The sequence below is a fragment of the Microbaculum mangrovi genome, from assembly GCF_051390635.1.
In the GTDB taxonomy this organism is placed as follows: Bacteria; Pseudomonadota; Alphaproteobacteria; order Rhizobiales; family Tepidamorphaceae; genus Microbaculum.
The window spans coordinates 403,482-460,718 of sequence record NZ_JBPODT010000001.1; the positions used below are offsets into that span (position 1 = coordinate 403,482).

Annotated in this window: 51 protein-coding genes and 1 other RNA gene (1 of these 52 cut by a window edge); 37 read left to right on the top strand and 15 right to left on the bottom strand. The window is 67.5% G+C overall.

The genetic code is table 11. The features are described 5' to 3' along the window. Positions 1–55 precede the first annotated feature (55 nt). Positions 56–955 carry a potassium channel family protein gene (locus tag ACSF9G_RS01935; RefSeq protein ID WP_436637718.1) on the top strand — a complete coding sequence of 300 codons (900 nt, stop codon included), beginning with the start codon at positions 56–58 and terminating at the stop codon, positions 953–955. Here the strand turns inward: ACSF9G_RS01935 and ACSF9G_RS01940 are convergent. Both ACSF9G_RS01940 and ACSF9G_RS01945 read right to left on the bottom strand, forming a co-directional pair. After that, positions 853–1,293 (bottom strand): hypothetical protein, encoded by a 441-nt coding sequence (locus ACSF9G_RS01940; RefSeq protein ID WP_436637720.1) that lies wholly within the window; start codon positions 1,291–1,293, stop codon positions 853–855. The genes ACSF9G_RS01935 and ACSF9G_RS01940 overlap by 103 nt on opposite strands. A gap of 74 nt (positions 1,294–1,367) precedes the next feature. Further along, entirely contained in the window at positions 1,368–2,183 is an 816-nt protein-coding gene (locus ACSF9G_RS01945) for a crotonase/enoyl-CoA hydratase family protein (protein WP_436637722.1), read from the bottom strand. Between the two features lie 61 nt (positions 2,184–2,244). Here ACSF9G_RS01945 and ssrA point away from each other — a divergent pair. The 5 genes from ssrA to ACSF9G_RS01970 all read left to right on the top strand — a co-directional run bounded on the left by ssrA (position 2,245) and on the right by ACSF9G_RS01970 (position 5,319). Further along, positions 2,245–2,606, top strand: a transfer-messenger RNA (tmRNA) gene (gene ssrA / locus ACSF9G_RS01950). A 73-nt stretch (positions 2,607–2,679) separates the two neighbouring features. Beyond that, positions 2,680–3,261, top strand: coding sequence for an SspB family protein (locus tag ACSF9G_RS01955; RefSeq protein ID WP_436637725.1), 582 nt, complete (start codon positions 2,680–2,682; stop codon positions 3,259–3,261). A gap of 179 nt (positions 3,262–3,440) precedes the next feature. Continuing rightward, a complete protein-coding gene (gene fumC, locus ACSF9G_RS01960) occupies positions 3,441–4,832 on the top strand; it encodes a class II fumarate hydratase (RefSeq protein WP_436637746.1) in 1,392 nt (463 codons plus the stop codon). A gap of 56 nt (positions 4,833–4,888) precedes the next feature. Beyond that, positions 4,889–5,077, top strand: coding sequence for a DUF4169 family protein (locus tag ACSF9G_RS01965; protein WP_436637760.1), 189 nt, complete (start codon positions 4,889–4,891; stop codon positions 5,075–5,077). Then, entirely contained in the window at positions 5,074–5,319 is a 246-nt protein-coding gene (locus ACSF9G_RS01970) for a ribbon-helix-helix domain-containing protein (protein ID WP_436637762.1), read from the top strand. Before ACSF9G_RS01965 ends, ACSF9G_RS01970 begins: the two co-directional genes overlap by 4 nt. Here ACSF9G_RS01970 and ACSF9G_RS01975 read toward each other — a convergent pair. Then, complete coding sequence (locus tag ACSF9G_RS01975; protein ID WP_436637764.1) at positions 5,316–9,464, bottom strand: AsmA family protein; 4,149 nt, start codon at positions 9,462–9,464, stop codon at positions 5,316–5,318. The genes ACSF9G_RS01970 and ACSF9G_RS01975 overlap by 4 nt on opposite strands. Before the next feature lie 84 nt (positions 9,465–9,548). Continuing rightward, on the bottom strand, positions 9,549–10,955 hold the full coding sequence (locus tag ACSF9G_RS01980) for an FAD-binding oxidoreductase (protein ID WP_436637766.1): 1,407 nt from the start codon (positions 10,953–10,955) through the stop codon (positions 9,549–9,551). Positions 10,956–11,106: 151 nt separating this feature from the next. On the opposite strand from ACSF9G_RS01980, the gene ACSF9G_RS01985 reads away from it, so the two are divergent. Then, on the top strand, positions 11,107–11,607 hold the full coding sequence (locus ACSF9G_RS01985; RefSeq protein WP_436637768.1) for a thioesterase family protein: 501 nt from the start codon (positions 11,107–11,109) through the stop codon (positions 11,605–11,607). Between the two features lie 4 nt (positions 11,608–11,611). Here ACSF9G_RS01985 and clcA read toward each other — a convergent pair whose 3' ends face one another. Then, positions 11,612–12,949 carry a H(+)/Cl(-) exchange transporter ClcA gene (gene clcA, locus ACSF9G_RS01990; protein WP_436637770.1) on the bottom strand — a complete coding sequence of 446 codons (1,338 nt, stop codon included), beginning with the start codon at positions 12,947–12,949 and terminating at the stop codon, positions 11,612–11,614. A 269-nt stretch (positions 12,950–13,218) separates the two neighbouring features. Between clcA and ACSF9G_RS01995 the strand changes: the two genes are divergently transcribed. From ACSF9G_RS01995 to ACSF9G_RS02025, 7 genes are all read left to right on the top strand, one after another. Then, entirely contained in the window at positions 13,219–14,850 is a 1,632-nt protein-coding gene (locus ACSF9G_RS01995) for a chloride channel protein (RefSeq protein WP_436637772.1), read from the top strand. Positions 14,851–14,933: 83 nt separating this feature from the next. Next, positions 14,934–15,605, top strand: coding sequence for a dienelactone hydrolase family protein (locus tag ACSF9G_RS02000; protein ID WP_436637774.1), 672 nt, complete (start codon positions 14,934–14,936; stop codon positions 15,603–15,605). Positions 15,606–15,799: 194 nt separating this feature from the next. Then, positions 15,800–17,416 (top strand): peptide chain release factor 3, encoded by a 1,617-nt coding sequence (locus ACSF9G_RS02005; RefSeq protein WP_436637776.1) that lies wholly within the window; start codon positions 15,800–15,802, stop codon positions 17,414–17,416. A gap of 371 nt (positions 17,417–17,787) precedes the next feature. Next, the gene (locus ACSF9G_RS02010; protein ID WP_436637778.1) at positions 17,788–18,351 is read left to right on the top strand and encodes a hypothetical protein; all 564 of its coding nucleotides are present in this window, start codon (positions 17,788–17,790) and stop codon (positions 18,349–18,351) included. A gap of 175 nt (positions 18,352–18,526) precedes the next feature. Further along, complete coding sequence (locus ACSF9G_RS02015; protein ID WP_436637780.1) at positions 18,527–18,859, top strand: hypothetical protein; 333 nt, start codon at positions 18,527–18,529, stop codon at positions 18,857–18,859. A gap of 104 nt (positions 18,860–18,963) precedes the next feature. Continuing rightward, positions 18,964–19,542 (top strand): TetR/AcrR family transcriptional regulator, encoded by a 579-nt coding sequence (locus ACSF9G_RS02020; protein WP_436637782.1) that lies wholly within the window; start codon positions 18,964–18,966, stop codon positions 19,540–19,542. 87 nt (positions 19,543–19,629) lie between these two features. Beyond that, positions 19,630–21,978 (top strand): ATP-dependent helicase, encoded by a 2,349-nt coding sequence (locus tag ACSF9G_RS02025; protein ID WP_436637784.1) that lies wholly within the window; start codon positions 19,630–19,632, stop codon positions 21,976–21,978. A gap of 15 nt (positions 21,979–21,993) precedes the next feature. Here the strand turns inward: ACSF9G_RS02025 and ACSF9G_RS02030 are convergent, their stop codons facing one another. The 7 genes from ACSF9G_RS02030 to ACSF9G_RS02060 all read right to left on the bottom strand — a co-directional run bounded on the left by ACSF9G_RS02030 (position 21,994) and on the right by ACSF9G_RS02060 (position 28,377). After that, on the bottom strand, positions 21,994–22,191 hold the full coding sequence (locus ACSF9G_RS02030; RefSeq protein ID WP_436637786.1) for a hypothetical protein: 198 nt from the start codon (positions 22,189–22,191) through the stop codon (positions 21,994–21,996). Between the two features lie 90 nt (positions 22,192–22,281). After that, entirely contained in the window at positions 22,282–23,145 is an 864-nt protein-coding gene (locus tag ACSF9G_RS02035) for a metal ABC transporter permease (RefSeq protein WP_436637788.1), read from the bottom strand. Continuing rightward, the gene (locus ACSF9G_RS02040; protein WP_436637791.1) at positions 23,142–24,044 is read right to left on the bottom strand and encodes a metal ABC transporter permease; all 903 of its coding nucleotides are present in this window, start codon (positions 24,042–24,044) and stop codon (positions 23,142–23,144) included. Before ACSF9G_RS02040 ends, ACSF9G_RS02035 begins: the two co-directional genes overlap by 4 nt. Further along, positions 24,041–24,973 (bottom strand): manganese/iron ABC transporter ATP-binding protein, encoded by a 933-nt coding sequence (locus tag ACSF9G_RS02045; protein WP_436637793.1) that lies wholly within the window; start codon positions 24,971–24,973, stop codon positions 24,041–24,043. Before ACSF9G_RS02045 ends, ACSF9G_RS02040 begins: the two co-directional genes overlap by 4 nt. After that, positions 24,970–25,827 (bottom strand): metal ABC transporter substrate-binding protein, encoded by an 858-nt coding sequence (locus ACSF9G_RS02050; RefSeq protein WP_436639634.1) that lies wholly within the window; start codon positions 25,825–25,827, stop codon positions 24,970–24,972. Before ACSF9G_RS02050 ends, ACSF9G_RS02045 begins: the two co-directional genes overlap by 4 nt. A gap of 277 nt (positions 25,828–26,104) precedes the next feature. Further along, positions 26,105–26,836 (bottom strand): flagellar type III secretion system pore protein FliP, encoded by a 732-nt coding sequence (gene fliP / locus ACSF9G_RS02055; RefSeq protein ID WP_436639636.1) that lies wholly within the window; start codon positions 26,834–26,836, stop codon positions 26,105–26,107. 92 nt (positions 26,837–26,928) lie between these two features. Beyond that, a complete protein-coding gene (locus tag ACSF9G_RS02060; RefSeq protein ID WP_436639638.1) occupies positions 26,929–28,377 on the bottom strand; it encodes a hypothetical protein in 1,449 nt (482 codons plus the stop codon). Between ACSF9G_RS02060 and ACSF9G_RS02065 the strand changes: the two genes are divergently transcribed. The 18 genes from ACSF9G_RS02065 (at position 28,282) to ACSF9G_RS02150 (ending at position 47,987) form a co-directional block, all read left to right on the top strand. Continuing rightward, on the top strand, positions 28,282–28,503 hold the full coding sequence (locus ACSF9G_RS02065; protein ID WP_436639688.1) for a hypothetical protein: 222 nt from the start codon (positions 28,282–28,284) through the stop codon (positions 28,501–28,503). The genes ACSF9G_RS02060 and ACSF9G_RS02065 overlap by 96 nt on opposite strands. Positions 28,504–28,759: 256 nt before the next feature. After that, positions 28,760–29,167, top strand: a complete 408-nt coding sequence (locus ACSF9G_RS02070) for a flagellar basal body protein (protein ID WP_436637795.1) — start codon at positions 28,760–28,762, stop codon at positions 29,165–29,167. 15 nt (positions 29,168–29,182) lie between these two features. After that, positions 29,183–29,593, top strand: coding sequence for a flagellar basal body rod protein FlgC (gene flgC, locus ACSF9G_RS02075; RefSeq protein WP_436637797.1), 411 nt, complete (start codon positions 29,183–29,185; stop codon positions 29,591–29,593). A gap of 34 nt (positions 29,594–29,627) precedes the next feature. Beyond that, complete coding sequence (gene fliE, locus ACSF9G_RS02080; protein ID WP_436637799.1) at positions 29,628–29,933, top strand: flagellar hook-basal body complex protein FliE; 306 nt, start codon at positions 29,628–29,630, stop codon at positions 29,931–29,933. 107 nt (positions 29,934–30,040) lie between these two features. Continuing rightward, positions 30,041–30,304 (top strand): flagellar biosynthesis protein FliQ, encoded by a 264-nt coding sequence (gene fliQ / locus ACSF9G_RS02085; RefSeq protein ID WP_261616199.1) that lies wholly within the window; start codon positions 30,041–30,043, stop codon positions 30,302–30,304. A 41-nt stretch (positions 30,305–30,345) separates the two neighbouring features. Continuing rightward, a complete protein-coding gene (gene fliR, locus ACSF9G_RS02090; protein ID WP_436637802.1) occupies positions 30,346–31,107 on the top strand; it encodes a flagellar biosynthetic protein FliR in 762 nt (253 codons plus the stop codon). 15 nt (positions 31,108–31,122) lie between these two features. After that, positions 31,123–32,217, top strand: a complete 1,095-nt coding sequence (gene flhB / locus ACSF9G_RS02095) for a flagellar biosynthesis protein FlhB (protein WP_436637804.1) — start codon at positions 31,123–31,125, stop codon at positions 32,215–32,217. Between the two features lie 124 nt (positions 32,218–32,341). Further along, positions 32,342–34,867, top strand: coding sequence for a cell cycle histidine kinase CckA (cckA, locus tag ACSF9G_RS02100; protein ID WP_436637806.1), 2,526 nt, complete (start codon positions 32,342–32,344; stop codon positions 34,865–34,867). Next, entirely contained in the window at positions 34,864–35,307 is a 444-nt protein-coding gene (locus ACSF9G_RS02105; protein WP_436637808.1) for a VOC family protein, read from the top strand. The genes cckA and ACSF9G_RS02105 overlap by 4 nt, the downstream gene beginning before the upstream one ends. A 114-nt stretch (positions 35,308–35,421) precedes the next feature. After that, positions 35,422–36,195, top strand: coding sequence for a hypothetical protein (locus tag ACSF9G_RS02110; RefSeq protein ID WP_436637810.1), 774 nt, complete (start codon positions 35,422–35,424; stop codon positions 36,193–36,195). After that, positions 36,192–38,171 (top strand): MFS transporter, encoded by a 1,980-nt coding sequence (locus tag ACSF9G_RS02115; RefSeq protein WP_436637812.1) that lies wholly within the window; start codon positions 36,192–36,194, stop codon positions 38,169–38,171. Before ACSF9G_RS02110 ends, ACSF9G_RS02115 begins: the two co-directional genes overlap by 4 nt. A 13-nt stretch (positions 38,172–38,184) precedes the next feature. Then, entirely contained in the window at positions 38,185–39,174 is a 990-nt protein-coding gene (locus ACSF9G_RS02120) for an ABC transporter substrate-binding protein (RefSeq protein ID WP_436637814.1), read from the top strand. Positions 39,175–39,368: 194 nt separating this feature from the next. Next, positions 39,369–40,469, top strand: a complete 1,101-nt coding sequence (recA, locus tag ACSF9G_RS02125) for a recombinase RecA (protein WP_436637816.1) — start codon at positions 39,369–39,371, stop codon at positions 40,467–40,469. Between the two features lie 209 nt (positions 40,470–40,678). Then, a complete protein-coding gene (alaS, locus tag ACSF9G_RS02130; protein ID WP_436637818.1) occupies positions 40,679–43,426 on the top strand; it encodes an alanine--tRNA ligase in 2,748 nt (915 codons plus the stop codon). A 156-nt stretch (positions 43,427–43,582) separates the two neighbouring features. Next, a complete protein-coding gene (locus tag ACSF9G_RS02135; RefSeq protein WP_436637820.1) occupies positions 43,583–44,908 on the top strand; it encodes a serine/threonine-protein kinase in 1,326 nt (441 codons plus the stop codon). Then, positions 44,905–45,600, top strand: coding sequence for a PP2C family protein-serine/threonine phosphatase (locus tag ACSF9G_RS02140; protein ID WP_436637822.1), 696 nt, complete (start codon positions 44,905–44,907; stop codon positions 45,598–45,600). The genes ACSF9G_RS02135 and ACSF9G_RS02140 overlap by 4 nt, the downstream gene beginning before the upstream one ends. A gap of 1,327 nt (positions 45,601–46,927) precedes the next feature. Then, positions 46,928–47,506, top strand: coding sequence for a hypothetical protein (locus ACSF9G_RS02145; RefSeq protein ID WP_436637824.1), 579 nt, complete (start codon positions 46,928–46,930; stop codon positions 47,504–47,506). A gap of 151 nt (positions 47,507–47,657) precedes the next feature. After that, complete coding sequence (locus ACSF9G_RS02150) at positions 47,658–47,987, top strand: GYD domain-containing protein (RefSeq protein WP_436637826.1); 330 nt, start codon at positions 47,658–47,660, stop codon at positions 47,985–47,987. Between the two features lie 93 nt (positions 47,988–48,080). Here the strand turns inward: ACSF9G_RS02150 and ACSF9G_RS02155 are convergent, their stop codons facing one another. Both ACSF9G_RS02155 and ACSF9G_RS02160 read right to left on the bottom strand, forming a co-directional pair. Beyond that, a complete protein-coding gene (locus tag ACSF9G_RS02155) occupies positions 48,081–48,563 on the bottom strand; it encodes a hypothetical protein (protein ID WP_436637828.1) in 483 nt (160 codons plus the stop codon). Positions 48,564–48,629: 66 nt separating this feature from the next. Continuing rightward, positions 48,630–49,610 carry an SH3 domain-containing protein gene (locus ACSF9G_RS02160; RefSeq protein ID WP_436637830.1) on the bottom strand — a complete coding sequence of 327 codons (981 nt, stop codon included), beginning with the start codon at positions 49,608–49,610 and terminating at the stop codon, positions 48,630–48,632. A 663-nt stretch (positions 49,611–50,273) separates the two neighbouring features. Here ACSF9G_RS02160 and ACSF9G_RS02165 point away from each other — a divergent pair. The 4 genes from ACSF9G_RS02165 (at position 50,274) to ACSF9G_RS02180 (ending at position 55,283) form a co-directional block, all read left to right on the top strand. Next, positions 50,274–50,816: a protein tyrosine phosphatase family protein gene (locus ACSF9G_RS02165; protein ID WP_436637832.1), complete on the top strand. Its 543-nt coding sequence runs from the start codon at positions 50,274–50,276 to the stop codon at positions 50,814–50,816. 195 nt (positions 50,817–51,011) lie between these two features. Continuing rightward, positions 51,012–52,760 carry a cation:proton antiporter domain-containing protein gene (locus ACSF9G_RS02170; protein ID WP_436637835.1) on the top strand — a complete coding sequence of 583 codons (1,749 nt, stop codon included), beginning with the start codon at positions 51,012–51,014 and terminating at the stop codon, positions 52,758–52,760. A 5-nt stretch (positions 52,761–52,765) separates the two neighbouring features. Continuing rightward, on the top strand, positions 52,766–54,058 hold the full coding sequence (locus ACSF9G_RS02175; protein ID WP_436637837.1) for a cyclic nucleotide-gated ion channel: 1,293 nt from the start codon (positions 52,766–52,768) through the stop codon (positions 54,056–54,058). Positions 54,059–54,131: 73 nt separating this feature from the next. Beyond that, positions 54,132–55,283 carry a cyclic nucleotide-gated ion channel gene (locus tag ACSF9G_RS02180; RefSeq protein WP_436637839.1) on the top strand — a complete coding sequence of 384 codons (1,152 nt, stop codon included), beginning with the start codon at positions 54,132–54,134 and terminating at the stop codon, positions 55,281–55,283. 119 nt (positions 55,284–55,402) lie between these two features. Here the strand turns inward: ACSF9G_RS02180 and ACSF9G_RS02185 are convergent, their stop codons facing one another. Beyond that, positions 55,403–56,614, bottom strand: coding sequence for an NADP-dependent isocitrate dehydrogenase (locus ACSF9G_RS02185; protein ID WP_436637841.1), 1,212 nt, complete (start codon positions 56,612–56,614; stop codon positions 55,403–55,405). 284 nt (positions 56,615–56,898) lie between these two features. On the opposite strand from ACSF9G_RS02185, the gene ACSF9G_RS02190 reads away from it, so the two are divergent. Beyond that, positions 56,899–57,237: the start of an RNA methyltransferase gene (locus ACSF9G_RS02190; protein ID WP_436637843.1), read on the top strand. 414 nt of this gene lie beyond the right edge of the window; the window shows 339 of its 753 coding nt (coding positions 1–339); the start codon lies at positions 56,899–56,901; its stop codon lies off the right edge, out of view.

Here is a 57,237-nt window from a genome sequence, read left to right on the forward strand (position 1 = left end):
GCCTGCGGCCGCGGGCATCTGGACCTCGGCAGCGGGATCGGGTCTGCTGTCGTTCATGGCAAGGGCGGCAAAGAAGCAAGGCGCCAAGACCGCCGGGGGAACCGCCGCGAAGGCGGCGCGGAAACCCGCGACGGACAAGACTGCGCGCGCGACGGGGAAGACCGAATCCCCCCGCGCCGCCCGGTGGCGCAAGCGCAAGGCGCAGCTCATCCGCCTCTACGAGGGAACCGACAAGCGGGCGAGCCGGTTCCGCTATGGTCTTCTGGTCTTCGATCTGGCGCTGATCGCGTTCTTCATCCTGACGACGCCGCTGCACAATCCGCCGTGGATCATCGTGCTCGACATCATCATCGTGATCCCGATCACGCTCGACTTCGTGGCGCGCCTCTGGATCTCCCGGAGCAAGTCGGCCTACCTGCTCCAGATCACGTCGATCGCCGACGTGCTGATCATCGTTTCGCTGCTATTGCCGCTGTTCTTCGAGAACCTGGCCTTCCTGCGGGTGCTGCGCTCGCTGCGGCTGCTGCGTTCCCATCACGTCATGCGGGATTTGCGGCGCGACGTGCCGTTCGTGCGGCGCAACGAGGAGGTGCTGCACAGCCTGATCAATCTCGCCGTCTTCGTGTTCACGATCACCGCGCTGGTCTACGTCCTGGAGGACGAGATCAATCCGCAGATCAGCAATTATCTGGACGCGCTCTATTTCACGGTGACGACGCTGACGACGACGGGGTTCGGCGACATCACCCTTCAGGACCGCAACGGCCGCCTGCTGTCGATCGTCATCATGGTGGTCGGCGTGGCCCTGTTTTTGCGCCTGGTGCAGACGGTCTTCCGGCCCAACAAGGTCCGCTACACCTGCCCCGACTGCGGCCTGACGCTGCACGATCCCGACGCGATCCACTGCAAGCATTGCGGCCGGCTGATCAACATCGAGACCGAAGGGATGACATGAAGCCGGCTGACCGTGTCGCAGCGCTGCCAGACCTCGGGATCGGCGGCCTGTTCGCCGACTTTCAGGTGAATGATGTCCTCGCTCGCCAGCACCATCCGCACGGTCGTGCCGGCGGCCGTCTCGCCGTCGGGAACCTCGTAGGAAAAGGCGTGGCGGCTGTAGTCGCCGATCGCCTCCGTGCCGCCCGGCGTGGTGATGGCGGGACCGTGGATTTCCATGATCCGGCCGTCGGCGGCGCACCAGGTCCCGTCGATCGCGTCCGCCCGCGCCGGACCGGCAAAAAACACCGCCAGCGCGGCCGCGCCCAACACGGTACCAAGGAAGGCGGATCGATCCATCGTTCTCTCCCCGGTGACAGGCCCCGGTCGCAAGACCAGTCGGCAGCATCCACCACCGCGACCGCGCGGCCAACTCAAATCGCGTTGAAGTCGCCGCCGCGTCCCTTGCCCCCGGCAAACCGCGCCGCGCCGCCGATGCCCTCGGCCTTCAGGGCCGGCAGCCCGCCCTCGAACTCCCGGCGCAGCGCCGCCCGCATGTCCATGTCCCACTGGGCATAGGCCGACGCCCGGTCGGCCCGCAGGCACATCTGGGGAAATCGCGCGATCTCGTGGGCCAGGTCCTCCGCCGCCGCGCGCGCCTGTCCGGGCGGCACCACCCGGTCGCACAGGCCGATGCGCAGCGCCTCGTCGGCCGCCACCTTTCGCCCGGTCAGGATCAGGTCCATGGCCCGGCCCATGCCGACGAGGCGCGGCAGGCGTATCGTGCCGCCATCGATCAGCGGCACCCCCCAGCGGCGGCAGTAGACGCCGAAATAGGCATCCTCCTCCATCACCCGCATGTCGCACCACAGCGCCAGCTCCATGCCACCTGCGACCGCCGGGCCGGAAACCGCGGCGATCACCGGCTTGGACAGCTGCATGCGCGTCGGTCCCATCGGCCCGCGCGGATCGCCCGTCGGATCGCCCACGCGATCATCTGACGGTGTTTCGGAGAACGAAAGCTCGCCGATCTCGGCGGCCCCGCCGGCGGCGTGCTTCAGGTCGAAACCGGCGCAGAACGTGCCGCCCGCGCCCCAGAACACCGCGACGGAGGCCGTTTCATCCGCCTCGAAGGCGCCGAAGGCCGCGGCCAGCGCCTCCGCCGTATCGGGATCGACGGCGTTGCGCGCCTGCGGCCGGGTCAGGACGACGGTCCAGACCCCGCCGTCGCGCTCGATCGTCACGCTCATGGCTCAATTCCCCCGTTTTTGGCGATCCGATTATCCCGTTTCGCTTTTCCGGTCGGGCGTGCGCCTTTTCACGGCCCGATTCCGTCCCTATATTGGGTTCGTCGGCGCAAGCCGACTATGGCGATAAACCGCCGTCGGAATAAACCCATCGGACCCGGGGGCAGTACCCGGCGCCTCCACCAGAACCGATCGAACCGGATGTCGGTCGGCTGTGGCGGGGGCGAAACAGGATCGACGAGGGCGTAAAGGGCGGACTTTCGCTCGGCATGGTACCACCGTATCGGGCCATCTTTATAGTTGCCAACGACAACTATGCTCCGGTTGCTCAGGCCGCGTAAGGCGGTTTGAAACACCGATCCAAGCCCTGACGGGTTAGCTCCGTCAGGCGGGGTTCGGAGGCACCTGGCAACAGAAGCCTCCACTTAATTTCACGGCCGCGCTGACGGCCGTATTCGTTGTAAAGCGGGATTTCGACGGGGGGCTACCAGGGCAGGCAATGGCGCAGGATCTCATTCGCTACGATCTGCTGACCCAGGACGCGCTTCGCGGCGTCGTGCGCACCGTGCTCGCCGACGTCGCCAAGAACGGCCTTCCCGGCGACCATCACTTCTTCATCGGCTTCTCGACCACCGCGCCGGGCGTGCGCGTCTCCAACCGGCTGCGCGAAAGCTATCCGGAAGAGATGACCGTCGTGCTGCAGCACCAGTTCTGGGACCTCGAGGTCACCGACTCCGGCTTTTCCGTGAGCCTGTCCTTCAACGGCATCCCCGAGCGCCTGGTGGTGCCCTACTCCGCCATCAAGGGCTTCCTCGATCCAAGCGTCCAGTTCGGCCTGCAGTTCGAAACCAGCCTGCCGGAGGAAGCCAACGACGCCGGCGAGGCGATAGAGGCGACCGAGACCACGGCTCCGGCGGCGACCGAGCCCGCGCCGTCCCCCGCCAAGCCGGCCAGGCGGAAGAAAGACAAGGCCGCGCCTGCCGCGGAAGCGGCTGAGGACACCCCCGATACCGGGACCGAGCCGGAGGAAACCCAGGGTGCCGAGGTCGTCAGCCTCGACACGTTCCGCAAGAAGAACTGACGGCTCCGTCAAGCCGCATCGCCCCAGCCGCATCGCCCCAGCCGCATAGCCGTGCCGGGCTTACGCCCTAAAATCCGTACAATCGATACGTTTTGCGGCCCCGGGCGAATTCCGATGTCCGGCAAGGCGTGCTAGAAGGCCGGCGAAATTCCTTCATCAATCGCCTGAGGACACCAAGAATGTCGTCGACTCGCACCGAAACCGATTCCTTCGGCCCGCTCGAAGTTCCCGCCGATCGCTACTGGGGCGCCCAGACCCAGCGTTCGCTCGGCAACTTCAAGATCTCGGGAGAGCGCATGTCGCCGGCCGTCGTCCGCGCGCTGGGCATCATCAAGAAGGCCGCCGCGGAGACCAACGAGGAGCAGGACAACCTCGACCCGAAGATCGCCAAGGCGATTTCCGAGGCCGCCCAGGAGGTGATCGACGGCAAGCTGACGGACCATTTCCCGCTCGTCGTCTGGCAGACCGGCTCGGGCACCCAGTCGAACATGAACGCCAACGAGGTGATCTCGAACCGCGCGATCGAGCTGCTCGGCGGCACCTTGGGGTCGAAGACCCCGGTCCATCCGAACGACCACGTCAACCGTGGCCAGTCCTCCAATGACACCTTCCCCACCGCCATGCACATCGCCGCGGCCGAGGAGTTCAACCGATCGCTGATCCCGGCGCTGCAGCACCTGCATGCCGCGCTCGACAGGAAGGCGAAGGAATTCAAGGACATCATCAAGATCGGCCGCACCCACACGCAGGACGCCACGCCGCTGACGCTCGGTCAGGAGTTCTCGGGCTACGCCGCGCAGGTGGAACTCGGCATCCGCCGCGTGAAGGAGGGCCTCGACGGCCTCTACGACCTCGCCCAGGGCGGCACGGCGGTGGGCACCGGCCTCAACACCAAGAAGGGCTTCGCGGAGAAATTCGCCGCCAAGGTCGCCGCGATCACCAGCCTTCCCTTCCGTACCGCGCCCAACAAGTTCGAGGCGCTGGCCGCCCATGACGCGTATGTCTACGCCCACGGCGCCCTGAACACGGTGGCGACCTCGCTGTTCAAGATCGCCAATGACATCCGCCTCCTCGGCTCCGGTCCGCGCTCCGGCCTCGGCGAGCTGATCCTGCCGGAGAACGAGCCCGGCTCATCGATCATGCCCGGCAAGGTCAACCCGACCCAGTGCGAGGCGATGACGATGGCCTGCTGCCAGGTGTTCGGCAACCAGTCCACCATCACCTTCGCCGGCAGCCAGGGCCACTTCGAGCTCAACGTCTACAAGCCGGTCATGGCCAACGCGATGATGCAGTCGATCCGGCTGATCGCGGATGCTTCGATCTCCTTCACCGACAACTGCGTCGTCGACATCAAGGCCGACGAGAAACGCATCCGGGAGCTTATGGAACGCTCGCTGATGCTGGTCACCGCCCTCGCCCCGACGATCGGCTACGACAAGGCGACCGAAGTGGCGAAGACGGCGCACAAGAACGGAACGACGCTGCGCGAGGAGGCCACCCGTCTCGGCTATGTGACGGAGGCCGAGTTCGACGAGATCGTCCGGCCGGAGAAGATGGTGCATCCGGACTGATCGGGGCGCCAGCACCCGTCGCACCCGTGGCATTGGATTGGACGGCAGGAGGCCCGATGGCCGAAATCGTCAATCTGAACAAGGCCCGCAAGAAGAAGGCCCGCGCCGAAAAGCAGGCGCGGGCCACCGAGAACCGGGCGAAATTCGGACGCCGCAAGGCGGACAGGGAGCTCGACAAGGCGCGCGCCGACAAGGCTGACCGCGATCTCGCCGGCCATCGCCTGGACGACGAGGAAGGCGAATGAGCGCCCGGGGATCAGCCGACGAACGCAAGCACTCGGTCACCGTCGCCGGCCACCGCACCAGCGTTTCCCTCGAGGACGAGTTCTGGCAGGCGCTCGGCGACATCGCCGGCGAACGCGGCATATCGGCGTCGAGCCTGATTGCCGAGATCGACGAAAGCCGCGGCCCGCGCGGCCTGTCGTCGGCGATCCGCGTTCATGTCCTCGCCTATTTTCGCGGCAGGCGCGATCCGGGACGAACCTAGCGGAAGACCCTGTCGTCCGGTTCCACCGGATTTTCCACGACCGGGTCCGGCGTCTCACGGATGATCGTCTGCGGCGGCACGATCTGGGTGGGCCCGGGCTGAAGTGGCCCGATCTGGGGCTGGCCCGGCTGCGGCAAGATCACCAACGGTGCACCGAGCGGGGGCGCCGGCGTTCCGGGCACGGGAGGCGTGCCAGGCACGGGGGCTGTTGCCGGCGGCTGAGGCGCGACCGGCTCGCGCGCGATAATGCCTCCGACCGGCAAGTCGCCGTCCCGCGCCGAGGGAACCTCGCGCAGGATCTCCTCGATACGGCGCTGCAGTTCGGACGTATCCTCGATCCCGACAGGTCCGCCGTTCGACTCCAGCTGCGGCAGCGGCGCCTGCGGCTGGGGAGGCGCCTGCACCGCAGGTTGCTGCACGGGCGGCGGCTGGGTGGGCGGCGGCTGGGTGGGCGGCGGCTGGGTGGGCGGTTGCGCCTGCTCCACGGCCCGACGGCGCGCCTCTTCCTCGGCCCGTCGCCTGGCTTCCTCGGCGGCCGCTGCTTCCGCTGCTTCCGCTGCCCGGCGCCTAGCCTCCTCCGCGGCCGCCTCTTCCGCTGCCCGGCGCGCCCTCTCCTGCGCTTCCGCCCGGGCCTTCTCGGCGGCCGCCGCGGCGTCCTGCTCCAGCCGTCGCTCGCGGTCCTGGCTCTCGCGGTCCTGGCGCGCCCGCTCCTCGCCCTGGCGGATCAGTTCGCGGCCGAGCTTCTGCCGCTCGAGGATTTCCGATTGCAGCTTCTCCAGCCGTTCGACTTCCTGCTCGAAGGCGCGCACGGTCAGGTAGCCGAGCAGCGGGCTGACGTCGATCTGACGCGTCGGCGCGTCGATCGGCCCGGCGAACACGACGCCGACCTCGCGGCTGCGTCCGCCTTCCTCCCCGGCGTCGGTCTTCAACGTCCATTCGGAATCGAGCCCGAGCACGGGCAGGTCGACCGTTGCCGAAGCGAACGACGTCAGCGCCTCGGCGTCGATGCGGATCGTGCTCGCCCGCAGGATGCCGGAGGTGATCGAGAACGCGCCTTCCAGCGTATCGAACGGCAGGCTGCCGGAATCCAGGTGGGCCGCGAAGGTCTCGCGAACCCGCTCCTCCGTGAGATCGAGCCCGGCGTCGGCGGCGCTGACGATCTGGTCGAAGGCATTCGGGTTGAACCGCCGCAGCGCGCCGTTGGTGACCCGGAAAGAGCCGGTCCCCGAAAGCGACGACACGATGGCGCCAAGGCTGCGGCCGCGCCCGTCGAATTCGACGCCGGCGGATACGGCACCGGTCGCGACCGCCCTGCCGCGCTCCTTCCACGCGATTTCCTCCAGGCGCCCGTCGACGAGCTCGGCCCGGCCGGACAGCACCGCGACGCCGTCGGCCTCGGTCAGGTCGAACCCGGCGGTCAGGCGCCCGCCGACCAGGTCGCCCCGCAGGGTCTCGAGCGACACGCGCCGCGCGTCGAAGCTGAAGGTCGTTTCCGCCCCCTTCAGCGCCAGACCGTCGAACAGCGTGAATACCGGCGTTTGAAGATCGATCCGGCCGCGCCAGCCCGGCTTCCTCGCCGGGATCAGCGCCATGGACGGCCACGCGGGATCGCCGTACGCGGCGTCCGGGAACTGCACGGCGTCGGTGCCGACCAGCGATCCGAGCAGCCAGGCGAGATCGATACGGGCGGTTTCGAGGCTACCGCCGACGATCCGCTCCGCGCCGCCCAGATCGACCGTCAGCGCGCCGGTGATCGGATCCCCGCCATGTCCGATCGTCAGCCCCGACATCCGCCAGATGTCGTCCGTCACCGACAGGGTGCCGTCGATCCGCAGTCCCGTGGCGCCGTCCGGCGGCAGGGCGATGCCGGCGAGCGCAAGCATCGCCTCCGCATCGGCGATTCCGATCCCGATTTCCGCCGAGATCTCCTTGCCGCCGGCGCGCGGCAAGCGCGCGCTTCCCTCGGCGCTGCCGTCGATGCCGATTCCGGCCGTTTCCAGCGTGAAGGTCACCGCATCGTGCGGCCGGCCCTTCGCCGTCAGCGACACCCGGCCCGGGACGGCGCCGGCCTCCGTCGCGATCAGGCCGATCTGCCGGGCAAGTCCGGCCCCGTCCGGATTGGCCGCGTCGACGGACACGGTGATCGCCGCCGCGCCGAGATCGTCCATGGCCCCGTCATAGCCGAAACTGCCGTCGAGCCGGCTGCCGTCGAGCGTGCCGGCAAGCGTCAGCGTGCCCCTGCTGCCCGTCTCCGTGCGCGTCGCCGACAGATCGATCGTAACATCGGCGGGAACCAGGGATTGCGCCCGTTCAGCCAGGGCATCGGCGAGCACGGGCAGCTCCAGCGCACGCAGCGCCGCGACGACGCCGGTCAGGGACCGGGCCGAAACCTCGAGACCGAGATTGCCGTCGGGCGTCTTCGCAAAGCTCAGGATCTCGCCGCCGCCGGCCAGCCTTGCCCCACCGATATCGCCGACCTCCAGCCGGTCGAAGCGCATGTCGCCTTCCGAGACCCGGCCGGAGACCAGCACGTCAAGCGCCTGGATCGTGTCCACCGCCAGATTGCCGACGCCGAGCTGCAGCTCCAGGTCGACCCCCGACAGAAGCGCCTCGATCGCGCCGGCCACCGTGATCTCGTCGCGCAGGGGCCGCGCCCCGCGCTTGCTGAGGTCCAGCTCGTCCGCACTCAGCGACAGCGCCACCGCCCCGCGCGATCCGGAGGTGGGCGCGCGGTAGCCGATCGAGCCCTCGATGCGCGAGTCGCCGGTGCGCACCTCGGCGCGGTCGAAGGTCATGCCGGCGCCGTCTATCCGCAGCTGCCCGGATGCGTCCAGGTCGCCGGCGGGAATGGCAAAACCGGGCAGCCGCGCCTCCGGCCCGAACACCCAATTGGCGAAGACCGTCGCCTGATCGGTCGACAGCCGCGCGGCGCCGTCGAATACCGGCGCATCGCCGCCGAAGCCGATGGTGCCGGCCAGCCCGAGGCTGGTGCGCCCCGGGGCCGATACCGTCGCCCGCTCGACCGACCACGTCGCCTCGTCGACCTCCAGGTCTATGGACAGGCCCTCGAGCAGCCCGCCGGAGAGCACGGTCGACTCCACGTCGAGGGCGAGATGCCCGGGCAGCGGAAAGATGTCCGGATCGAGCAGCGCGCCGAGCCTGGCGATCGCCTGGTTCGGGCTGACCGGACTGTCCGGCCCGGCTCCGAACGCCCGGTCGAGATCGACCTGCCGCGCCGAGATCACCGCGTCGAAACGGGGGTCTGCGCCCAGCCGGACGTTGGCCGCGCCGGCGAGCGACACGTTCTGCGTCTCGGTCCCGAGCCGGACCGACAGGTCCTCCAGCACCAGCTGCTCGGCGGACGCGGTCAGCCGGCCGTCCATCCGCCAAGTCGCGGTATCCGGGTCCGGCGCCGGGCGTTCCATGATCAGCCGCCCGTCGAAGGCCAGCACATCCTCGATTCGCAGGAGCGCGCCGTCGAGCTCCACGGCCATCGGCCTGGCGGCCGGCAGGATCGACGCCTTGATCCGCATGCCGCTGCCATCGTCCGTCACGCGGCCCGTCGCGACCCTGACCGTGTAGCGCTCGCCGTCCAGGACGCCGCCACCCTCCACCTTGACCGGCCCGCGCAGCGACGTCGCCGATCCGCTCAGATTGACGCCCGTCAGCGTCTGCGTCTTGCCCGAGCGCGCGTCCTCGACGGCGAACTGGCCCTCGACGATCTCGAAGCGCTTGATGGCGACGCGGTCGGGATCGACCGGCGGCGTCAGGTCGCCGGCCTCGCCCCAGGCGATGCGGCCCGCCCCGTCGACACGCAGTGCCGCACGGGGCCGCTCGAGGATGAGGTCGGTGATGTCCAGCCTGCCGCTCAGAAGCGGCGTCAGGGCGGCGCGCACGTCGAGGCGCTCGATGCCCTCGCCGGACCCCGGCTCGCCGATCCGCACGCTGTCGGCGATCAGGCTGGGGAACGGCACGATGCGGACGTTCAGATCGCCCTCGAAAACGACCGGCCGGCCGATCATCTCGGTGGCGCGCGTCTCGAAATAGGTCCGGTAGCTCGACCAGTCGATGAAGAACGGCGCGCCGAACGCCGCGATCAGGATGAGCGCGACGGCAATTCCAAGCGATAGCAGGAACGAATTCACCTGGCCGTATCCCGTTTTCCGACAGCGAAGACACGGTTCCGCCGCAAAGGCGACATCGCGCCTCCTCTTGCCTCTAAACGGCTACTATATGCGGACAATTTTCCCAGGGTTCAGAATATTCAGTGGATCGAGCGCCTTTTTGATGGTCTTCATCACGTCGACGGCGCCGCCGAGTTCCGCTTCGAGATACTTTGTCTTGCCGTGACCGACACCGTGCTCGCCGGTGCAGGTCCCGTCCATGGCGATGGCGCGCTCGACCAGCGTCCCCATGAACTCCTCGACGCGCGCGACCTCGGCCTTGTCGTCCATGTCGACCATCACCGAGACGTGGAAATTGCCGTCGCCGACATGCCCGACGATCGGTGCCACCAGCCCGAGCCGGTCGATATCGGCCTTGGTCGCCAGGATGCACTCGGCGAGGCGCGAGATCGGCACGCACACGTCGGTGGCGACGCCATCGACCCCGGGCCGGAGGTACAGGTCGGCGAAATAGGCATCATGCCGCGCCTGCCACAGCGTCGCCCGCACGTCGGGGTCTTCGGCCCATTCGAACGGGCCGCCGCCGAAATCCTCCGCGATCTGGCCGAACAGCTCGGACTGCTCCTTCACGCCGGCCTCGGTGCCGTGGAACTCCAGGAACAGCGTGGGAACCTCGCTCAGCTCCAGCTTGGAATAGGCGTTGGAGGCGCGCACCTGCAAATCGTCGAGCAACTCGATCCTGGCGACCGGGATGCCCGACTGGATGGTCGCGATCACCGCGTTGCACGCGTCTTCCAGCGTCTGGAACGGGCAGACACCACCGGCGACGGCCTCGGGAATGCCGTGCAGTTTCAACGTGATCTCGGTGACGATGCCGAGCGTGCCTTCCGAGCCGACGAGCAGCCTGGTCAGGTCGTAGCCCGCCGAGGACTTCTTCGCCCGCGTGCCGGTATGGATGACCGAACCGTCGGCCATCACCGCCTTCAGCGCCAGCACGTTGTCTTTCATGGTGCCGTAGCGCACGGCGTTGGTGCCGGACGCGCGCGTGCCGACCATGCCGCCGATGCTGGCGTCCGCGCCGGGATCGATCGGGAAGAACAGCCCGGTGGCCCGCAGTTCCTCGTTAAGCCGCTTGCGGGTGACGCCGGGCTGGACCACGCAGTCGAGGTCCTCGGCATGGACGTCGAGCACCTGGTCCATCTGGCTGAGATCGATCGATATGCCGCCATACGGCGCGTTTACCTGGCCTTCGAGCGACGTTCCCGTGCCGAAGGGGATGATCGGAACGCGATGTTCGGCGCAGATCTTGACCACCTCGACCACGTCCTCGGTCGACTGCGCGAAGACGACGGCGTCCGGGGGCATGTTGTCATGCCAGGTGGTGGTGTGTCCGTGCTGCTTACGCACCGCCTGCGCCGTGCTCAGCCGGTTATGGAACCGGCCGGACAGCGCCGCCAGAGCCGCGCCGAGATCGCCGGCCTGCCTCACGCCCCACTGCGCAGTACCCGTCATTCGCGCCCTTTCACCCGATTTCGCGGGTTTTCACGCCCACCGCACTCTTCCATGCGGGGCGAAAACCGTTAATGTTCGCCGCACACTAGCAGAATGCCCCGGTTCGCAAAACGGCATTGCCAGGCTGAACCGCGGCACAATGGACCGAATGATGCTCGATCTCCCAGCCGACACCACGATACCCGCCCCGTTCGTCTCGACGGTCATGACCGTCCAGCCGGACTGGATCGACTACAACGGCCACCTGAACATGGCCTACTATCATGTCCTGTTCGACCGCGGCATCGACCAGGCGGTCTTGTTGCTCGGCCTGAGCGAGGACTACATGAAGACCCGCCAGGCATCCTTTTTCACCGTCGAGGCGCATGTCTGCTACCTCCGTGAGATCGGGCTGGACGATCCGGTCCAGGTCCGCCTGCGACTGCTCGACCACGACGGCAAGCGCGCCCATTTCTTCGAGGAACTGGTGCATGCCGAGGAGGGCTGGACCGCCGCCACGCTGGAGCAGATGTCGCTGCATGTCGACATGAGCGCGAGAAAGGCGTCCCGGTGGCCGGACGACGTGCTGGAACGCCTTCAGGCGATGCAGGCCGCCCATGCCGGGCTGCCGGTCCCGCCGCAGGTCGGCCGGGTGATGAAGGTCAGGCGCTAGGCCATCAGGCGAGGCCGCTCGTCTCGCGTTCCGGCCTGGCGCGCTCGATCCCCGCCCGCTTCAGCGTACGGTCGAGCAGCTGCTCGTAGATCGGCCGCCCGCCGAGCCATTCCGCCGTGACGTTGGCGACCAGACACGTCACCAAGACCGGCAGCAGGATCTCGTAGGCGCCGGTGAGCTCCAGCGTCAGCACAACCCCGACCAGCGGCGCGCGGACGGACGCGGTGAACAGTCCGCCCATCGCGGCAACCGCAAGAGCGACGGAGATCGGCCCGAAGCCCGGCAGAACCGTGCCGAGCACGCCGCCGAAGGCCAGACCCGCGCAGGCCGCAAGCGTCAGGATCGGCGCGAAGATGCCGCCGGGCACGCCGGACGAATAGCTCGCCACGGAGGTGATCAGGCGCACCGCGACGATGGCGAGCAGCAGAAACGCCCCGTTCTTCGCCGCGACCAGATCGAGGATGAGCTCCTCGTGGCCCATCGTCGCCTCGGGCAGCACGATGACCAGGGCCCCGATCACGAGCCCGACGCCGAGCGGCATCGCGTGGGGCGCGCGCGCGCCGATGGCGGCGGCGAGATTAAGGCCCCTGAGGACCAGGAAATTGAACAGGACGCCGAGCGCGCCGATGACCAGGCCGAGCCCGAGGAAGGCGGCCAGGCTCCAGAGCGGCACGGCGGCCACCGCGATATCGAGATCCGGCCCGACCCCGGCGATGTCCTCGGTCACGAACGCCGACAGGACGCACGCGATGGTGACGCCCATGTAGGTCTTGAAGGTGTAGGGAAATTGCCGGCGCGTCTCCTCGATGACGAACAGCACGGAGGCGAGCGGCGCGTTGAAGGCGGCCGCGAGCCCCGCCGCGGCGCCGGCGGCGATCAGCCCGTTACGTTCCAGCTTGCCCAGTTTGCGCCAGTCCGACACCGCCGCCGCGATGGATGCGCCGATATGGATGGTGGGTCCCTCGCGCCCCAGCACGAGACCGGAGGACAGCGACAGCACGCCGGCGACGAATTTGACCGGCAACACCCTGCGCCAGCGGAGCGGCCGCAGGCCTTCCAGCGCGCCCTCGACCTCCTGAACGCCGCTTCCGGCGGCCTCCGGCGCGTATCGGCGCACGATCGCCGCCGACAACAAGGTCATCAGGGCCGTGACGATCGCCGCCAGCACGACCGCGAGCACGCCCTTGCCGACCTGGTCGACCAGCAGCCGCGGCCAGGTCATCAGCGCGTCGACGGACAGATGCAGCGCGGTGCCGCCGGCGCCGGCGCCGATGCCGACCAGGGCGGCAAGCAGAAAGAAACGCCCCTCCGCGCCCCGCGTTTCGCCTTGCTTCTTCGCCACCCCGCCGTCCCCTGCCCGAACACGCGCGCCGCCCGTGGACGCGGATACAGGCCGCAAACATTACCCGACTCGACACACCCGCCAAGCACGGGCGGTTTCCGGACCGGGGCCGGTCCCTGCCCGCCTCGTGCGTCGCGCCGACGCGAATTTCCCGAAACGGCGCTCCGATCCAACCCTTTTGAGGATTACCGGCCACGGTCTCGCACGAATCCGCATAGCAGCGTATGTCTTGAAAATCGAAAACGAATATCGGCGGGAAATTTGGCCGGATGATCGGTCTGTTGCGTCGCGGTATCGGTTTGGTTGGCGACTGGATCGCCCCGAATGTGCGCGTCTTCATCGGCTCACGCCAGCCGGTCGTCTGGCTGACGGCAATCGTCGTCGGCATCGCGGCGGCCGTCGGCGCCATCGTCTTCCGGCTCGGCATCGCCGTCTTCCAGCTGCCCTGGCTCGGCACCATGAGCGAGCACGTCGTCACGGCCGCCCGCGCCGCGCCCTGGTGGATGGTGCTGCTCGCCCCCGCCGCCGGCGGCCTGATCGTCGGGCTGATCCTCCAGTATTTCATGCCCGGAAAGCGCGTCGAGGTCGTCGCCGACGTCATCGAGGCGCGCGCCCTGCCCTCCCACCAGTTGACCATGCGCGTCGGCCTCGGCAGCGCCTTCATCTCCGCGCTGTCGCTGGGCAGCGGGGCCAGTGCCGGCCGCGAGGGCCCCGTCGTCCATCTCGGCGCGACGATCGCCGCGGCGCTCACGCGCCTGCTCAGCCTGCCGATGGCGGCGCGGCGCACCCTGCTCGGCTGCGGCGTCGCCGCGGCGATCTCGGCCTCGTTCAACGCGCCGATCGCCGGCGTCCTGTTCGCCCACGAGGTCATCCTCGGCCATTTCGCGCCCACCGCCTTCGTGCCGATCGTCATCGCCTCGACGGTCGCCGCCGTCATCTCGCGCACCTGGTTCGGCGATTTTCCCGCTTTCGTCGTGCCGCACTATCAGGTCACGTCCTACTGGGAGGTGCCGGCCTTCGCGCTGCTGGGCCTGACCTGCGGGCTCGTCGCGATCCTGTTCCAGTTCGGCCTGATCGGCACCGACTGGCTGGCCCGCCGCACGCCGATGCCGCTGGTCCTGCGCCCGGTCGTCGGCGGCCTGGCGGTCGGCGCCATCGGCCTGGCCTTTCCCGAGATCCTCGGCGTCGGCTACGAGGCGACCGATCTCGCGCTGCGGCATCAGCTGCCGCTGACGATCATGCTTTCGCTGATCGTCGTGAAGACCGCAGCGACCGCCATCACGCTGGCCAGCCGATTCGGCGGCGGCATCTTCTCGCCCTCGCTCTATCTCGGCGCCATGACCGGCGGCGCCTTCGGCCTGATCGCCGCCAGCGCGTTCCCGGACATGGCCTCCAGCCATGGTCTCTACGCCATCCTTGGCATGGGCGCGGTCGCCGGCGCGGTGCTGGGCGCGCCGATCTCGACGACGCTGATCGTGTTCGAGCTCACCGGCGGCTACGCGCTCTCCATCGCGCTGCTTCTGACCGTCTCCATCGCCAACGGCTTCAACCGGGCGATCCACGGCCGTTCCTATTTCCAGTGGCAGCTGGAAAGCCGCGGCCTGTTCCTGACCGAGGGCGCCCACCGGCGCATCGTCCGCAACGTCCGCGTGTCGGACTTCATGCGCCCGCTCGCTTCCGGTGAAACGCCGCAACCGATCGAAGCCGAGGAAACGCCGAGCCTCAGGGCCGACGACATCCTCGAAGTCGCCCTGCGCCGCTTCGACGAGACCGGAAACCCGCACCTTCCGGTCGTATCCCGCACCGAGCCGCCCATGGTGATCGGCTGGGCCCACCAGATCGATGCCCTGGAACGGTTCTCCAAGGAACTGGTGGAAGCCAATGTCGAGGAGCACCGGTAGCGGAATTCCGATCGAACATGATTCCGTCGCCGATCGGTGCTAGAGCCGGGGGGACCGGACAACCGACGGACAAGAGGGCAGCCATGGGCCAGATGATCACGCTTACCGCAGAGGACGGCTTCGAGCTTGGCGCCTACCGCGCCGACCCGGCGGGAAGGCCTCGCGGCGGAGTGGTCGTCGTGCAGGAGATCTTCGGCGTCAACACGCACATCCGCGCCGTCTGCGACCGCTATGCGGCGCTCGGCTACGCGGCGGTCGCGCCGGCCCTGTTCGACCGCCAGCAGCGCGGCTTCGAGAGCGGCTACACGCCCGAGGAGGTCGAGACGGCGCGGAAATTCCTCGCCGACATCGATGTCGACGCCATGCTGCGCGACACCAAGGCCGCCATCGGCGCGCTGTCCGGCGCCGGCAAGGTCGGCGTGGTCGGCTATTGCCTCGGCGGCTCGATCGCCTTCCTCGCGGCCACCCGCCTGAACCGCATCGCCGCCGCCGTCGGCTACTACGGCGGCCGCATCACCGCCCATGCCGACGAGACGCCCAAGGTACCGACCCAGCTCCACTACGGCGAGACCGACCAGTCGATCCCGATGCGCGACGTCGAGACGGTGATCGCCAAGCGGCCGGACTGCGACATCCGCGTCTATCCGGCCGGGCACGGCTTTTCCTGCGACGAGCGGGCGAGCTTTGATCCCGGCAGCACGGTGATCGCCTGGGGCCGCACCCTGCGCTGGTTCGACGAGCATCTGGCCCGCTGACCCGCAAACGCCGCTTATCCGCGCAAAAGCCGGAGCGAGTGGAAATCGGCGCCCTCTCTCTGGTAATAGGGCCCCGGAAACACCACCTATAGGAACGACCTCATTGACCGCCAATTCCACCGGCGGACTACACTTCGGCGCGCGGTTCCCTTATGGTCCGCGCGCTTTTTTCCTGTAATCGCCCTGACCAGCCGATGACCGACACCCTAGACGCCACGTCCGCGCAAGCCGCCCGCCCCGCTGCCGGCATCAAGCCCTATGAGGCGCGCCGCACCTTCGCGATCATCTCGCATCCGGACGCCGGCAAGACGACGCTGACCGAAAAGCTGCTGTTCGCCTCCGGCGCGATCCGCCAGGCCGGCCAGGTGCGCGCCCGCGGCGAGCAGCGCCGCACCCGCTCCGACTGGATGGAGATCGAGCAGAAGCGCGGCATCTCGGTGTCGTCCTCGGTGATGACCTTCGAGCGCGACGGGCTGACCTTCAACCTGCTCGATACGCCCGGCCACTCGGATTTCTCCGAAGATACCTACCGCACGCTGACGGCGGTCGATTCCGCCGTCATGGTGATCGACGCCGCCAAGGGCATCGAGAGCCAGACCCTGAAGCTGTTCGAGGTCTGCCGTCTCAGGGACATCCCGATCATCACCTTCGTCAACAAGATCGACCGCGAGGGACGCGATCCGCTGGAAATCCTCGACGAGATCGCCGATACGCTGGCGCTCGATGTCGTTCCGGTTGTCTGGCCGCTCGGCATGGGCGTCGATTTCCAGGGCTGCGTCGATCTCGGCCAGCACCGGCTGATCGGCAAGGACGGCTCGCCGGGTCGTACAATCGCGGGCGATATCGACGCGCTCTCCGAGGACTCCGAGCTGATGGCCAATCCGCACGCGGCCAACGCGATCGAGAACCTCCAGCTCGCCAGCGCGGCCCTGCCGGACTTCGACGTCGAGGCCTACCGTGGCGGCCACATGACGCCGGTCTTCTTCGGCTCGGCGCTGAAAGCGATCGCGGTGCCCGAGCTGCTGCGCGCGATCGGCGACTGGGCGCCCGCCCCGCGCCCGCAGCCGGCCGATCCCGAGCCGATCTCGGCGGCCGCAGACGACGTGACCGGCTTCGTGTTCAAGGTCCAGGCCAACATGGACAAGAACCACCGCGACCGCATCGCCTTCCTGCGGCTGTGCTCGGGCACCTTCAAGCGCGGCATGAAGCTTCGGAACGTGCGCGCCGGCCGCGATCTCGCCGTGTCCAACCCGATGTTCTTCTTCGCCCAGGACCGCGAGACCGCCGACGAGGCGGTCGCCGGCGACGTCATCGGCATCCCGAACCACGGCACCCTGAGCGTCGGCGACACGCTGACCGAAGGCAAGGCCGTCAAGGTCACCGGCATCCCGAACTTCGCGCCCGAGATCATCCGCCGCGTGCGCCTGGCGGACGCCATGAAAGCCAAGCAGCTGGCCAAGGCACTGAACGATCTGGCCGAGGAAGGCGTCACCCAGGTCTACCGCCCGATGATCGGCGCCGACTGGATCGTCGGCGTCGTCGGCCCGCTGCAGCTCGACGTGCTGGCCACCCGTGTCGAGAACGAATACGGCGTGCCGATCGCCTTCGAGAGCATGAGCTACGACACCGCCCGCTGGGTCGCCAGCGACGACACCAAGACGCTGAAGGACTTCATCGCCGCGAACCGCTCGACCATGGGCGAGGACCGGCACGGATCGCCCGTCTTCTTCGCTAATTCCAGATGGGCGCTCGACCGCGCGGCGAAGAACTATCCCGACATCCGGTTCCTCGCGACCCGCGAGATGGGGTGAGGCGCGGTCGGTGCTGAAGGCACCGACGCAACGCAGCGCGTTTCGAGCGCCGAACGCCGGAGGCCACGCGGCCGACGGCCGGGCAGCAACGGGCACCCGACGAACCGGTGGCATGGGGCACCCAAAGCCGGATATTTCAGCAACAGCCACCGCCCGGCGCCCACGACGCCGGGTCGGAAAAAATAATCTTGTCGGATACCCATCAGGGGGCTTGTCCGCCGCCCTCGTCCATACGTATAGGATCTTTGTTATCCGGCGTCACACATCGGTAAAGCGATCCGACCGGTCACCTCCGAGCAATCGGAACCGCGCGGTCGCCACTTCGTGCAAGCCAACGCGTACAGTCGGCCAATTAAGGCACATCGTCGCTTATGAGAATGATCGTCATCTTGCTGGCTGCAAGCCTCGCTGCCGCATGCGAGGGGCCCAAGCCGTCCTATACGCAACTTGGCACGCAACTCGGCGCGTCCCCGGACATGATCGAGGCACAAGGCCCGCAATCCGGGGATAACGCCGCCGCAACGGCGGAGGGCAGCGAGGGCGACACGGCGTCCCCGCAGGAGATGGCGGACGCGGCCCCGCCTCAGGCGTCCCCCGCTTCCGCACCCGCACCAGCAGCGGCAAAGCCGCAGCACATCGAACTGACGGCGATGCGCATCGATCCGAACCCGTCCGTCGGCGCCAGCGTTCCGGTTTCCCTGTCCTACTCCGGCAGCCATGCGCCGGACGTGAAGCGCGTCTGCTTCCTGTGGTCCGGCGACGGCCCCTATTGCTGGGACTTCCTGAGCGTCGACGCGAAGGCCGGGCAGATAAACACCAGCCTCACGATGAAGGAGGCGAAGGCCTACACGATCGCGGGCTACGTGGAGTACCAGACGGCCGGCCGGCTCTATAAGAGCAACACGCTGTCGGCCCCGGTCGCGGCGCATCCATAGCCTAGCTGACCGCACCGGCATCCGCCGCCTGCCGTTGCGGCAGACGGACCAATGCGATCGTCCTGTGACAGCGTGCCCGTTGGCGGGGACGATCAAGGTCCGCTAATCTGTCGCCAACCCTGTCGGATGCGCATGTCGGATGCGCATGAAGTGGGCTTTTCGGATGCGAACGTCGATGATCCTTTCGGCTCTTGTGGTCCTGGCCCTGATGACGGCCCTCGTGGAGGGCCCGGCGCGCGCGCAAGAGGCACAACCCGAGGCCTGCCCCGACGTTCCGCCGACGTCCGCCGGCGACGACGCAGCCGGGGCTGCGGTCTTCGATGCCTATTGCGGGCGCTGCCACGAGGCGAACAAGCTCGCCGGGGCCTATTTCGCGGGCACCGGCGGCGAAACCGCCGTCGCGCGGCAGGCCGAGCTTGCCGCGTTTCTCGACCGCCACAGCGCCTGCCCGCAGCGCGATCACGAGGCTCTCGCCAACTGGATGCGGCGCCGCTCCGGCGCCCCGTAGCCCGCACCCCGCGACGCGGACGCGCCGCGACGCCGGCCCGCTCGCGGCCGGACATCGGCGGCTGACCGGACGGCGTCGCCCGGATCTGGTATACTTCGATCATCATGAACAAGCGCCCCTATCGGATGCGGAAGCGCGCCGAAAGCCAGGCCGAGACGCGGCGGAAGATCATCGAGGCGACGATCGCGCTGCATCAGACCAAAGGCCCGGCGGCGACCAGCATGGCCGACGTCGCCAAGAAGGCCGGCGTGGGCAAGGTCACGGTTTATCGCCACTTCCCCGACGAGCCGACGCTGTCGCGGGCCTGCTCGGGCCTCTATTTCGAGCGCCACCCCGTCCCCGATCCCGAAGCCTGGCGGCGGATCGCCGATCCGCGGAAACGGCTGCGCCACGGGCTGGGCGAGGCCTACGCCTATCACGCCGAGACGCATGAGATGATGGGCCACGTCCTGGCCGACGCGCGCGACCATCCGGTCATGCGGCCCTACCACGCCCTGTGGGCGAGTGCGGCCGAGATCATCCTGGAAGCCTGGCTGCCGCGCGACGACGAGAAAGCCCTCCGCGCCGGCCTCGTCATGGCGCTCACCTTCGAGACATGGCGCGCGCTGGTGAAGGAACAGGGCCTGAGCCAGGATCAGGCGGTCGCGCTGATGGAAAGGCTGATGTGCGACTGCGAAGAGTAGGGGAACAAACCCGCCAATTCCCCTCCCCACCGCCATTTCGCGCTACAGTCTCTTGAGCCCGAATCAGGAACACGCCATATCCATCCGATGGCCGAACGCCACACCGACTCCATGCATGACACACCAGCCCCCCGCCCCGGCGGCATCGCCGCGCGGGCGCGCGCGGCCGCGGGTCCCGCCTATCTCCAGGGGCTGAACCCCGAGCAATCGCGCGCGGTGGAGACGCTGGAGGGCGCGGTGCTGGTGCTCGCCGGCGCGGGCACCGGCAAGACGCGGGTGCTGACCACGCGGATCGCCCACATCCTCACCCAGGGCCTTGCCCGCCCCGGCCAGATCCTCGCCGTCACCTTCACCAACAAGGCGGCGCGCGAGATGAAGGAGCGCATCGGCAAGCTGATCGGCGAATCCGTCGAGGGCATGCCCTGGCTCGGCACCTTCCACTCGATCTGCGTGAAGATCCTGCGCAACCACGCCGAGGCCGTCGACCTCAAGCGCGACTTCACCATCCTCGACACCGACGACCAGATCCGCCTCTTGAAGCAGGTGATCCAGGCCGCCGACCTCGACGAGAAGCGCTGGCCGGCGCGCCAGCTCGCCGCCTCCATCGACCGCTGGAAGAACCGCGCGCTCACCCCCGACAAGGTGCCCTCGGGCGACGCCTACGCCTTCGCCGGCATGGGCGACGAGCTCTACAAGACCTATCAGGCGCGGCTGAAGACCCTCAACGCGGTGGATTTCGGGGACCTTCTCCTGGAGGTCATCCGGCTGTTCCGCGAAAACCCGGACATCCTGGCGAGCTATCAGGACCGCTTCCGCTACATGCTGGTCGACGAGTACCAGGACACCAACGTCGCCCAGTATCTGTGGCTGCGCCTGCTGGCCCAGAAGGACGAGCCGAACCTGTGCTGCGTCGGCGACGACGACCAGTCGATCTACGGCTGGCGCGGCGCCGAGGTGGACAACATCCTGCGCTTCGAGACCGATTTCCCCGGCGCCGTGGTGATCCGGCTGGAGCAGAACTACCGCTCGACGTCGAACATCCTCGAGGCCGCCTCGCACCTGATCGCCCACAACGAGGGCCGGCTCGGCAAGACCCTGCACACCAAGGGCGACGCCGGCGACAAGGTGACCGTCACCTGCGCCTGGGATTCCGAGGAGGAGGCCCGGCTGATCGGCGACGAGATCGAGCGGCTGCAGCGCGACGGGGAATCGCTCGACGACATGGCGATCCTGGTGCGCGCGTCGTTCCAGATGCGCGAATTCGAGGACCGCTTCGTCACGCTGGGCCTGCCCTACCGCGTCATCGGCGGCCCGCGCTTCTACGAGCGCGCCGAGATCCGCGACGCCGTGGCCTATCTGCGCGCCACCATGCAGCCGGCCGACGACCTCGCCTTCGAGCGCATCGTCAACACGCCGCGCCGCGGCATCGGCGACGCCACGGTGCGCACCATCCACGACGTGGCGCGGGCGCGCGGCATCCCGATGATGCAGGCGGCGCTGGAGCTGACCGAATCCGAGGAGCTGAAGGCCAAGGCGCGCAACAGCCTGCGCAGCCTGATGGAATCCTTCGCGCGCTGGCGCGGCCAGCTCGACGCCCTGCCCCAGGCGGAGCTCGCCGCGATCATCCTCGAGGAATCCGGCTACACCGAGATGTGGCAGCGCGAGCGCTCGGCCGACGCGCCGGGCCGGCTGGAGAACCTGAAGGAACTGCTGCGCTCCATGGAGGAGTTCGAGTCCATGCTCGGCTTCCTCGAGCATATCTCGCTGGTGATGGACACCGAATCCGGCGACGACGGGGAGAAGGTCAGCCTGATGACCCTCCACGCCGCCAAGGGCCTGGAATTCGGCACCGTCTTCCTGCCCGGCTGGGAGGAAGGCCTGTTCCCGCATCAGCGTTCGCTGGACGAGAGCGGCCGCGCCGGCCTGGAGGAGGAGCGCCGCCTCGCCTATGTCGGCATCACGCGGGCCAAGCGCCGCGCCGCGCTCTTTTTCGCCACCAACCGCCGCATCCACGGCCTGTGGCAGTCGACGGCGGCCTCGCGCTTCCTCGACGAACTGCCGGAGAAGAATGTCGAGGTGGTCGACACCGGCTCGCTGAGGACGAGCGGCGGCGGCTACGGGGGCGGCTACGGCAACAGCCGCTTCGACGAGCGCGAGCCCTTCGCCTCGACCTATTCGACCCCCGGCTGGCAGCGGGCGCAGAAGAACCGGGAGCGTACGGCGAACAGCAATCCGTGGAAGGAACCGCCGATGCTGGAGGGCGAGGTGCTCGCCCGCTCGACCGGCACCGACTCCGGCTATTCCGTCGGCGAGCGCGTCTTCCATCAGAAGTTCGGCTACGGCCGCATCACCTCGGTCGACGGCAACAAGCTGACCGTGAAGTTCGACCATTCGGGCCCGAAGCGGGTGCTCGACAGCTTCGTCGAGAAGCACTGAGGCGATCGGCCCGGCCTAGCCGGGCGCGAACGTCTCAAGCCACTGCCAAGCCCGCGCGAGCTCGATCGCGATCCTGATCGCGGCGCCGACGAATATCAGCCCCAGCACCCAAACCCGGTTGATGCTCGCCGCGAAATAGAGGGTCCTGGCGTCCTCGCGAAGGGCCTCTTGCCTGTCGGGAGACGAAGCCGGGTCGAGGCCGGATTCCTCCATGAGCGACCGCAGGCTGCCGCCAGGAAGCCTAGACGTTTCGACCGTAGCCCCGACTGCCTCTGATCGAAGATCAGCCGGACACCGTCGCGATCAGGAGGACTGCGGCGTCTCCACGTTTTCCAGCCGCTGCGCCCGCGCGATCCGCCGCGACGACACGACCAGGGCGACGACGAACAGTCCCGTCATCAGCAGGATGATGGTCGGCGCCGGCGCGCTGTCGATGAAGAAGCTGAGATAGACGCCGGTGAACGACGCGCCGGCGGCGATGAGCACCGCCGCCACCAGCATCGTCCCGAAGCTGCGGGTGATCAGGAACGCGATGGCGCCCGGCGCGATCAGCATGCCGATCGCCAGGATGATGCCGACGGCCTTGAGGGCGCCGACGATGGTCAGCGACAGGATCGACAACAGGCCGTAGTGCAACAGGCGTACCGGCAGTCCGATGGTGCGCGCCTGCGCCGGATCGAAGGCGTGCAGCAGCAGGTCGCGCCACTTCACCGCGATGATCGCCGTCACCACCAGCGCGATGACACCGGATTCCACGAGGTCGGCGGGGCCGACGCCCAGCATGTCGCCGAACAGGATGTGATCGAGATGCACATCCGACTGGACCTTCGTGTAGAGCACGATGCCGAGCCCGAACATGCCGGAGAACACCACGCCCATCACCGTGTCCTGCTTGATGCGGCTGTTCTCCTTCAGGAAGCCGGTCAGGAGCGCGCAGGTCATGCCGGCCGCGAAGGCCCCGATGGCGAGCGGGATCGCCAGGATGTAGGCGATCACGACACCGGGCAGGATCGCGTGGGCAATGGCGTCGCCCATCAGCGACCAGCCCTTCAGCACCAGGAAGCACGACAGCAGCGCCGCCGGCACCGCGACCAGAACGGAGATCATCAGCGCATCGCGCATGAACGCGAACTGGAACGGCTGGACGAGGGTCTCGATCAGGCTCATTGCGCCGCCTCCGCTTCGCGTTCCAGCGCCGGCTCCGCAAGCCGGCCCGCCTTGAGCGCCTCGGCCGCGCGCCGCCGCGCCGCCAGCATCCCGTGCTTGGGCGCCAGGAAGAACGCCGTCAGGAAGATCAGCGTCTGCAGGCAGATGATGATGCCGCCGGTCGCCCCGTCGAGGAAATAGCTCGCATAGGCGCCAAGGAAGCTGGTCGCGGCCCCGATCGCGATGCTGAGCAGGATGAGCCTCGGAAACCGGTCGGTGAGCAGATAGGCCGTCGCGCCGGGCGTCACCACCATGGCGATCACCAGGAAGGCGCCCACGGTCTGCAGCGCCGCCACGGTGCAGGCCGACAGCAGGGTGAAGAACACGATCTTTAGCAGCGTCGGCCGCAATCCGACGGAGCGGGCATGGGTCTCGTCGAAGAAGGTCACCATCAGGTCCTTCCACTTCGCCGCCAGCACCGCGAGCGAGACGAAGCCGATGATGGCGAGCTGCAGCGTATCCCCGGGCGTGATCGCCAGGATGTTGCCGAGCACGATGGTCTGGATGTTCACCGATGTCGGCGACAGCGACACCATGAACAGCCCGAGCCCGAAGAAGGAGGTGAAGATCAGGCCTATGATGGTGTCCTCCTTCAGCCGCGTGCGCTGGTTGAGGAACAGCATGGCGCCGGCGGCCAGCCCGCCCGACAGGAACGCGCCGAGCGAGAACGGCAGGCCGAGCATGTAGGCGCCGGCGACGCCGGGCACGATCGAATGGGACAGGGCGTCGCCGATCAGCGACCAGCCCTTGAGCATCAGATAGGCCGACAGGAAGGCGCAGACCGCGCCGACCAGCGCGCTGACCCACATGGCGTTGACCATGTAGCCGTAGGAAAAGGGTTCCAGCAGCGTCGCCATCATGGTGCCGGTCCGCGTTTTCCGGCCCGGCCCAAATTCCGGTCCGCCGTCCGGGCATCGTCGTCGTCGCCGTAGAAGACCAGCGGCCGCTCGTCGTCGGTCAGGACGGTCAGGCGCCGGTCGTCGGCGTCCTCGTGCAGGTCCGTGCCGCCCAGCACGAAATGGCGCAGCACGCCGCCGAAGGTCTTTTCCAGATTGGCCTGCGTGAAGATCCGCTCGGTCGGGCCGTGGGCGAGCACCGTTCCCTTGAGCAGCACAGTACGGTCGCAGAACTCCGGCACGCTGCCCAGGTTGTGGGTGGAGACCAGCATCACCCGGCCCTCCTCCCGCAGCGACCGCAGCAGGGCGACGATGGCCTCCTCGGTCTTCACGTCGACGCCGGTGAACGGCTCGTCGAGCAGGATGACCTGCCCGTCCTGGGCGAGCGCGCGGGCCAGGAACACGCGCTTCTTCTGGCCGCCGGACAGTTCGCCGATCTGGCGCTTGCGGAAGTCGCTCATGCCGACCCGCGCCAGTGCGTCCTCCACCGCCGCGTGATCGGCGGCGCGGGGAATGCGCAGCATGTTCATGTGGCCGTAGCGGCCCATCATCACCACGTCCTCGACGAGCACGGGGAAGCTCCAGTCGACCTCCTCGGCCTGCGGCACGTAGGCGACGACGTTGGCCTTCAGCGCCGCGTCGACCGACTGGCCGAGGATGGAGATCGAGCCCCTGGCGACGCGCACGAAGCCCATGATCGCCTTGAACAGGGTCGACTTGCCGCTGCCGTTGACGCCGACGAGCGCGGTGATCGTGCCGACAGGCGTGTCGAAGGTCGCGTCGCGCAGGGCCGTGTGGCCGTTGCGGTAGGTGACGGTCACGTCCTTCACCGACAGTCCCGACCCTGCATCCATGGACGCAACGTCGGCGCGATGGCCGCGCTGGTCGTTCATTCGGCGAGCCCCCTGACGATCGTATCGGAGGTCACCTTCAGGAGATCGATGTAGGTCGGCACCGGCCCGTCCGCCTCGCTGAGCGAGTCCACGTACAGAATGCCACCATAGGCCGCTCCCGTCTCGCGGGCGACCTGCCGGGCCGGATCGGCCGACACGGTGCTTTCCGAGAACACGACGGGAATGTCGTTGTCGCGAACCAGGTCGATCACCTTGCGCACCTGTTGCGGCGTGCCTTGCTGATCGGCGTTGATCGGCCAAAGGAAGGCTTCCTTGAGTGCGAAGTCCCGCGCCAGGTAGCTGAACGCGCCCTCGCTCGTCACCAGCCAGCGCCGGTTGTCGGGGATCGCCGCGATCTTGTCGCGGATCGGACCGATCGCCTGGGTGACCCGCGCCTTGTAGGCCTCGGCGTTGGCCTTGTAGGTCTCCGCGTTGTCGGGATCGTGCTCCACGAAGGCGTCGCGGATGTTGTCGATGTAGATCAGCGCGGTGTCCGGCGACATCCATGCATGCGGATTGGGTTTGCCCGAATACGGCCCCTGGCCGATGCTCATCGGCTCGATGCCCTCCGACACCACCGCGCCGGGAACATCCTCGAGGTTGCGGAAGAACTTCTCGAACCACAGTTCGAGATTCAGGCCGTTCCAGAACACGAGCTGGGCGTCCTGCGCCTTGAGGATGTCGCGCGGCGTCGGCTGGTAATTGTGGATCTCCGCGCCCGGCTTGGTGATCGACTCCACGATCGCCGCGTCGCCGGCGACGTTGCGCGCCATGTCGGCGATGACGGTGAAGGTGGTGACCGCCTTGAACTTGTCCTGCGACACGGCCGGCACCGCCCAGACCGCGAGCGCCATCGCCAACCCAGTCGCGATGCCCGCGAGTCTCCTGCCCCCGAAGGTGCCTGCCATATCGATCGATCTCCGTGTTGCGAATGACTTGCAATACGTTATCGACGGAGAATGGAAATGCAACTCATTCGCAACAAAAAATTCGATACGGCCCCTCAGCGGGTCGGGCGCGCAGGCAGGCAATACGGATTGTTGGGGGTATGGGCGGCACCCGCGCGTACACGCACGGACACGCCGAAACGAAGTCCGGGCCAATCTCAGGCTCCGGGCCTGCGCGCGGACGTCAGACCGCGTTGAAGCTTTCCACCAGGCTACCCGCGATCAGGCTCCAGCCGTCCACCAGCACGAAGAAGATCAGCTTGAAGGGCAGCGAGATGATCACCGGAGGCAGCATCATCATGCCCATCGACATCAGGATCGAGGCGACCACCATGTCGATGACGATGAACGGCACGAAGATCAGGAAGCCGATCTCGAAGGCGCGACGCAGCTCCGAGATCATGAAGGCGGGCACCAGCACGCGCAGCTCGATGTCGTCGGGCGTGGCCGGACGCTCGGCGCCGGCCATGTTCACGAAAAGCTCCAGGTCCTTCTCGCGCACCTGGGCCAGCATGAAGGTGCGGAACGGCGCGACCGAACGGGTGAACGCCTCAGACGGCTCGATCTGCTGGTTGATCATCGGCTCGATGCCGTCCTGGTAGGCGGTCTGGAACGCCGGCGCCATGACGAAGGCGGTGAGGAACAATGCCAGGGAGATGATCACCGAGTTGGGCGGCGCCGTCTGCAGGCCGATGGCGGTGCGCAGCAGCGACAGCACCACGACGATGCGCGTGAAGGACGTCACCATCACCAGGATCGACGGAGCCAGGCTCAGGACCGTGATCAGCGCGACGAGCTGGACCGCCCGCTCGGTCAGGCCGACGCCCTCGCCGAGATCGATGTTGATGGACTGCGCCGCCGCGGTTGCTGGCAGGAGTGCCAGGACCGCGACCGTCAGGACCGCGACGGCCAGCATCGCGACAACCGGGATCGCGACCGGCAGGCGGACTCCGCCCGGGACCGCCACACCGTTCACGGTGCGCCGGTGCAGCGCAAACCGGCGCATGGTCAGGTGTCCCGCTTCAGGATCTCGTCGTAGATGCTGATGTCTTTCGCCGTCTTCGTCTCGGTCTCGTCGTCGGACTGGTCCGAGTCGGACGTGGCCGGCGCCAGATTGAGTTCCGCGGCAACGGCGGCAGCCAGATCGAAGTCCGGCTCCCGCTTCGGCGGCGGTGGCGCCGATCCGGCGGCTTCGCCCGAAGCGGAGGGAGACGGAGGCGGCGGGGCGGCCGGAGATGGAGCGGCCGGACGCGCGGGCGCCCCGGTCGCGGCAGCCCCGGTCGCCGCGGCGGTGCCGGACGGCATCAGCGGGCGCTTCAGCGCGGCCTCCAGGCGCTGCGCCATTTCCTCGAGCTGAGCATCGCGCCCCTGCCCGGCACCGGCCGGCTTGGCGTCACCGGGCGCGGACGCCGGGGACGGCGCTGAAGCCGGAGACGAGGCGGACGCCGGAGACGGGGCGGACGCTGGAGACGGTGCCGCGGGGGGTGGTGGCGAGGGCTTCGCTATGACCTGTTCCGGCGCTTTCGACGGTCCGGACGGTGACGACTCGGACCGCGGCGGCACGGACCGCGGCGGCACGGAAGGCCCAGGCGCCGAAGCCGGCTGCGGGGATGACGGCTGCGCGCTTGGTGGCTGCGGGGCGGATGGCTGGGGGGCAGCGGGCGGCGGTGCCGAAGGTGACGGCGCGGCCGACGTGCGTGCGATGGACTGCGGGACCGGCTCGGGACGGGACGGTGGCGGTGACGGCTCCCTGGGCGCGGCGGGCTTCGCCGCCGACGGCGCAGGCTGTGCTGCGGGAGGGGACGCAGAGGGAGGAGGCGCTGCGGGAGGAGGCGCTGCGGGAGGAGGCGGGGGCGCGATCACACTCGGCTGGGGCGACGGTTGGGCCGCGGACGGTTTGGCAGCAGGTGCCGGGCTCGCCGGGGCTTGGCTGGCAGGTGCCTGGACCGCAGGCGTTTGGACTGCCGGGGCCGGCGAAGGCCTGGGCGACTGAGGTGGCGGTGCGGAGGGCACCTGCGCGGAAGGAGCCGGCGCGGAGGGGACCGGCGCGGGACGCTCACCCACAGGCGGACGCACCGGTGTCGCCGGCCGCGGTGGCGGCGCGGCCGGGCGCGGCGGGACCGGCGGTTCGACGGCGCGCATCGGCCGCGTAGTTTGCGTGTCGGACAGGCGCGGCGGCACGCTGGGTTCGGCACGCGCCGACCGCAACGGTGCTTCCCGCAACGGTGCTTCCGGGCCGCGCGGTGCCGGCCTTGCGGGTTCCGACGCTTCCATGCGCACGCGCTCGGCGGCGTGCGCCACGGACCGCTCGCTGATGCCCGCTTCCACCACCACGTCGGCGGGACCGCCGATCAGGATCAGATGCTCGACATCGTCGCGGCGCACCAGCACCAGCCGCCGCTTGGCATCGACGTGGGTCGCGTCCACCACGGCCAGCCGGTCCTGCTTGGCGCGCAGGGCCCCGCCGAATCCGCCCCGCCCCGCCGCGACGCGACGGATGATCCACGCGGTCACCGCGATCAGCAGCAGCACGAAGACGAAGGCGATGATGAATCTCGCCGGCAGTCCCAGCTGGACCCCTAAAAGGTTCTCGAGAAACTCCATCAGACGTGCCTCCTGCGTCCGCCGCGTACACGGAACTCGTTAACGTTCGTCGGCAGAATTTGCCGGGATCAAGGCTAACAAAAAGTTAACACATTAGGCCAGAAGCGCCGGAATCCCGTCTTTCCGCCCGTTCGGGTCCTGAACAAGCGGTTAACGGAATTAACATCCCATTAACCATAGCCCCGGCAATGTGTGCCCATTCTACGACGACATGGCAAGCTGGAAAGGAGCAATCGTGTCGATCGCCGAGCTCCCGATTTTCTCAGCCCTCAAGTCGAAGATGTCCTGGCTGCAGGCCCGCCAGACCATCCTTGCGGCGAATGTCGCCAACGCCGACACCCCCGGCTATCGCGCAAACGATGTCGAAACGTTCGTCGTTCCCGGCGTCAATCGCGTGCCCACGCCGGGTCGCATCGCCCCGGTCGCCACGCATTCCCTGCACCTCGCCGGGTTCGCCGGTTCGGCGTCGCCATGGGGTCAGGACGACAAGGATACCTTCGAGGTCACGCCATCCAGAAACTCGGTGGTTCTGGAGGAAGAGATGATGAAGATCGCCGAGACCCAGCTCGACTACCAGATGGCCACCGGGCTCTACGCGCGCGGCATCGGCCTGTTGAAAACCGCGCTCGGGCGCCGCGCCTGAAGGGGATAGCTGCCGATGGACCTGATGAAGAGCCTCAAGATCGCCGCCGCCGGCCTCCGCGCCCAGTCGAGTCGGATGCGCATCGTGTCCGAGAATCTGGCGAACGTCGATTCGACCGCCCGCACGCCCGGCGGCGATCCCTATCGCCGGCAAATCCCCACCTTCAAGGCCGATTTCGACCGCGAACTCGGCGCCCACATCGTCAAGCCGGGGCGCGTGCGCGAGGACATGAGCGACTTCTCGATCCGCTACGAGCCCGGCCACCCGGCCGCCGACGGCAAGGGTTACGTGAAGACCGCCAACGTCAGTTCCCTGGTCGAGATCATGGACATGCGCGAGGCCCAGCGCAGCTACGAAGCCAACCTGAACATCGTCCGCTCGGCCCGCACGATGATCCAGCGCACGCTGGACATCCTGCGCGCCTGAGCCGCGCCTACCCCCAGTCGAGAGGAGAGCACGCATGACCCCGGCAGCAGCAATCAAGGCCTATGCCGCCGCGGCCGACGCCGCGATGACGAAGGCGCCCGGCACTGAAAAGACGGCCGGAATGCCGGATTTCGGAGAGATGCTCGGCACCGCCATGGCCAACGTGGTCGATTCGGGCCGCGCCGCCGAACAGACCAGCGTCGCGGCGCTGACCGGCGGCACCGATCCGGTCAATGTCGTCACCGCCGTCGCCGAGACCGAACTGGCGCTCGAGACGATGGTCTCGATCCGCGACAAGGTGATCTCGGCCTACGAGGAAATTCTCAGGATGCCGATCTGACCGCCGCCGGCTTGCGGATAGACCGCAGGCTGCCGGCCGGATGACATGGGCCGCCGATTGACAAGGGCCGATTGACACGGGCCGACTGATAAGGGTGGATTGAGCGAATGAATGGTGCGGAAGTCCTCGATATCGCCCGCGACGGCGTCTGGACGCTGATCAAGGTGTCGAGCCCGTTGATGCTCGTCGGGCTGGTCGTCGGCCTCGTCGTGGCGCTGTTCCAGGCCCTGACCCAGATCCAGGAGATGACGCTGGTCTTCGTGCCGAAGATCATCGCGATGTTCCTGGCGCTCATCGTCACCCTGCCCTTCATGAGCGAGGCGCTGGGCAGTTTCATGGTCCGGATCGCCGAGCATATAGTAGCCGGCTGAGGGCGATCGCGCCCCAAGCGAAGCGCCCTGCGACCCCTCCGATGCAGATCGAGCTCCTCCCCGGCGTCGCCTTCGTCTTCATGCTGATCTTCGCCCGTGTCGGCACGATGCTGATGCTGATGCCGGCCCTGGGCGAATCCTCGTTTCCCGCCCGCCTCCGGCTCGTGTTCGCGCTGGCGCTGGCGCTGGTGCTCTATCCCGTCGTCGGCCCGGACTATCCCCCGGTGCCGGCGGATTTCGGCACCATCCTCAGGCTGCTGATCATCGAATTCGCGATCGGCTTCCTGATCGGCCTCACCACCCGCTTCATCACATTCTGCCTGCAGGTCGCCGGCTCCACGATCGCCTTCCAGATCGGCCTCGGCTTCGCCCAGAACGTCGATCCGACCCAGGGGATCCAGGGCGCGCTGTTCGCCAGCTTCCTGTCGATGCTCGGCATCGCGCTGATCTTCGCCGCCGACCTGCACTATCTGTTTCTCGGCGCCATCCGCGACAGCTACGTCCTGTTCCGCCCCGGCGCCCCTCTGCCCGTCCGCGACGCGGCGCTGATCGCACTGGAGACCTTCGCCGGCACCTTCAAGGTCGGCGTCCAGATGGCCGCCCCCTTCATCGCCTTCGGCCTGATCTTCTATCTCGGCCTCGGCGTGCTCTCCCGCCTGATGCCGCAGATCCAGATCTTTTTCGTCGCCATGCCGGCCAACATCCTGATCGGCTTCCTGCTGCTGGCCCTCGTGCTGGGCAGCACCATGGCGTGGTTCCTCGAGCATGTGGCGGGCTCCGTCGAGCCCTTCCTGCTGCGCTAGCCCGACGGGACCGCCATGGCCGAAGAACAGGACCAGTCGGAACGCACGGAAGACCCGACAGACCGAAAACTGGAGGAGGCGCACAAGCGTGGCGACGTCACCAAGAGCCAGGAGGTCAACACCTGGTTCGTGCTGACCGGTGCGACTTTGGTGTTGCTCATCTTCGGCCATTCCATGACGGCGAGCCTGACCGAGGCCTTCGCCGGCCTGCTCGCCAATCTCAACCAGATCCCGATGGACAGCCACGGCCTGCGCAACGTCTTCGTACGGGTGACGCTGGCCAGCCTCGCGGCGATCGGCCTGCCCCTGTTCGTGCTGATGCTCGCCGCCTTCGCCGGCAACGCCATCCAGCACAAGTTCGTCTGGTCGCTCGACCCGGTGAAGCCCAAGGCCTCCAAGGTCTCGCCGATCGCGGGCTTCAAGCGGCTGTTCTCGCCGCAGAGCCTCGTCAATTTCGCCAAGGGCCTGGCCAAGCTCGCCATCGTCTCGGGCGTCATGTTCGCCATCGCCTGGCCGGAGCGCGACCGCCTCGACAGCCTGATGAGCATGGACCCCGCCATGCTGATGTCGACGGTCCAGGAAATGGCGCTCAAGCTGCTTGCCGGCGTCATCGCGGTGATGACGGTGGTCGCGGCCCTCGACTACGCCTGGCAGCGGCACAGCTGGTTCAAGCGCCAGCGCATGTCGATGAAGGAGCTGAAGGACGAGTTCAAGCAGGCCGAAGGCGACCCGATGGTGCGCGCCAAGATCCGCCAGGTTCGCGCCGAGCGTGGCCGCCAGCGCATGATGGCGCAGGTGCCGCAGGCCACAGTGGTGATCACCAACCCGACCCACTATGCCGTGGCGCTCAAATACGAGAAGGGCATGGCGGCCCCTGTCTGCGTGGCCAAGGGTGTCGACCGGGTCGCGCTGAGCATCCGCGAAATCGCCAAGGCGCACGACGTCCCCGTCATCGAGAATCCGCCGCTCGCCCGCTCGCTGCACGCCGCAGTCGACGTCGACGAGACGATCCAGCCCGATCATTACAAGGCGGTTGCGGAAATCATCGGCTACGTTATGCAGATGAAAGCCAAGTCCGCATGGCGGTCGAATCAGGACACCATGCGATAGACTTGGTGCGTGATTGCCCCAATCCGGCCAGATGGGACCGTCAGATTGAGCAGACCGTATCGTTGCTGGCCGCAGGCCTGCCGTTCTGCAAGTCCGGCCCCGGCCCGAGCGATGGCCTGAAGGGATGACCGAAACGCGACTTGATCCGCCGGCGAGCGACACCGAGCCCGAGAAGCCCGAGAAGGAAGGGTCGATCGGCGTCGTGATTCTGCTCGCCATGGCGCTGATCACCATCGCCGTGGCGCTGGCGCTGATGGGCCGCGAGGAAGCGCGCCCGGTGGTGCTGGGCCTGCTCGCCTTCCTCGCCGTCGTCGGCGTCTTCTCCCTGTTCGCCGCGTCCGTCGGTCTTGTGCGCTTTTCCGACAAGCGTCGCGCCGACGGTTTCGGCGAGATAATCGCCGAGGACGTGCCGGAAGGCATGCTGGTCACCGGCCGCGGCGGCCGCATCCTGTTCGCGAACGCCGCTTATATGCGCCTGACCGACGCCGAACGGGCCGCCGACGTGCGCGGCGTCGAACGCGCGTTCGCCGGCGACGCGGAGGCCTCCGAGGCGATTTTCCGCCTGTCCCAGGCCGCCGCCGCCGGCCGCCGCGCCGAGGAAGAGGTGCGCATCGAGCGCGCCGCGCCCGACGGCGAGGGCCGGCGCGCCACCTGGTACCGCATCCGCGTGCAGCCGCTCGCCAGCCGCGGCAAGCGCGACCTGCTGTGGCAGGTCGCCGACATCACCCACGACCGCGTCCGCCAGGAGGACGTGTTCCGCGAACTGCAGCGGGCGATCGACAATCTCGATCACGCGCCTGCCGGCTTCTTCTCCGCCGATTCGGCCGGTCGCATCCGCTACGTGAACGCCACCCTGGCCGGCTGGCTCGGCTACGATATCGCCGAGACCGAAACGGCTTCGCTCACGCTCGACCGGATCATGTCGGGCGACTCCGCCGCCCTCGTCCACAACATGGAGCCGGCGCCGGGTGAAGTGCGGGTCGAGACCATCGACCTGGATCTGGTGCGCCGGGACGGCCGCACCCTGCCGGTGCGCCTGCTGCACCGCGTCGCCTTCGACCAGGCCGGCAATCCCGGCACCTCGCGCACCATCGTGCTCAACCGCAGCGCCGGCGCGGGCGATGTCGCCGAGACCCTGCGCGCCGCCGAGGTGCGGTTTGCCCGCTTCTTCAACAACACGCCGCTGGCGATCGCGACCGTCGACCGCAACGGCCGCATCGAGCGCACCAACGCCGCCTTCGCCCGCCTGTTCGCGGGCAAGGACCGCAGCGTGCGCAACATCGCCGATTGCGTCGGCGAACGCGACCGCGAGGCCCTGCTCGACACGCTCGACGCCGCGTTCTCGGGCCAGGCCGAGCTGAAGCCCGTCGACGCGCCCGTGGCCGGCGACGCAGTGCGCATCTCCCGGTTCTACGCCAGCCCCGTCGAGGATGGCGACGGCGAGGCCGCGATCGTTTACGCCCTGGACATCACCGAGCAGAAGGCGCTGGAGGCCCAGTTCGCGCAGGGCCAGAAGATGCAGGCCGTGGGCCAGCTCGCCGGCGGCATCGCCCACGATTTCAACAACGTGCTGACGGCGATCATCGGCTTTTCCGACCTGCTGCTGGCCAATCACCGGCCGACCGATCCCTCGTTCAACGACATCATGAACATCAAGCACAACGCCAACCGGGCCGCCGGCCTGGTGCGGCAGCTGCTTGCCTTCTCGCGCCGCCAGACGCTGAGGCCGCAGGTCCTCAAGCTCGCCGACGTGATGTCCGCCGACATGCAGGTCCTGCTCGCCCGCCTGCTCGGCGCCAAGGTCGAGCTCAACCTCGACCAGGCCCGCGACCTGTGGCTGATCAGGGCCGACGTCAACCAGCTCGAGCAGGTGATCATCAACCTCGCCGTGAACGCCCGCGACGCCATGCCCGAGGGCGGCAAGCTGACGATCCGGACCCGCAACGACGGCCGCGACGAGCCGATGACCAGCGGCGACGCCACCATGCCGGCCGGCGAGTACGTCCTGCTTGAGGTCGAAGACACCGGCACCGGCATGCCGCCGGAGGTCATGGCCAAGATCTTCGATCCGTTCTTCACCACCAAGGAGGTCGGCAAGGGCACCGGCCTCGGCCTGTCGACCGTCTATGGCATCATCAAGCAGACCGGCGGCTTCATCTTCGCCGACTCCACGCCCGGCAAGGGCACGTGTTTCCGCATCTACCTGCCCCGTCACATGCCCACCGCGGAGGAAGCGGCGCCGAAGCGCGAAGCGGTCGCCGAGGCGCCCAGGGACCTGACCGGACGCGGGACGATCCTGCTGGTCGAGGACGAGGAAGCGGTCCGCGCCTTCGCCGCCCGGGCGCTCGCCTCGCGCGGATACACCGTGCTCGAGGCCGACACCGGCGTGGCCGCGCTCGAGATCATGGACAGCCACGAGGGCACGGTCGATCTGGTCGTCTCCGACGTGGTGATGCCGGAAATGGACGGACCGACGCTGCTGAAGGAAGTGCGCAAGCGCAATCCCAAGCTGAAGGTGATCTTCGTCTCCGGCTATGCCGAGGACGCCTTCGCCAAGAACCTGGAGGGCGGCGAGCAGTTCCACTTCCTGCCCAAGCCGTTCAACCTGAAGGAACTCGCGGCCACCGTTAAGGAGGTGATGTCGGCGTGACCGGCCCCCGAACGAGACGCAAGGCACCTGCGCTCGACGGAATCCTCGAGACGGCGCTCTATGTCGACGATCTCGATATCGCCAGGGCCTTCTACGCCGACACGATGGCGTTCGCGGAAATCTTCAAGGACGCGCGGATGGCCGCCTTCGATGTCGGCGACGACCGGGTGCTGCTGCTCTTCAAGCGGGGCGCGAGCGCGGTCGAGGCGCGGATGCCGGGCGGCGTAATCCCGCCGCACGACGGTTCCGGCCCGATCCACATCGCCTTCGCCGTCTCCGCCCGCAGCCTGGCCGCCTGGGAACGGCATCTCGCCGCCGGCGGCGTCGAGATCGAGAGCACCGTAGACTGGCCCGACAAGCGCGGCCGCAGCCTCTATTTCCGCGATCCCGATGGCCATCTGCTGGAACTCGCCCCGCGCCGGCTCTGGACGCGCAAGTAGAGACCGGTCCAGACAGTCGCCAGGTCGAAAGGCCTGTCATACCGAAACGCTTAATGGTTAAGCTGTTCCTGCGGGCGGGTGACTGCGCACATTCCGTGTCCCGGGGGGAGGAACATGGCTCTGTTCTGGCGCATCTGGTTCGCGGTGACGATCGCAAACCTGATTGTGCTCACGATTTTCGTCACTTTGGCGACACTTCAGTTCGGTAATATCAATTCCGGTCTGGTCGGCGACCGTCTGGTCGTCCTGGCCGACAGCACCGCGGCGCCGTTCAGGGCCGCGGCAAAGATCGGGCTGCCGCTCTCGAGCGTCCGCAATGCCGAAGCGCTTCTGGAACGGGCGCGACAATCCGATGATTCCATCCAGGCGATCCACGTTTTCGACGCGGACGGCCGAATCATCAAGTCGACCGCGGTCCCGGCTCCCGCCGCCATACCTCCCGAGGGCCTTGCTGCGAGGGCCGCCGCGAACGGCGCGCCGTGGCACCGCGAAACCGCCGATGGTTTCCTGAGCAGCATCGACATCCGGTCGACCACCGGCACCACCGTCGGTGGCATCCTGATCGTCTATCCCGGCGGCGGAAATATCACGCAGATCCTGGCGATGGCGGCAGAGCTCGGCCTTGCCGCCCTCGGCGTGATGATCATCGCCGCCGGGCTCAGCGGCATCTTGATGCGCTTCGGGCTGCGCAGGCAGATCGCGCTGTTCGATGGCATCGACAGGACGTTCACCGGTTTCGAGCGAAACGCGTGGCGCAGCGCCGCCGGAGGTGTCGTCGAACCCGTCGCGGACGATACCAACGAACTGCTGTCCCTGCTCGACACGGCCGAAGCGCGATATCGCGCGGTCGGACAATCGCTCGGCGACGAAAAAGACGGCGCGCCATGAGAGTGCGCGCCCTCGATCGCGAAGGACTGCGCTCCCGCTTGAGCTGGGTGCTGGCGACGACCGTCATGGTGTCCGTGCTGGTGGTCGGCATCATCTGCATCCGTTCCTTCGACAGGGCCGTCGAACCGGAGCTGCTCAACAGGACGCGCCTGATAGGGTCGATCGTCCGCAACGAGATCCAGCGTGTCCTCGATCTGGGAATCCCCTTCGATGCGATCGTCGGGCTGGACCAGCATCTCTCCGGCATTCTCACCAAGTTCAATGAGGTGCAGGGCATCGCCATCATTTCGGCCTCGGGACAGACACTGGCCGCGGTCGCACGCCCATTGCCCCCCGCCGTGTTCCAGAACGCTCTCATCGATCAGGTCATTACGCTTCGGGAAACGACGTTCGAGTTGCCGATCCTGGAGGGCAACGAACTGGTCGGCAGGATCAAGGTCGAGACCAGCCCACTCTTCGTCCAGACCCGGCTGCGTGAGGTTCTCCTCGATGTGATGGTGGTGGCGCTCGTCGCCACGCTGCTGGCGCTGGAACTCGCGCTGGCGATCGCCACCGGTTCGGTCGGTAAGCCGTTCGACCGGGTATTCCGTCTCCTGGTCGAGCAGTCACGGAGCGATTTCCGGCACAGCGTTCGCGCCGGCGGTCTCGGCGCGCTCGGCCGCGCCGCCGCCCGCCTCAACGATCACGCCACGGACCTGGCGCAGCGGCAGGCATCCCTGCCGCTGGCGCTGCGGACGACCGCGATGGCGGGCGCCGGCGTGAAGATCGCCATGGCGCGCGCCGAACGATTGAGACTGTCGGATATCGGCGATATCCGGCTTGCGCTGTTCCTGTTCTCCGTCGCCACGGAAATCAGCGCCGCGTTCCTGCCGCTCTACGCTCGGAATGCCGGCAGGCCCGATTGGCTGAGCGCCGATCTGGCCGCGGCCGCACCCCTGGTTCTCTACCTGGTTGCGCTGGCGGCTTTGTCGCCGTTCGCGGGCTCCCTGGCGCAACGCTTCGGCGCGCGCCGGCTGTTCCTGGGATCGGTCCCGCCTGTCGTCGTGGCGCTTGCCGGGATGGCGGTCAGCGACAGCCTGATCGAGATCACGTTTTGGCGCGGGGTCACGGCGATCTTCTACGCCACCGCGACCATCTCCTGCCAGGAATACGCCATTCGCGCCGCCGACGCGCTGGGAAACACACGGTCTGTCGGCGCGTTCGTGGTGGTCGTCTATGCAGGCGTATTCTGCGGATCGGCGCTCGGCGGCCTCATAGCGGGCCGCCTGGGGTTCTCCCTCGCCTTCGCGACCGGTGCGCTCTTCGCGGCATTTTCCGGCGTCCTTGGATATTTCATGATGCGCGGGCGGGCCGGGGATCCGCATATCGGGGACACGCGCCGCCCGCAGGACACGCCACGGCGCCCTCGGCTCGGCGCCCGCTATCTGGCGCTTCTTCTTGGTGTTGCCGTTCCGATGAACGCGGCCACCGCGATCCTCATTTGGTACCTCACGCCCCTCACGCTTGCCGACGCCGGCTACGGCTCTGCCGACATCGCGCGTGTTGTCATGCTCTACTATCTGGCGGTCGTGCTGTTCGGGCCCACGGTCGCCCGCCTGTCGGACACCCGGCTCGGCTCGGTGCCGTTCATTCTGACGGGAACGCTGGCATCGGCGGCCGCGCTCCTGTCCCTGACGGTTTGGGACGGCTTCTGGGCAATCACGCTGGCCGTGGCCGGCCTGGGCGTCGGTCACACGCTCATCCGGGCACCGCTCTACAGCCAGGCGATCGCGATGACAGCCGGCTCGGGCATGGCCCTCAGCGTCCTGAGGCTTGTCGAACGGGTCGGCGCGATCATCGGACTGGGGGCGAGCGCATTGCTGCTTGGCGACATGGGCGCCGCGACCAGCATACGCGCGCTGGGCATTGCGGTGATTTGCGGTATGGTTCTCTACGCTGTCTTAGAAGCCGTCGAGAGAAGGCGGCCTGGGGCCTAGGGAGATCAATCGTATGCGCATAGTCGTGGCAACGGTGGCGGCTTGCTTGTTGTTCACGGCGCCGGCTGCGGCGGCCCAGTTCAACGTGATGATTGCGACCTGGCGCGGCTGCGAGGAGGCCTGCCAGGGGTTTCAGGACTACCTGACCGAAAAGGGGGTCGACGCGGCCTTCATCCTGCGCGACGCGGATCAGAAGAAGGAAATCCTGCCGGACATTCTCGCCGAGGCGCGCGCGGAACAAGTCGATCTCATCCTGTCATGGGGCACCACGGTCACCCGCGGTATCGCGGGGACGCTTTCCGAGCTTGGCGACGCCGCCTTCAATCACGACATCCCGCAGGTCTTCACGATCGTCGCCGATCCTGTCGGGGCCGGCATAATCGAGTCCCTGGACAGTACCGGCCGGCCGAACGTCACGGGAACCTATAACCGCGTGCCGGAAGACGTGAACATCCAGACGATCCGTGCATACCTTCCCGACTTCGAGCACCTCGGACTGATGTATAGCGCCAGTGAAAAGAACTCCGTTCTGAAACGCGACGAAATCGCCGGACTGAGCAAGGAACTGGGCTTTGCGTTTACCGCCGTCGAGCTTCCGGCCGGCGGGGACGGCGAACCCCGGATCGAGGACATCGCGCCGAAAGTCGCCGAGCTGAAGGCCGCCGGCGTCGACTTCATCTATCTGGGTTCATCGTCGTTCTTGCGTGAGAACGGAGGCGCCGTGACGGGAGCGGCGATGCAGAACGGGATTCCGGTGCTCAGCCCGTACGAATCGCTGGTGCGCGACTCCGAAGCGCTGATTTCCGTCGCGCCGCGCTACTACGAGGTCGGGCGTCTTGCCGGAGAACAGGCGGAAAAAATACTCGTCGGCGGGGCCCAGGCCGGTGACCTGCCGGTTGCCCGCATGACGAACTTCGCAATCGTCATCAACATGGACGTCGCCAAGAAGCTTAAGCGCTTCCCCCCTATCGACCTGTTGCAGGTCGCCGAGACCGTTCCGTAAGCGACCGGTTCTCGCGATTGCGCCATCGCTCGTCGCGGAAGCGCGGCGGCCAAATCTCCCGCGGGCCCCGGGATTGCTCCACTCGGCAAGATGTTCCCATTGTGTTCTTGGAACAAACCGGGTACATTCTGCGCAACCGGATCGCATTCGCTCTGGTGAATCACGAGCCCCTTGTGGAATAAGGAGTGGGACCGATGGCTGTATCTCCGCTGCGCGTCGTTGAAGGAGTCGGAATGGACAAGAACAAGGCGCTCGAAGCCGCGCTCGGACAGATCGAACGCCACTTCGGCAAGGGTTCGATCATGCGGCTCGGCCAGGACGGCAAGGTCGTCGAGATCGCCTCGATCCCGACCGGCTCGCTCGGCCTGGACATCGCACTTGGCATCGGCGGCCTGCCGCGCGGCCGCGTTGTCGAGATCTACGGGCCGGAATCCTCCGGCAAGACAACGCTGGCGCTGCACACGGTCGCCGAAGCCCAGAAGCGCGGCGGCATCTGCGCCTTCATCGACGCCGAGCACGCCCTCGATCCCACCTATGCCAAGAAGCTCGGCGTCGGCGTCGACGACCTGCTGATTTCCCAGCCCGACACCGGCGAACAGGCGCTCGAGATCGCCGACACGCTGGTGCGCTCCGGCGCGATCGACGTTCTCGTCATCGACTCCGTCGCCGCGCTGACCCCGCGCGCCGAGCTGGAAGGCGAGATGGGCGACTCCCTGCCCGGCATGCAGGCCCGCCTGATGAGCCAGGCGCTCAGGAAGCTGACCAGCTCGATTTCCCGCTCCAACACCATGGTCATCTTCATCAACCAGATCCGCATGAAGATCGGCGTGATGTTCGGCAGCCCGGAGACCACCACCGGCGGCAACGCGCTCAAGTTCTATGCCTCCGTCCGCCTCGACATCCGCCGCATCGGCGCGATCAAGGACCGCGACGAGGTCGTCGGCAACCAGACCCGGGTGAAGGTGGTGAAGAACAAGCTCGCCCCGCCCTTCCGCGAGATCGAGTTCGACATCATGTACGGCGAGGGTATCTCCAAGACCGGCGAACTGCTCGACCTCGGCGTCAAGGCCGGCGTCGTCGAGAAGTCCGGCGCCTGGTTCTCCTACGATAGCCAGCGCCTCGGCCAGGGCCGGGAGAACTCCAAGCAATTCCTGCGCGACAACACCGAGATCGCCAACCAGATCGAGACGGCGATCCGCCAAAATGCGGGCCTTTCGGTCTCCCTGGCCAGCAAATCCAGTAAGTCCGGCAACGACGGGGCCGACGACGACGGCGACGCCGCGCTGGAGGCCTGACCAGCCACGCACCATCGCAAATCCTTGCCGGGACGGCGCGTCGCCTTGTGCGACGCGCCGTTTCGCTTATGTGATCCGGTGGACAGCCTGCGGGCCCGTCGCTAAAACCACGCGCGGCCGTCCAGTTTGGCCGCACCGGCGGGATCGGCCCGCCGCCCCGACACTTTCAGTGCAGGGCCTTTTCCAGTGCAAGACAGGTGTACCGCCCGATGACCGGCGTCAACGAGATCCGCACCGCGTTCCTCGACTATTTCAACCGGAACGGCCACGAAATCGTCGCCTCGAGCCCGCTCGTGCCGCGCAACGATCCGACGCTAATGTTCACCAACGCCGGCATGGTGCAGTTCAAGAACGTCTTTACCGGCGCCGAGCACCGGCCCTACTCCCGCGCGGTGACGGCCCAGAAGTGCGTGCGCGCCGGCGGCAAGCACAATGATCTCGACAATGTCGGCTACACCGCCCGGCACCACACCTTCTTCGAGATGCTCGGCAATTTCTCGTTCGGCGACTACTTCAAGGATCTCGCCATCGAGCTCGCCTGGAACCTCGTCACCCGCGAGTTCGGCCTCGACAGGGATCGCCTGCTCGTCACCGTCTACGCCGAGGATGATGAGGCGCACGACCTGTGGAAGAAGATCGCCGGCCTGTCCGACGACAAGATCATCCGAATTCCCACGAGCGACAATTTCTGGGCGATGGGCGAGACCGGCCCCTGCGGCCCCTGCTCCGAAATCTTTTTCGACCACGGCCCCCATATCCCCGGCGGCCCCCCCGGCAGCCCGGATGAGGATGGGGATCGGTTTATTGAGATCTGGAACCTCGTGTTCATGCAGTTCGAGCAGGTCACGCCGGACGAGCGCGTGTCCCTGCCCCGGCCCTCGATCGACACCGGCATGGGGCTGGAGCGCATCGCCGCGGTGCTGCAGGGCACCCACGACAACTACGAGATCGACCTGTTCCGCCACCTGATCGCGGCCTCCGTCGAACTCACCGGCGTACCGGCCGAGGGCGCGCACGGGCCGAGCCACCGCGTCATCGCCGACCACCTGCGCGCCGCCGCCTTCCTGATCGCCGACGGCGTGCTGCCTTCCAACGAAGGCCGCGGCTACGTCCTGCGCCGCATCATGCGCCGCGCCATGCGCCACGCCGAGCTGCTCGGCGTCCGCGAGCCGCTGTTGTGGCGCCTGGTCCCCGTCCTCGTCGCCGAGATGGGCCGCGCCTACCCCGAGCTCGTCCGCGCCGAGCCGCTGGTCACCGAGACGCTGAAGCTGGAGGAGACCCGCTTCCGCAAGACGCTGGCGCGCGGCCTCGACCTGCTCAACGAGGCGACCGCGGGCATGGCCGCCGGCGCCGAGCTCGCCGGCGAGACCGCCTTCAAGCTCTACGACACCTACGGTTTCCCGCTCGATCTCACCCAGGACGCGCTGAAGTCGCGCGGCATCGCCGTCGACACCGCCGGCTTCGACACCGCCATGGCGCGCCAGCGCGCCGAGGCGCGCGCCGCCTGGGCCGGCTCCGGCGAGGCGGCCACCGAGACCGTCTGGTTCGCCCTGCGCGACCGGGTCGGCGCCACCGAGTTCCTCGGCTACGACACCGAGACCGCCGAGGGCGTCGTCACCGCGCTGTTGAAGGACGGCCGCGAGGTCTCGCGCCTGGAGGCCGGCGACGAGGGCATCGTCATCCTCAACCAGACCCCCTTCTACGCCGAATCCGGCGGCCAGGTCGGCGATGCCGGCGTCATGCGCGGCCCCGACGCCGGCCCCGACGCTGCCGGCCCCGCCTCGACAAACGCGCGCGCCGTCTTCCGCGTCACCGACACCCAGAAGAAGCTGCACGCGATCTGGGCCCATGTCGGCCGGCTGGAGGCCGGCGCGCTGGAGATCGGCCAGCCGCTGGAGCTCGCCGTCGACCACGCCCGCCGCGCCGCGGTGCGCGCCAACCATTCGGCGACCCACCTGCTGCATGCCGCGCTGCGCCAGGTGCTGGGCGATCACGTCGCCCAGAAAGGCTCGCTGGTCGCGCCCGACCGGCTGCGCTTCGACTTCTCCCATCCCAAGCCCGTCGAGGCCGCCGAGATCGAGACCATCGCCGATCTCGCCAACGACGTGATCCTGCAGAACGACGCGGTCGTCACCCGCGTCATGGATGTCGACGAGGCGATCGAGTCCGGCGCCATGGCGCTGTTCGGCGAGAAATACGGCGACGAGGTCCGCGTCGTCTCGATGGGCAATCCTCCGGAGGGCCAGCCTTCGGAGGGTACGTCAGGCTCAAAGGGATCGGGGGCGAATGCCCCCTGGTCGGTGGAGCTGTGCGGCGGCACGCATGTGCGCCGCACCGGCGATATCGGCCTGGTGGCGATCGTCGGCGAGGGCGCGGTGGCCGCCGGCGTGCGCCGGCTGGAGGCGCTGACGGGCGATGCCGCCCGCCACTATCTCAGCCGCCAGGACCAGCGCCTGCGGTCCGTCGCCGCCGAGTTGCGGGTATCGCCCGACGAGGTCGAGGAGCGGCTGAAAAGCCTGCTCGACGAGCGCAAGACGCTGGAGCGCGAGCTTGGCCAGGCCCGCCGCAAGCTCGCCATGGGCGGCGGCAGCGGTGGTGCCGGCCCGGAGATCGTCACCGTCGGCGAGACGAAGTTCCTCGGCCGCGCGGTTCAGGGCGTCCAGCCCAAGGACCTGCGTCCGCTCGCCGACGCGGCAAAGACGCAGATCGGCTCGGGCGTCGTCGCCATCGTCGGCGTCACCGAGGACGGCAAGGCCGGCCTCGTCGTCGGCGTCACGGATGATCTGACGGATACGATCAGCGCCGTGGATCTGGTGCGCGTCGGCGCCGAGGCGCTGGGCGGCAAGGGCGGCGGCGGCCGCCCCGACATGGCCCAGGCCGGCGGACCCGAGGGGTCCAAGGCCCAAGCGGCGCTTGAGGCGATTGGTGGGGTCTTAGGGGAACGCGCAACGAAATAACCGCGCCTACTAGTGCATCCGGCACTGCCTTAATGGGCGATCAAGGAGTTACGGACCACCGCCGCACAGGAGCAAGTGGGGCACTATCCTGTGCCCGGTGCCAATGCTAAAGCACTGTTCGCAGAATAATCCACTTCGCGAGTCAGCGAGGGTCTTGTGAATTACACACCCGTCAAGGAAATCGGTCGCGGTGGCTTCGGTATCGTTCACGAGGTGCTGGGCGACGACGGCAATAGATACGCACTAAAAGTCCTAAACCCCGCTGCATTTCAGCAGCAGGATCATGCAATGTTATTCCGTCGTTTTGAGCGGGAAGTCCGTTATCAGCAGATGGTGGATCACCCTAATGTAGTTCCGGTATTGGCGCACAATCTAACTGCCAAACCACCGTCGTTCGTCATGCCGCTCGCAGCTGGCAGCTTAAAGGACGACTTGGAAGCAGATAGAACGCTCTGCGGTGCACCGAAGAAACCACTGTTCGATATTCTTGCGGGCCTTGAGGCGTTGCATCGGCGCGGGCTACGTCACCGCGACTTGAAACCAGCAAACGTCCTCAAGTTCCCCCAGGACAATGGCTCGGTCCTATATAGCATATCTGACTTGGGGCTAACGACGCCCGGCGTCGGACAAACCTCAACACTCACCGGCTCAAACATGGCGGGCGGAACGCCGATGTACCGGGCACCAGAATGCGCGAATAACTTCCGGCGAGCCACGGAACAAGCTGACATCTATTCCTTTGGGGCAATTCTACACGATATTTTCGGCGGTGGCGTCGGCCGGGTCCCTCATGCCGAGTTGACCGTAGCGGGCGCGCTGAAACCCATCGTCGAGAAATGCACAAAGGCACAACCACGCAGGCGTTACGCATCTATCGCGGCGCTTCGCGAGGATCTTTTCAACGTTCTAGATAACACAGCGATCCAGTTCTTCTCGCAAGAAGAAGAAGACGTTATCCAAGTTCTTAAAGAAAACAATGACCTTAATGACGAAGAATGGGACCGTGTATTCAATTTAATTGACGACAATGCAGATAAAGGAATATCCAATAGAAATATAATGCGCATATTATCACTCAATCATATTCACTCTATACACAATAGTTCACCAGATATGCTCCATGGCCTAGGAGAGATATATTCTGAATACGCAATATCCGATCAATTTGAATTTAATTACTGTGATATAATCTCTGACAAGGCACAAGTTTTCTTCGATCTTGGCGATCTGAGCCTCAAGGCAAAAATCGCACTCGCTATGCTTCAACTTGGAACGAGCCATAATCGATGGCGCGTCGAATGGCAGTTCATTCGAATGGCGGGGCATGACTGCGACCCGGCTCTTGCCGACCGCATCAGAATGGAAGTCGTCGCGCGTGATTTGCCATTTGAGGATTGGATGCATCATATCGAAGCTTCAATCGACGTGAAACCAGACCGACTTCATCCGACGCTTCAAACCTTACTGGCCGGCGCGGGATGAAGTTCAAGTCGTGCAGCATTATCGGGCCGAAGGGTGAAAATCAGGATGCCATTCTGCTTCCTTTCGAAGCAGGGGGCTGCACCTGGTGTGCGATTGCGGATGGCGTTGGATCATCCGCGCTAGGCGGCTTGGCTGCGCGGACAAGTCTCCAGACCTTGCGAGAGGTGAACAACCGATATTCTATGGCCAAGGTATTTTCAATTATTCGACAAAAACTCGCCGACGTCGCACGCGACCAGGAGGTTGAAAAACCGATTAGCACGACGCTCTCGGTACTACGCATCTGTGGCAACCGTGCTATTGTCGGCCACGTCGGAGATACGCGGATTTCCCACTACCGTGGCTCGGGCGTCATCGCGCGTACTAAAGACCAGACGGAAGTCCAGAAGCTCTTGGATGATGGCGTCCTGACAAAGCACCAAGCTGCCCGCTACCCTCGGCGAAATGTACTTCTCTCCGCTATGTCTTCCACGCGGGACTACGATCTGCACGAGCAGGATTTTACCGTCCAGAAAGGCGATCGTATTCTTCTAACGAGCGACGGCTTCCACAATAAGTTATTGCGCAGGCGCATCGCACAACTATCTTCGTCGAACCCTATGTTCGACGACTTCTGGGCGGCGCTGCAGGATGATTTGTCTACCGAAAAACTGGATGACGACGCGTCATGTCTCGCGATCGAGATAGAGTGACGACGCGTAAATTGCGAGACCGTCAATCTCCAATATGAAGGCGCGCAAAGCTCCTTGCCTCGTTTGAAAACTCATCCTATCCAAAGAACTATAACATTCAAGGAATAGAAATAGATCACGTTCATTGTTCGATACTGGACGATTAACTGACCTTGCCGCCACGCCCGAATCTTGTGGCTAGCGCGCTTCTTAGCAAATACCAGCGGACTCACCTTGAACTGCGTTTAGGAATAAATTCCTTGCCCACCGTGCCGCTCCTCTGGTAGACTGCCAGCACACTCGACACCTGCGCCTGCAATCCGCGCGCCGCCGGCGGCAACCAGCCCGGCAGCGTTTTTGCGTGTGCGCCTGTCGCCACGAGCCAACGTAACCATCGTCATCCCGGACGCCGGGCAGCGGCTATCCGGGATCGGGGAAACCCGGCGCGTGCGGGGGCTCTCCGATCCCGGCTCGCGCGTCGCTTGGCCGGGATGACGACGGATCGGGTGTGCGCGACTGCCGCACGCCCCCGGCCACACCACAAGCCTTCACCGCTCCCCGGCGGGGAGAGGTCGCGCCAAAGGCGCAGGTGAGGGGGGAAGGCGCGGTCCGCTTGGACGGACGAAACGCAAATGCGTTTCGAGCGACGAACGCCCGGCAAGGACGCAACGGCGGCGAGCCCGGCGGCGTTTCTGCGTCCGGGCCTGACACCTCCGGCCCCCGCCTGCGCGGGAATGCGCGGTGTGTGTGGCGCGGCCGTCCTCCAGCCGCTCACCCCCGCCTTCGCCGGGGTCCAGGCCGGCGCACGCCGCCCTCTGCGTCGTCATCCCGGCCGCAACGCAGTGGAGAGCCGGGATCGGCGAGCCCCTGCGCTGTCCGTGGCGCTCCGATCCCGGATCGCGGCGAGACATCGGATGGTTCCGATGTCTCATCCTCATGCGGACATCGGAAACATCCGATGTCGCGGGCCGCGTCCGGGATGACGAAGCAGAGGCCGGGCCCGCCTGGTTCGGGACACGAGTGTCCGGGACACGAGTGTCCGAGACGCGAGCGTCCGGGACGCGCCTCACCATGAGGGTTTCACTCCGAGTGTCTCCTCATCCTGAGGAGGTCGCGACAGCGACCGTCTCCCCCGGGTCCGCGCAGGCGCGGCCCGAGGACAGGCTCCGGATCGAGGCCCCTTCCCCCTCGCACGTCATGCCCGGGCTTGACCCGGGCATCTCGTTGTTTGGGGCACGCCGCCTGAGATTGCCGGGTCAAGCCCGGCAATGACGTGGATGGCGTGGGGGCGGTCTGTTCCCGTCGCGCCGCCACCCCCTTCCCGTCCACTCCAACACCGGAGTCCACCATGCCCCACCTGCCCGAGGACCGGCTGGCGCTGGTCCGCAAGCTCTACGAGGCCAGCGAACTGACCATCGCCGAGATCGCCATTCTCGCCGAGGTGTCGGAATCCGCGATCTACCAGCGCGCCCGCCGCGAACAGTGGGCGACCGCGCGCCGGCCCGGCGTCAGCCCGCGCCGGCAGAAGCGGCGCCCAGCCCTGGCCCCGACGCCCGCGCTGCAGGCGCTGGCCGGCGAGGCCGGGACCGGGCTGCCCGGGGGAGACCCGCGTCAGGCCGGTGCCCCGCCGCCGGCCGGCGACGACGACATCGACCGCGCGGCGACGGCCGGGCGCCTGTGGCGGGCGATCGACCGGCACCTGCGCGACCTGCACGCGCAGGACGCGGCCGCCGACACGATCCGCGCCGCGCAGAACCTGGCCGCCCTCGCCCGCACCCTGCAGACGCTGGTCGACGTGGAGCGCGGGCTGCAGCGCGACCGCGGGCCGCTTGCCCCGCCGCTGGACGAGGGGCCGGTGGACATCGACGAGTTCCGCAACGAGATCGCCCGGCGGATCGAAAACCTGTGCCGCGAGGCAGACGACTGACCGGGGCCCGCGTCCGCCCTGAGAGGCATGTTTTTCTTCGCCGGCTTCGCAAAATGCGTGTATGGTTTCCGGGGGGACACGCAGGCCGCAACAGGCTTGCACCGGGCAGGCCGGCAGGCTGCGCTGAGGCCCCCGTGAAGGGAGGTTCACCATGGCAAGGTTCATCGTGACGGGCTGCTACACGCCGGCGGCGATCAAGGGCATGATGTCCAAGCCCAGCGATCGCGAGGCCGCCGCCAAGGCCATCACCAAGGCGGCGGGCGGCAAGCTCGAGGCGTTTCACATCACCACGGGGCCGACCGACTTCTCCATGACCGTGTCGATCGACGACGTGACGTCGCTGATGGCCGGCCTGATGGCGGCCGGCGGGGCCGGGGCGGTCACCAACGTCCAGACCATCCGCGCCTTCTCCTCGTCCGAGTTCACCGAGATGCAGAAGAAGGCCGGCAAGTTCGCCGCCTCCTACAAGGCGCCCGGCTGACCGCGCGCCGCGGCCGGGGCGCGCGATGCGCGCCCCGGACCTACGTCACAGCTTGCCTACGTCACAGCTTGCCTACGGCACAGCTCGCTTGCGTCACAGCTTGCCTTCGTCGCCCGCAAACGACACCCCGGCGACCTGGCCGTCGTTGGAGACCAGGCATTTCCACGGCGCGCGCTGCGCCCCCACACCGATCATCACCAGCGAATTGGCCTCGGAGAACTCCGTACTGAGCACGGCGACGTCGGCTTCGCCCGTCTCCTGCCGGACGGCGGCGAGGCAGGCATCGATCGCCGCGTCCGAGACCTCGGAGGCGGTGGTGTCACCACTGGTGGTGTCACCACTAGCGGCAGTGCCGCTGGCCGTACCGCTGGCGGGGGCCTGGGTCGCCGGCGCTTCAGCCGCCGGGGCCTGCGTGGTTGGGGCCTGCGTGGCCGGGGCTTCAGGCGCCGGGGCCTCGGTCTTGGCCGGTTCCGACTGGCTCGTCGGGGCGGTCTGTTCGGATTTTTCCTCCTCCTCGGAACAGGCCGCGACGCCGATCAGGAGGACGACGGACAGGATGCTGAGGACACGGTTCATGGCTTACCTCGCTGTTGCGTCATGGTCGGTTCGACCGCCGTGGTCCGGCCGCGCCGGCGCGGCGTCTCAGCCTCCGAAAATCACCGCATCGGGAATTTCGTAGCGCTCGTCACCGACGCTGATCCTATTGAGATCGCTTTGTTTTTCCGATCCGACCGCGGGATAGCCGTCGGCCTGGCTGGTATCCGCGCTGACGAACCGGCCGCGGGCGAAGAACAGCGCCCGCCGGGTTCCGTCGGGCCGCGTCACGACGACCGTGGCGTCTCCGCCGCCGGACCGGGCGACGCCGAAATCGCACTGCCCCATGGGCTGGCCCGGATATCGGGCACAGGGGATCCGGCCGGTCGCGTCGAAATCGCCCTGTCCCGCCCGAAGCGATGACTCGTCCTCCCCCGTCGCCACCGCGCCGTCCGGTCCCGTCGCGGGCTTGAGGTAGTCGGCCGCGACGAAGCCGCGCGGGCCGCCGCCGAATTCCTGAACGTCGCACCAGGCACGTCCCTGCACGCTCCGGCATCCGAGGTTGCTGAGGATCGTGCCGAGGGCGTAGCGGGCGATGATGCGCGCCGTCGTGGACGGTTCTTCCCGCAGGTTCAGCGCCTGCGCCACCCCGGTGACTTCCCAGTTGCGCGGCCCCCCGTCTTCCGGTGCCGCAGGCACATCGGTGGCGGGCACACCGGTGGCGGGCATTGCGGTGGTGGTGGGCGCCGCCCCCTCGGCCAGGAAGCGCGCCGCGACGAAGCCCTCCATGCCGTCCCAGGCCACGCGGCACCAGCGCCTGTGCGTCGCCGCCTCCCGCTCGGCAGGCGTCGCCTTTTCCCATTCGGCGAAGCTGAGGCCGCCCTGGCAGCCGAGATTACGCACCCCGTCGGCATCCGGCGGGATGGCGCCGATCCGCTCGGCATCGGCATCCGGCGCGGCGCGGATATTGAGCACATCGTCGGCGGCGACGTTCACCACACGGAAGAAATCCGGGCCGTCCGCCTCGCCAAACGCGGATTGAAAGCTCGCCGCGACGAATAAAAGGCAGGCAAAAAGCACGGTTCGCATTGACGTCCCCTGTTCGGATGCGCCGCCCGCCCGGTTAGCGGGACGATCGGCATAAGTCGCTCGGTCCCGGTTCCGGCACCGTGTTGATGTGATCGGGCGAAATTATGATCCACCTAACCAATTCCGCAACGAGACGTTGCATTCGCGCCGCCTGTGCCCGGTTGGTGAACGCGACCGTCCCCCCGGGCCGCGATCCGTCCAGGCCGCGATCCGTCCAGCCCGCGATCCGGCCCGGATCGGTCCGCCAGCCACGTGCAGACCGAACCGCCGATGCTCGCAAGCCAGACCCAGGCGGACGACCTGCCGCCCCCGAATCTGGTTTCGCCCTTCGGACAGGCCTTTGCCGCGTCTCCGGGTCAAACGCCAGCGCCAAAGGCGCGACGCGGTACGATCGCAACGATTTCCATCGGCACCTCCGGTCAGCGTCGCCGTCCGTGCGCTCCCGCCACGTTTCACCATCGCCGGACGCGCCGTTTCCGCCCGCGGGAACGGTTTTCCATCGCCGGAGCGCGCAGGAGCAGGATTTTTCCCCGCCGCGCCGAACTTTGGTGCGGCATGCTTGGGGTTCGGCGCGCCCGCTCCCTATTTTCGTATGCAGATCAAGCCCCTGGTCGAACCGCCGGTGATGCAACTGGCGCGGCCACGGCAAGGAAGGCATACGAAATGGCAGACATCGTCGAACTCGAACGGGGCATCTTCGTCGCCTCGCAGCTCCGCGAGGCGGATTTCGATCAGCTGCCCGCGATGGGCGTGCGCGCCGTCGTCGCCAACCGCCCGGACGGCGAGGCCGCCGACCAGCTTCCGCGCGCCCGGGCGCATGCGGCGGCCCGGCGCAACGGCCTGCACTTCCACTATCACCCCGTCGCCAGCGTCGATATCGCCGAGGACGAGCCGGTCGCGGTCTTCCGCGCGCTGATGCACGGCCTCGGCGGGCCGGTGCTGTTCTATTGCGGCACGGGCACCCGCGCCGCCCTCCTGTGGGCCCAGGCCTCTATCGCCCGCCTCGGCGTCGAGCGGACGATCAATGTCGCCGCGCGGGCCGGGGTCGATCTCGCCCCCTACCGCGACCTGCTGGAGGAGCGCGCCGCGACCGAACGGGCCGCGACAATCACCCCCCTGCCGTCCCGACTGTCCGCGACACCGGCCACGCCCGCGTCCGCATCCCCGGCGCGCGCGCCGCAGCTTCGCCTCGCCGAAGCCGTCTAGGGCGGCCTCTCCCCCGACCGCCTCTACCGGCGTATTCCCCGTCGGCGCCCGAGTTCCCCCGGACACGTCGGGCCGGGGCGTCGGGCCGGGGCGTCGGGTCGGGACTTCGCGCCGGACCGGATTACCGGCTATATGTCTCCTGTACGGGATTCGTACCGCCGCGCTTGATGCCGGCGGCCGACAGGGGGAGTACGGTTGGAAGATCAGGCCTGGCTCAGCGACGCGCTCGTATTCCTGATCGTCGCCGGCGTCGTCGTACCGGTGTTCCACCGCTTCCGTCTCGGCACCGTGCTCGGCTTCATCGTCGCCGGCGTCGTGGTCGGCCCGTTCGGGCTCGGCCGCTTCCAGTTCGATTTCCCGCTGATCGGCTTCATCGTCCTTGAAGATCCGCATCGGGTCGAGCCATTCGCCGAACTGGGGGTCGTGTTCCTGCTGTTCGTGCTCGGCCTGGAGATGTCGTTCGCGCGCCTGTGGGAGATGAAGCGGTACGTGCTCGGCGTCGGCACCGTGCAGGTCGTCGCCACCACCGTTTTGATCGGCGCTATCGTCGCGCTTCTCGGTCAGCCGGGACCGGTGGCGCTGGCCGTCGGGCTGGCGCTGGCGCTGTCGTCGACGGCGATCGTCATGCAGCTTCTCGTCGAGGAGCGCCGCCTGGCCACCACCACCGGGCGCGTGTCGCTGTCGGTGCTGCTGATGCAGGACATGATGGTGGTGCCCGCGCTGATCATCGTGTCGCTGCTCGCCGCCTCCGGGCCCGGCGGCTCCGGCGTGGCGAGCTGGAGCGAGATCGGCGTCGCGATGATCGAGGCGTTTCTGGTCGTCGCCGCCATCGTCCTGTTCGGCCGCTACGTGCTGCGCCCGCTCCTGCGCCAGGCCGCGCTCACCGGCATCCGCGAACTAATCATGGCGATGGTGCTGTTCACCGTCGTTGCCGCGGCGATCGGCACCGAAGCCGCGGGCCTGTCGCCCGCGCTCGGCGCCTTCCTCGCCGGCCTGCTGCTGGCCGAAAGCGAATACCGCCACCAGATCGAAGTCGACATCGAGCCGTTCAAGGGGCTGCTGCTCGGCCTGTTCTTCATCACCGTCGGCATGAGCATCGACCTTGCCGTCGTGGCCAAGTTCATCGTCTGGCTGATCCCCGCCGTCATCGGCCTGATCGCGCTGAAGGCCGCCGTCACGTTCCTGACCGCCCGCGTCTTCGGCGTGTCGCTGCATTCGGCCGCCGAGACCGCGATCATGCTCGCCCAGGCCGGCGAATTCGGCTTCGTCGTCTTCGCGCTCGCCCGGTCCAGCGGCATCCTGTCGGTGGAGACCACACAATTCCTCATCGTCGTGATCGGCCTGTCGATGGCCGTGACGCCGTTCCTCTCGCGCATCTCCGTCGCCGTGTCGCGCCGCGTCGAGGAAATCGAGCAGAAAGGTGCCGCCTCGCCCGGGAAAGAGATCGAGGGGCTGGAAGGACACGTGGTGATCGGCGGCTTCGGCCGGGTCGGGCGCACCATCGCCCGGGTGCTCGAATCCGAGAACGTACCCTACGTCGCCATCGACCAGAACGCCCGCCTTGTCGGACGCGAACGCCAGTCCGGACGCCATATCTTCTTCGGCGACGCCGGCCGCGAGGAAATCCTCGACCGCGCCGGCGCCGACCGCGCGCGCGCCTTCATCGTCACCGTCGACTCGCCGCGCAACGCCGAGCACATGGTACAGGCCGCCTGCCGGCGCCGGCCCAACGCGCCGGTCTATGCGCGCGCGCGCGACACCGACCACGCCAGGGCGCTGGCGAAGCTCGGGGCCGAGGTCGTGGTGCCCGAGGCCGTGGAGGGCAGCCTCAGGCTGGCGGGGCGCATACTGTCCGGTTTGGGATGGCCCGACGAGGCGGTCTCACGCCGCATCGACCAGGAACGGGAGCGCGAGCTGGTGCAGCTCGAAAGCGGGAAGGAGTAGGACCGATGCGGGGCTGGTTGGCGGCGCTGTTCGCTGCAATCGGCGAGACCAAACGTCGCTCGCACCCGCGCGGCAAGGGCCCCTCCGCGCGCCGGGTCGCCTTCGAGATCATCGAGGAAGGCCCCTCCGACCGCATCCTGCCGTCGGTGGTCGACGCGTTCCTGGTCACGCTCATCGCCGTCAACGTCGTCGCCGTCTGCCTGGAGACGGTTCCCTCCATCTACGACAGATACGCCTCGCTGTTCATCGGCATCGAGATCGTGTCGGTGGCGATCTTCACCGTCGAATACGCCATACGCCTGTGGGTCGCGCCCGAGCACATGCCCTATAGCGGCATGAAGCCCAATATCGCCCGGCTGCGCTACGCGCTCACGCCTTACGCAATCATAGACCTGCTGGCCATCTTGCCCTTCTATCTGACGTTCATGATGCCGTGGGACCTGCGCCTGTTGCGCGTTTTCCGGCTGGTCCGGTTCTTCAAGCTCGCGCGCTATTCGACCGGCCTGCGCAGCCTCGGCCGCGCCGTCCGGTCGGAGTGGCGGGCCCTCACCGCCTGCCTGATCATCATGGCCGGCCTCATTCTCGTCGCCGGCGCCCTGATGTACGCCGCCGAGCACACGGCCCAGCCGGACGTGTTCGGCTCGATCCCGCAGGGCTTGTGGTGGGCCGTCGTGACGCTGACCACGGTCGGCTATGGCGACGTGGTGCCGGTCACGGTCGGCGGCAAGATGCTCGGCGGCGTCGTCATGCTGTTCGGGCTCGCCATGTTCGCGCTGCCGATCGGCATCGTCGCCACCGCCTTCGCCCAGGAGGTTCATCGCCGCGAGTTCGTCGTCACCTGGAGCATGGTCGCCCGCGTGCCGCTGTTCTCCATCCTGGACGCCTCCGAGATCGCCGACATCATGACGCTGCTGAAGGCCCAGACCGTTCCGCCCGGCGGCACCATCACCCGGCGCGGCGAGCCGGCGGAAGCGATGTATTTCATCGCCAGCGGCGAGGTCCAGCTGAGACTCAAGGACGAGACCGTGCGCCTGGGCGCCGGCGACTTCTTCGGCGAGGTGGCGGTGCTTCGGAAATCCCGGCGCTCGGCGACCGTCACCGCCGTGACCCGCGTCAACCTGCTGATGCTCTCCGCCGACGATTTCCGCACGCTCATGGACCGGCGCCCCGACATCGCCGAAAGCATCAAGACGATCGCAGCGGAGCGGATCGGCAAGGAACGCGTGGTGCGCGGCGGTGACCTCATTTCCGAGGAGCTCGAACTCGCCGAGGACGCGGAAGACGGCAAAAAGTCCTGATTGGCCGCTACGGCACGGCCCTCTGCGCTTTATCATCCCACCGATTCGGAATGTGCGGCTGGAGAGAGCAGTTATGGCGGGACGGGCGGGGGCTTTGCGGCACCGGATAAATACGATCCTCGAGCGCGAGGATCCCAACGACGTGGCCGCGAAGATCGTCTTGCGGATCATCGTCGCCGCCATCATCGTCAATGTCGGCGCCGCGGTCCTGTATACCGACGCCCGCTTCGCCAGCCTGTTCCCCTACGACCTGCGCGTCATCGAGGCGGTCTCGCTCCTCGTCTTCTCCGTCGAATACGTCGCCCGCCTGTGGTCGTGCGTCGAGAGCCCGCATTATCGCGGACTGCCCGCCTGGAAGGCGCGACTGCGCTACGCGACCTCGCCGGGCGGGATCATCGACCTCATCGCGCTCCTGCCCTTCGTCGCCATCCACCTGTTCGATGCCGACATGCGCAGCCTGGCGATCCTGCGCCTGCTGCGCTTCTTCAAGCTCGCCCGCTATTCGCCCGGCCTGGCCTCGGTGATCGAGGCGCTGCGTGCCGAACGCCACGGCCTCGTCGCCTGCCTTGTGCTGCTGGCCGGGTCCATCCTGGTCTCCGCGTCGGCGATCTATGCCGCGGAAAGCGGCGCCCAGCCCGACAAGTTCGGGTCCATCCCCGAATCCATGTGGTGGGCCGTCGTCACCGTCACGACGGTCGGCTACGGCGACGTCGTGCCGGTCACCACGCTCGGACGGGTCATCGGCGGCGTCACCATGGTCGCGGGCATCTTCATGCTCGCCCTGCCGGTCGGCATCTTCGCCACCGCCTTCATCGAGGTGATCCGCCGGCGCGCCTTCGTGGTGACCTGGGGCATGGTCGCCCGCCTGCCGGTGTTCGCCGCCCTGGACGCGGCGACGCTCGCAGAGATCGTGCCGCGGCTGCGGGCCCGCAGCGTCGACGCCGGCGAGATCATCGTGCCGCGCGGCGAGGTTCCGCGCGCGATCTTCTTCATCGTCTCCGGCCTGGTCGAGGTCGACACCGGCGGCCGGCGCGAGCGGCTCGGCGAAAGCGGGTACTTCGGCGAGATCCATGCGACCCGCATCACCCAGGTCGATGCCCGCGTGCGGGCCGTCGAGGCGACCCAGCTCCTGGTCCTGACCGGCGACGACATCGACGACGTCTCCGCCGCGCACGCCGAGGTCGGCGACCGGCTGGCGACCGTCGCGACCTATTCGGTGATGTGAGCCCAACGGTGTGAGCCTGCCGATCTGACCCCGCCGATCTGACCTCGTCGGGCGAGCCACGCCGCAAACAAAAAGGGCGCGGAAGACCGCGCCCTTTCGTATTCGTGTCGGACGACGGCTCAGGCCATCGCCGTCTGCAGGTTCTCGTCGACCTTGTCGAGGAAGCCGGTCGTCGTCAGCCACTTCTGGTCGGGGCCCACGAGCAGCGCCAGGTCCTTGGTCATGAAGCCGGATTCGACGGTGTCGACGCAGACCGTCTCCAGCGTCGACGCGAACTTGGCCAGCGCGGCGTTGTCGTCGAGCTTGGCGCGGTGCGCCAGGCCGCGCGTCCACGCGAAGATCGAGGCGATCGAGTTGGTCGAGGTCTCCTGACCGGCCTGGTGCTGGCGGTAGTGGCGCGTCACGGTGCCATGCGCGGCCTCCGCTTCCACCGTACGGCCGTCCGGCGACATCAGCACCGACGTCATCAGGCCGAGCGAGCCGAAGCCCTGGGCCACCGTGTCCGACTGCACGTCGCCGTCGTAGTTCTTGCAGGCCCAGACGTAGCCGCCCGACCATTTCATCGCCGCGGCGACCATGTCGTCGATCAGGCGGTGCTCGTAGGTGATGCCCTTGGCGTCGAACTTGTCCTTGAACTCGGCGTCGAAGACCTCCTGGAAGATGTCTTTGAAGCGCCCGTCATAGGCCTTCATGATCGTGTTCTTGGTCGACAGGTACAGCGGATAGTCGCGGTTCAGCGCGTAGTTCATCGAGGCGCGCGCGAAGTCGCGGATCGATTCGTCGAGGTTGTACATGGCCATCGCCACGCCGGAGCCCGGCGACTGGAACACCTCGTGCTCGATCACCTCGCCGTTTTCGCCCTCGAACTTGACCGTGAGCTTGCCCTTGCCGGGGAACTTGAAGTCGGTGGCGCGGTACTGGTCGCCGAAGGCGTGACGGCCGATGATGATCGGCTTGGTCCAGCCCGGCACCAGGCGCGGCACGTTCTGGCAGATGATCGGCTCGCGGAAGATGACGCCGCCCAGGATGTTGCGGATGGTGCCGTTCGGCGAGCGGTACATGCGCTTCAGGCCGAATTCCTCGACACGCGCCTCGTCCGGCGTGATCGTGGCGCACTTGACGCCGACGCCGTACTGCTTGATCGCCTCCGCCGCGTCGACGGTCACCTGGTCGTCGGTCTCGTCGCGGTGCTCGATGCCGAGGTCGTAGTATTTCAGATCGATATCCAGATAGGGATGGATCAGCTTGTCCTTGATGAGCTGCCAGATGATCCGGGTCATCTCGTCGCCATCGAGTTCGACCACCGGATTTTCGACCTTGATCTTCGCCATGAAACGGGCCTTTCGCGTCGCTAACGGTATGGAATGGGAAGCCGGCACCTGCGCGAAAGCGCCGCCGGCACGAATGTCGCGGCCCCTATAGCACCCCCGTCCGCGACTTTGAAGCCGACCCTTGGACGGAGACGCTCCGATCCCGTCAAAAATGCCCCCCGCATAGGCCGCAACCCCATCATCCTGCCCGGAACGGCCTTGAGGCGCGCGGAGCGCTCGCCCCTCGACTTCGTGGCCGCTGATCCTGTATCCGACGGGCCGGACAACAACCGACCGGAAGCCCCGTGACCGCATCGCCTGCCCCCGTCGTCATCCTCGTCGCCCCGCAACTGGGCGAAAACATCGGCATGGTCGCCCGCGCCATGGCGAATTTCGGCCTATCCGAGCTGCGCCTGGTCAACCCGCGGGACGGCTGGCCGAGCGAAAAGGCGCTCTCCGCCGCCTCCGGCGCCGATTGGGTGGTCGAGGGCGCGCGGGTCCACGGGTCGACGGCCGAGGCCATCGCCGATCTCGGCGTGGTGCTCGCCACCACCGCGCGCCCGCGCGAGATGGCCAAGCCGGTGCTCGATCCGCAGGCCGCCGCCGAACGGCTGGCCGGGCGCATCGACGCGGGCGAGAAGGCC

Bases quoted from the DNA above. Each gene is read 5' to 3' on its own strand.
- ACSF9G_RS02000 (WP_436637774.1), top strand. From the start codon at position 14,934: ATGGGCCAGATGATCACGCTTACCGCAGAGGACGGCTTCGAGCTTGGC.
- ACSF9G_RS02050 (WP_436639634.1), bottom strand. From the start codon at position 25,827: ATGGCGCTCGCGGTCTGGGCGGTGCCGGCCGTGTCGCAGGACAAGTTC.
- ACSF9G_RS02015 (WP_436637780.1), top strand. From the start codon at position 18,527: ATGATCCTTTCGGCTCTTGTGGTCCTGGCCCTGATGACGGCCCTCGTG.
- ACSF9G_RS01935 (WP_436637718.1), top strand. From the start codon at position 56: ATGGCAAGGGCGGCAAAGAAGCAAGGCGCCAAGACCGCCGGGGGAACC.
- ACSF9G_RS01940 (WP_436637720.1), bottom strand. From the start codon at position 1,293: ATGGATCGATCCGCCTTCCTTGGTACCGTGTTGGGCGCGGCCGCGCTG.
- alaS (WP_436637818.1), top strand. From the start codon at position 40,679: ATGACCGGCGTCAACGAGATCCGCACCGCGTTCCTCGACTATTTCAAC.
- ACSF9G_RS02180 (WP_436637839.1), top strand. From the start codon at position 54,132: ATGGCGGGACGGGCGGGGGCTTTGCGGCACCGGATAAATACGATCCTC.
- ACSF9G_RS02150 (WP_436637826.1), top strand. From the start codon at position 47,658: ATGGCAAGGTTCATCGTGACGGGCTGCTACACGCCGGCGGCGATCAAG.
- ACSF9G_RS02120 (WP_436637814.1), top strand. From the start codon at position 38,185: ATGCGCATAGTCGTGGCAACGGTGGCGGCTTGCTTGTTGTTCACGGCG.
- ACSF9G_RS01945 (WP_436637722.1), bottom strand. From the start codon at position 2,183: ATGAGCGTGACGATCGAGCGCGACGGCGGGGTCTGGACCGTCGTCCTG.
- ACSF9G_RS02140 (WP_436637822.1), top strand. From the start codon at position 44,905: ATGAAGTTCAAGTCGTGCAGCATTATCGGGCCGAAGGGTGAAAATCAG.
- flgC (WP_436637797.1), top strand. From the start codon at position 29,183: ATGGACCTGATGAAGAGCCTCAAGATCGCCGCCGCCGGCCTCCGCGCC.
- ACSF9G_RS02005 (WP_436637776.1), top strand. From the start codon at position 15,800: ATGACCGACACCCTAGACGCCACGTCCGCGCAAGCCGCCCGCCCCGCT.
- fliP (WP_436639636.1), bottom strand. From the start codon at position 26,836: ATGCTGGCCGTCGCGGTCCTGACGGTCGCGGTCCTGGCACTCCTGCCA.
- ACSF9G_RS02065 (WP_436639688.1), top strand. From the start codon at position 28,282: ATGCTCGACATCGTCGCGGCGCACCAGCACCAGCCGCCGCTTGGCATC.
- ACSF9G_RS02115 (WP_436637812.1), top strand. From the start codon at position 36,192: ATGAGAGTGCGCGCCCTCGATCGCGAAGGACTGCGCTCCCGCTTGAGC.
- ACSF9G_RS01995 (WP_436637772.1), top strand. From the start codon at position 13,219: ATGATCGGTCTGTTGCGTCGCGGTATCGGTTTGGTTGGCGACTGGATC.
- ACSF9G_RS01965 (WP_436637760.1), top strand. From the start codon at position 4,889: ATGGCCGAAATCGTCAATCTGAACAAGGCCCGCAAGAAGAAGGCCCGC.
- recA (WP_436637816.1), top strand. From the start codon at position 39,369: ATGGCTGTATCTCCGCTGCGCGTCGTTGAAGGAGTCGGAATGGACAAG.
- fliE (WP_436637799.1), top strand. From the start codon at position 29,628: ATGACCCCGGCAGCAGCAATCAAGGCCTATGCCGCCGCGGCCGACGCC.
- ACSF9G_RS01970 (WP_436637762.1), top strand. From the start codon at position 5,074: ATGAGCGCCCGGGGATCAGCCGACGAACGCAAGCACTCGGTCACCGTC.
- fliQ (WP_261616199.1), top strand. From the start codon at position 30,041: ATGAATGGTGCGGAAGTCCTCGATATCGCCCGCGACGGCGTCTGGACG.
- flhB (WP_436637804.1), top strand. From the start codon at position 31,123: ATGGCCGAAGAACAGGACCAGTCGGAACGCACGGAAGACCCGACAGAC.
- cckA (WP_436637806.1), top strand. From the start codon at position 32,342: ATGACCGAAACGCGACTTGATCCGCCGGCGAGCGACACCGAGCCCGAG.
- fumC (WP_436637746.1), top strand. From the start codon at position 3,441: ATGTCGTCGACTCGCACCGAAACCGATTCCTTCGGCCCGCTCGAAGTT.
- ACSF9G_RS02175 (WP_436637837.1), top strand. From the start codon at position 52,766: ATGCGGGGCTGGTTGGCGGCGCTGTTCGCTGCAATCGGCGAGACCAAA.
- ACSF9G_RS02040 (WP_436637791.1), bottom strand. From the start codon at position 24,044: ATGATGGCGACGCTGCTGGAACCCTTTTCCTACGGCTACATGGTCAAC.
- ACSF9G_RS02160 (WP_436637830.1), bottom strand. From the start codon at position 49,610: ATGCGAACCGTGCTTTTTGCCTGCCTTTTATTCGTCGCGGCGAGCTTT.
- ACSF9G_RS02025 (WP_436637784.1), top strand. From the start codon at position 19,630: ATGGCCGAACGCCACACCGACTCCATGCATGACACACCAGCCCCCCGC.
- ACSF9G_RS02110 (WP_436637810.1), top strand. From the start codon at position 35,422: ATGGCTCTGTTCTGGCGCATCTGGTTCGCGGTGACGATCGCAAACCTG.
- ACSF9G_RS02165 (WP_436637832.1), top strand. From the start codon at position 50,274: ATGGCAGACATCGTCGAACTCGAACGGGGCATCTTCGTCGCCTCGCAG.
- ACSF9G_RS02145 (WP_436637824.1), top strand. From the start codon at position 46,928: ATGCCCCACCTGCCCGAGGACCGGCTGGCGCTGGTCCGCAAGCTCTAC.
- ACSF9G_RS02045 (WP_436637793.1), bottom strand. From the start codon at position 24,973: ATGAACGACCAGCGCGGCCATCGCGCCGACGTTGCGTCCATGGATGCA.
- ACSF9G_RS02155 (WP_436637828.1), bottom strand. From the start codon at position 48,563: ATGAACCGTGTCCTCAGCATCCTGTCCGTCGTCCTCCTGATCGGCGTC.
- ACSF9G_RS01955 (WP_436637725.1), top strand. From the start codon at position 2,680: ATGGCGCAGGATCTCATTCGCTACGATCTGCTGACCCAGGACGCGCTT.
- ACSF9G_RS02020 (WP_436637782.1), top strand. From the start codon at position 18,964: ATGAACAAGCGCCCCTATCGGATGCGGAAGCGCGCCGAAAGCCAGGCC.
- ACSF9G_RS02185 (WP_436637841.1), bottom strand. From the start codon at position 56,614: ATGGCGAAGATCAAGGTCGAAAATCCGGTGGTCGAACTCGATGGCGAC.
- ACSF9G_RS01985 (WP_436637768.1), top strand. From the start codon at position 11,107: ATGCTCGATCTCCCAGCCGACACCACGATACCCGCCCCGTTCGTCTCG.
- ACSF9G_RS01980 (WP_436637766.1), bottom strand. From the start codon at position 10,955: ATGACGGGTACTGCGCAGTGGGGCGTGAGGCAGGCCGGCGATCTCGGC.
- ACSF9G_RS02010 (WP_436637778.1), top strand. From the start codon at position 17,788: ATGAGAATGATCGTCATCTTGCTGGCTGCAAGCCTCGCTGCCGCATGC.
- ACSF9G_RS02030 (WP_436637786.1), bottom strand. From the start codon at position 22,191: ATGGAGGAATCCGGCCTCGACCCGGCTTCGTCTCCCGACAGGCAAGAG.
- fliR (WP_436637802.1), top strand. From the start codon at position 30,346: ATGCAGATCGAGCTCCTCCCCGGCGTCGCCTTCGTCTTCATGCTGATC.
- ACSF9G_RS02035 (WP_436637788.1), bottom strand. From the start codon at position 23,145: ATGAGCCTGATCGAGACCCTCGTCCAGCCGTTCCAGTTCGCGTTCATG.